Origin of the sequence: Pseudoalteromonas sp. SWYJ118 (assembly GCF_015864505.1) — a bacterium.
GTDB lineage: Bacteria > Pseudomonadota > Gammaproteobacteria > Enterobacterales > Alteromonadaceae > Pseudoalteromonas > Pseudoalteromonas arctica.
The window spans coordinates 115,344-173,014 of record NZ_JADYXC010000007.1; the positions used below are offsets into that span (position 1 = coordinate 115,344).

The window sequence follows — 57,671 nt, forward strand, 5'->3', positions numbered from 1 at the left end:
AAAGCGATAAAAACAAACTTAAACGTGTAAAAATAGTCGGCTGCGGAATTTGGGGCTGGACTTGAAAATAAACCATTCACCCATATAACCTCATCATAATCGTTTTTTACGAGTTGCCTCTGCAGCTCGATGATGAGGAATAACATGACTACTATCGTAAGTGTTCGCCGCGGCGACAAAGTTGTAATTGGCGGCGATGGCCAAGTTTCACTTGGTAACACCGTAATGAAGGGCAACGCCCGCAAAGTTCGACGTCTTTATAATGGCAAAGTAATCGCTGGTTTTGCCGGCGGTACTGCTGATGCCTTCACTCTTTTCGAACGTTTTGAAAGCAAATTAGAAATGCACCAAGGTAACCTAACTAAAGCCGCAGTAGAAATGGCTAAAGATTGGCGAAGTGACCGTGCACTTCGAAAACTCGAAGCGCTGCTCGCTGTAGCAGACGAAACAGCCTCTTTAATTATTACCGGTAATGGCGATGTAGTTCAGCCAGAAAACGATTTAATTGCAATTGGTAGTGGTGGTAACTTTGCGCAATCAGCTGCAACCGCCCTTTTAGAAAATACAGATTTAAGCGCTCGTGAAATAGTAGAGAAAAGCTTAACTATTGCAGGCAACATCTGCGTATTTACTAATAACTTCCAAACAATCGAAGAATTATAATAGGAACTATTATGTCTGATATGACCCCAAGAGAAATTGTTCACGAGCTAGATCAGCACATTATAGGTCAGGCTAAAGCTAAAAAAGCAGTCGCTATTGCGCTTCGTAATCGCTGGCGCCGCATGCAATTAAATGAAGATTTACGCAGTGAAGTAACACCAAAAAATATATTAATGATTGGTCCAACAGGCGTAGGTAAAACAGAAATTGCCCGCCGTTTAGCAAAACTTGCTAACGCACCATTCATTAAAGTAGAAGCGACTAAATTCACTGAAGTTGGTTATGTTGGTAAAGAAGTAGATACGATCATACGTGACCTCGTTGATGTTTCAATTAAAATGACTCGCGAACAGCAAACTAAAAAGTTTAAACATCGCGCCGAAGAAGCAGCAGAAGAGCGTATTTTAGATGCACTTTTACCACCGGTTAAAGATCAATATGGCGAAAGCCAACGCGACGATACTTCATCTACTCGCCAAACATTTCGTAAAAAATTACGTGAAGGTCAATTAGATGATAAAGAAATCGAGATTGAACTAGCGCAAGCTCAATCAAACGTAGAAATTATGGCGCCTCCTGGTATGGAAGATATGACCAACCAGTTACAAAGCATGTTTCAAAACATGGGCGGCGATAAACGCACTAAACGTAAGTTAAAAATTAAAGAAGCCTTCAAACTATTAACAGAAGAAGAAGCCGCTAAATTAGTAAACCCTGAAGAGCTAAAAGAACAAGCTATTTTTGCAGTAGAGCAAAACGGTATTGTGTTTATTGATGAAATAGACAAAATTTGTAAACGTGGTGATTCTTCAGGCCCTGATGTGAGCCGAGAAGGTGTTCAGCGCGACTTACTACCGCTAATTGAAGGCTCAACAGTAAACACTAAACACGGTATGGTTAAAACTGACCATATGTTGTTTATTGCCTCAGGTGCGTTCCAAATGTCTAAACCATCAGACATGATACCTGAGCTACAAGGTCGCTTACCGATTCGAGTAGAACTTGAGCCACTAACTGCAAATGACTTTAAACGTATCCTGACAGAGCCGCATGCATCGCTTACTGAGCAACAACGAGAGCTCCTTAAAACTGAGCAAGTAACGATTGAGTTTAGTGATGATGCTATTGAGCGTATTGCTAAGGCTGCGTGGCAAGTTAACGAAAAAACCGAAAACATCGGTGCTCGTCGCTTGCATACTGTGATGGAAAGATTGATGGAAGAAATTTCATACGATGCTTCTGAAAAAGCAGGTTCATCACTTGTTATTGACGCCGCTTACGTTGAAAAACATCTAGGTGCACTTGTTGAAGATGAAGACTTAAGCCGCTTCATTCTATAAAACGAATATAAACGTTATACTAAAAGCCTCCAGATTGGGGGCTTTTTAATGGGGTATATAAAATGAAACACGTTACAAAAGTGCATTACCACAGCGTGAGTAAAAATTTAGATGTTTATTTTGACGACGATAGCCAAGCAGTCTTTAGCTGTGAATTTTTACGCGTTCACTCTCCCTCTGCTGAAGTGCAAGGCCATGGCTCTGGCCCTATGAAATTGGTTTTAAATAAACAATCTGTAGGTATAAAAAACATAGTACCTGTTGGGCATTATGCACTGCGTTTAGATTTCGATGATGGTCACAATAGCGGACTGTTCAGTTGGAGTTACTTTGAAAAACTACAAGCGCAGCAACAAACGTTGAGCGATGAATATTCGGCACGCGTAGCCGAGCACGAACAAAACAAAAACAGTGTACCAATAAAGTTTATTCCTTAAACCTTATTGGTAACTTTAGGTGGGTATTTTTAGATTAGTTAACCTAAACCCTGGTTAAAATATTTACTATCCAGAGTTCAGGTTAGTTACACTTTAAACTTATCAATAGCGCTAAATAACACTCTAGCTTGCTCAGATACTTCTTCGCTAGTTTGGGCGTTTTTAGCAGCATGTTCAGTTGCATCTTGCGCAATGTCGCGAATTCTTACTACATTTTTATTAACCTCTGATGCCACTTGGCTTTGCTCGTCAATAGCAACCGCTATTTGAGAGCTCATTTCCATTATTGTTTGTACATCTTCAGTAATTGCGCCTAATAACTCACCTGCTTTAATTGCTTGCGAGGCACTTTCATCGCCTTGAGAACGACATTTGTGCATAATACTCACCACTTCTTGAGTACGCTGCTGTAAGGTACTTATAATACCTTCAATCTCACTCGTGGACTCTTGAGTACGCTTCGCTAATGAACGAACCTCATCTGCAACAACAGCAAAACCACGACCATACTCACCAGCACGTGCCGCTTCTATTGCCGCATTAAGTGCGAGTAAATTTGTTTGATCTGCAATCCCCCGAATTACATCAAGCACTGAACCAATTGTTTCGCCATCTTTTTCAAGTTGCGATACTACATTTGATGCATTCCCTAACGAATCAGATAGGGCTCTAATGTGCTTAACGGTAGAGTCAACTTCACTGCGCCCTTGTTGAGCACTTAAGTTTGTTGACTCTGCTTTTTTAGCAGCCGCTTCAGTATTATGTGAAATATCCTGAATCGTCGCCTGCATTTCGGTGGCTGCAGTTGCAACCATGTCGGCTTCATGTAATTGCTCTTGCATACCGGAGCTTGTTGCTGCGGTACTTTCTGATAAATGCTCTGTTGCTATGTTAAGCGTATTTAAAGCACCATTAACTTCGTTAATTAAGTTTTTAAAATCGCCTATTAAACTATTAAAGTCGACCGTCATGGTGGTAATTTCGTCTTTACCTGTTTGCTCTATCATCACGCTTAAATCATTATTACGACGAATGTCGTTAATGGTGTGATAAACCCGCTCTATAGGCACAATAATCGAGCGGCTCGTGAAATAAACCAACATTAAAACAATAATGCCAGCAATCACAAAAATAAGAATGGCTAAAAATTGTGCCTGTTCAACGCTTTTATCTACCTGCTGCTTAGTGCTTAATAGTATCTGCGCAACGATTGCATCACTTTGTTCAACACTTTTACGCATTTTTCCAAGTGCTCCTGAATTTAAATCTAAGCCCAATTCAACCTGTGCCTGGACCAATGCTTGAAATTGCGTTTGGTAGGAATTTAAAAAGCCATTTAATTGAGCTGTATACCCCGTATCAAATTGAGCCTGAGCGATTTGCTGCTTTAAAGTATCAACCCCTTCATCAAATCGAGTTAAATACTTAAGATCAAAACGTAGCATAAAATCTTTTTCAGCCCGTCTTAATTGTAATATAGAAGATAAGAGTTTGTAATTATCTTGCTCTTTGAGCAAGCTTTCGACCTCGTGTACTGCACTTCTTAGTTCGCCATACAGCCCATCTTTTGGGTGTAATCCTATGCGTTTTTGTAGCACAACAACACTCATAAAGTCATTGCTATAAGCACTTACCAAATTATCGAGATTACTTATTTTTTGGGTTTCGATACCCTGCTCTTGCATAATTACATTCAACTTAGCAATTTTACTTTTAAGCTGGTTATAATCTTGTTCAAATAAGTCTAATGCTTCTTCTTGTTTATAAAAAAGAAAGTTTTTTTCATGTTTACGCAGTTCTAATTCATGGATATTAAGCTCTTCAGCAAGCTGAATTGTTTTATTTAAGCTTAACGTTGTTCTCGCTTCATAAATTATTACGCATAAAAGGACCACCATTGCTAAACCAACAACGACTGCGTTTAACTGTAAACGTCGTTTGATTGTTAAGTTTTGTAAAAAATTCATCGCTAACGCCTTTTTTAAATATGCATTTGTATTATAGCTGATAGCTCAGGAGCGACTCATTAATTTAACTTTTTATTATTGGTTATTCTAAGCTACTTAATTATGATGGCTATAAAGCGACACTATCCCACAAACCTTTGTGTAACGATTGTGTGTTATTCCACTGTTGTTTAACCAACCAATCAATTAAAGGCTCGGGATCGCTAGGGTAATTTATTTGCTTATTTTGCGGGGCGCTATTCCAGTCATCAAGGGCTTGCGGGTTTAAATAGTTCATAACATGCGCCATGCCCATGGCAAACAAAGTTTGTGCATTTGCGGTTTGCTCAAACTGCCCATCTAAAGGCTTTAATAGTAACTTCTTACCTAACTTAAGCGCTTCACTGGCAAGCTCAAACCCCGCATTACCAATAACGCCACTCGTGTTTGCTAAGTCATTTAAAAAACCAGAACGTGAGGGGGGTCGCAAATGTATATGTCCAAAAGACTGATTGCAGGCATTTGGGTGATAACAATAAAATTCTTTTTCGGGAAAGTCTTTTAAGTAATCAACAATGCTATCTAAGTTTTCAAACGGTAAATATACCAATACCTTATTTAGTACCGCGACAGGATTCTCATGATTATGATGAGCAATAAAAGGCGGGATTATATTATTTGCAAATGGCTTCCAGTGTACGCCTAAGTAGGTAGATGCTGGTGCATAATGCTTGATGAGCGATTTTCTAAGTACACCACGACCAAATATAGGTACGTTTTCTGACAAAAATGCGGCTTGGTGACTAATACCGATAACGGGTATATCGGCCCGTTTTGCAGCCCATGCTGTGACTGGCTCAAAGTCATTAAGTACAAAATCGTACTGTTTTATATCAAGCGATTTTATATCACTCACCAGCTTACAAACTCGCATGTTTTTAAGTGTTTTTAAATTTTTGACTTGCCCATTTTCAGTACTAAACGATAAGCCCCGATACGCTTTATAATCTGAGAATTCGTGCATATCAAAGTAATCTTTATTTGCTCGCCCTGAAAACACATAATCAACATCAATACCAAGTTTATTAAAGCAGCTTGCCATAACCCTAGCCCGCGTTATATGACCATTACCGGTACCCTGCACTCCATACAATATTTTCATACAGGTACCACGAGCGCTAATGCGAATAAGCCACAAACACTGCCAATAATCGCACCTATAATAATATCAGCAGGAAAATGTACGCCTAATACAACACGAGAAATAGCCACACCAGCAGCCCAACTAAGTAGTAGCCATATATATTCAGGGAAAAAGTGACTTAGTATAATCGCAACTAAGAACGCTGCAGCGCTGTGGCCCGAGGGCAAACTAAATTTATCATTGGGTACTATGTAAGCATTTGTTACTAAGCAGTCGCATGGACGGGTGCGGGCAAATCTATTTTTGGCCAGTAAATAAATGGGCCTTTCTATAGCAAAACCAACTAATATCGTTACAGGTAATAATTGTTGCTGCTCATTATTACTAAGCCACCACACCGCTAAACACACAAGTATGTAAAGCCCTCCATCACCGCTTTTAGATAAGCCAAACGCCATTGTTTTAAACCACTTCGGTGAGTTGCAATTAAACAGAGTTAAAAATAATTGCTCATCTAGCAGAGCTGCCCTTTTAAACATATTATTGTTATCCATCACTTCCCCCTCATTGCATAATATATGAACACCGATTTAGCTTATGTGTTGTAAATAACAATTGAGTGACGCTTTTAAGACACTATTATTGCGATTAATGATTTAGCGCTTGTTTTGTCTAAATTTACTGCGATTAAGTCGTTGTTATTGCTTATAAGGAGGGTATACTGAGGTATAAATTAATGTACCTTTTGAGGATAAAATAATGGATTACAGCACTTCTGATTTATGTGACCACTTTGCTGATGTGGTTGACGTGCTAGAGCCAATGTTCATCAACTTTGGTGGTCGACACAGCTTTGGTGGCCGCATTAAAACGGTTAAATGTTTTGAAAATAATGAACTGATCCGCGAATTACTTTCTCAAGACGGTACAGACTTAGTGCTTCTTATTGACGGTGGTGGCTCAACTCGCCGTGCACTTATTGATATTGAATTGGCCGAACTTGCACTTGAAAACAACTGGAATGGTATTGTTGTTTACGGCGCAGTACGCCACGTTGATGAGCTTGAAGAACTTGATTTAGGCATTCAAGCAATCGCTTCCATTCCTGTTGCAGCTGACAGTGAAGGTGCTGGCGAGGATGCTATTGGCGTTAACTTTGCCGGTGTATCATTTTTTGATGATGACTTTATTTATGCTGATAGTACTGGCATTGTTTTATCTGCAGAAGAATTAGAATTGGAAGTTGTAGAAGTATAACGTGACCTCCTATTTAAAAGTATATGATGAAAGCGCGGTTAGAGCACTTTGCTCTAGCCGCGTAAATGAAAAAAAAGCATGGCAATCAATGGCCTTGCTAGACACTCAAGTAAACCTGCAACAAGCACTTATTGACGCAGCTCAATTTGGCATTCGCTACGTACTTCTTGGTATTTGCGAAGATATTGGCCCAAAAGCAAATTTAGGAAATGGCGGTGCAAACGAAGCATGGTCTGCTTTTTTAAAACGTTTTTTAAACCAACCTCATAATCAATTTATTGCCACTCAAAAAGTACTTTTATTGGGTGAAGTAAATACTGATGATTTAATGGCGCAAAGCAACCAACTTAATAATCAGCAAGCCCAGCAGTTAACTCAATTACGAGATTTATGCCAACAACTTGATGAACGCGTAGAGTCAGTATTAAGCCTTATTTTTAAAGCAGGGCTTGAGCCAATCGTAATTGGCGGAGGTCACAATAATTGCTTAGGTATTATTCGCGCGCTAAGTAAGTCAAAAAACACGCCTGTTAATGCTATCAATTTTGACCCTCATGCCGATTTTAGAGAATGTGAAGGTCGCCATAGTGGTAATGGTTTTCGCTACGCGTATAACGAGCAACATCTAAGTAATTACCATGTTATTGGCTTACATGAATTAAAAAATAATCAAGCAATTATAGATGCAATGAGTGAAGCTAACTTTAAGTTTGATAGCTATCAATCTATACAAGTTAAGCGAAAAATTACACTAACGCAGGCAATTGAAAATGCACTAAGTAATTTTGATGATTTACCACTGGGTGTTGAAGTTGATTTAGATAGTATTACTTATATGCCAGTTAGTGCGTATACATATTGCGGATTTAGTGTGAGTGACACTGAGCACTTTGTGCATTTAGCTGCAAGCCACCGGCACTCTAAGTACTTACACTTATGTGAAGCAGCGCCTAACCAGCATCCTAACGGGTTAGGTGCCGGTGCTGCCCATGTAGGGCAAGTGATTAGTGCACTTGTAAATAGCTACCTACAAGCCAAAGAAAACACTTAACGTTGTTGAACCGATCGCCACTCTTTTAGCCAGCTCATTAAACCGATACTACTTAGCGGGTGACCAAAGTAATAACCTTGGGCAGCATAACCTTTTAAGCTTTTTACAAACTTAAGTTGCTCAAGTGTTTCTACTCCTTCAAAAATCACTTTTGTTTTTTGTTGGCTATGCATATCAACCATTCCACCAACTAAACTGCGTATATTGTTTTGATTACTAAAGTCAGCGGTAAGTGAAGGTGAAACCTTAATATACTCAACCGCTAAACTTGGCAACTTAGAAAGTAGTACCGGGTTATCACCAAGTCCATCCACACATACTTTTAAGCCTATGTTATTAAGCCTTGCGATCATGCCTCGACCTTTGTCATCTAAACCAGCAAAAATATGTAAAGGGCATTCAACAATCAAGTCTCCCGCCTCTAAGTGATGTTCATTTATAACAACATCAACAAATTCAACAAACTCTTCATTTAGCATTTCAGGGCCAAATACGTTAATGCTAAGCGGTATGGAAATACCTTCTACTCTAAGCGCCATTGCAAGCTCAGCGGCTCTCTCCATTACAAATTTAGCAAGCGGGTAACCAAGCCCTGCTATTCTTATGTCGTCAATAAAACGATTAGCAGATAAAATTCCTTGCTTAGGGTGCTGCCAACGCAGTAGTAATTCTAAAAACTCAATTTGACCGTTTTCGTTACAAATTATAGGTTGAAAATAGAGTTCTAATTCGCTCGAAAAATCAATATTTGCTAATTCTTTTAGTCGCGCTTGTTGCTCTCGCAGTTCAATCATCATTTGTTGATGATAAGGCACAACCTTGCGATTTGGGTGGCTATCGAGTGCTAGGTATGCGTACGATATTAAATTATCAAAGTTATTGTCTTGCTCATTACAATCAACATAACTCGCCCTCGCTTTTACCTCTACAGTGCAGTTAGCAACATTAAATGGCTTAAGTGTTGCACCCAGTATTTGTTCAATAACCAACTCATGTAAATGTTTTTGATTCGCAAAACTACAAATAAATGCAAAGTTAAGGCCCCCTAAGTGGGCTAGCTTTTCTTGCCCAACTAAAGTCACTATTTCGTCACTTGAAAGCAGTTCTTTTATTCGATTAGCCGATTGCGCTAACAGTATATCGCCAAAGTCGCGTCCTATATGCTGGTTAACTTGCTCAAATCCTTCAAGACGAATAACGATTAACGCTGCACTTACTTGCTTATTGTCGCACCATGCATAGTAACCTTGGCGTAACTGTTTTCTATCTGCAAAAACCGAAAGCGGAGACTCTTCTATAAATGTATCACCTGTAGGTTCTGGCTCTATCACGACTTCTATTTCAGCGCTTTCGTCATTTAAAAAGCCAACAATAGCTAATAATAATATTGCTAACACAACCCAAAATAACGGAACTTCCAATAATAAATGAGCTGAAAATAGAACAACAAATAAAAGACCAGCCATTGAGCTGGTAATAATCATGCTCCAATTATTCCGCTCGAAGGCTTGCCATAAATGAAAACAAAATCCAAAGGCAAGTAAAATGGCAAGCCAAGCTGCGCCCGTGCTCAAAATAGCCAAACCAACAGCTGCTGTGCATAAATAGCTAAATTTAATACTGGCATTTTTAACGGCAAATAAAGTGGCAATCATCGCCATCAATAGTGCACCACTAAAAAATATTGGGAAGTTACTGTCGGTTAGTATGTTCAAATTAACGGCATCCGTATTCGCTAAAAAAGTTTAAACCAGATTATATGTGGGCAAAAATAATACAAACTAGTTAATTCTACCCAAAATCCATAAATTTAACAGTTTATTTACGCCAAATTGGTAACTTAATTGTGATGGATGACTTATTTGCCAATGCGCAATATCAGCTCTTGCACCAACCTTTAAAATACCACGGTCGTCTAACCCTAGTGCTTTAGCAGCATTGCGAGTAACACCTGCCAATGCTTGCTCGGGTGTTAATCTAAACAATGTGCATGCCATGTTCATCATCAAGTGCACTGAGCACAGCGGTGAAGTGCCAGGATTAAAATCACTCGCAATAGCTATAGGTACTTTATATTGATTAAGTAACTCAATAGGTGGGAATTGTGTTTCTCTTAAAAAATAAAATGCACCGGGCAATAACACCGCGACCGTCCCAGCGTTTGCCATGGCTTTTACACCCTCTTCATCGAGATGCTCAATATGATCTGCCGAAAGGCCATTGAACTGCGCCACCAGCTCAGCACCATGTTGATTAGATAACTGCTCAGCATGGCATTTTACTGGGAGGTTATGCTTTTTAGCCGCCTGGAAAACACGTTTGGTTTGCGAATAACTAAAGCCTACATTTTCACAAAATACATCGACTGCATCAGCAAGATTATTAGCCACTACCTGATCAAGCATGTCAGTACATACCAAATCAATATATTCATCAGCACGGCCTTTGTATTCAGGCGGTAGAGCATGCGCCCCTAAAAAAGTAGTTTTAATATCAATAGGATGATGCTCACCTAATAAACGAGCTACTTCTAATATTTTTATCTCGTTTTCAGTATCTAGCCCATAGCCTGACTTTATTTCAACAGTGGTTACACCTTCTTTTAACAACGTATTTAAGCGATCTTTTGCATCAACAAATAATTGCTCTCGATCGGCTGCTCTCGTCGCTTTAACCGTACTTGCTATGCCACCGCCTTGTGCCGCAATTTGCTCATAACTTACACCCTGCAAGCGCTGCTCAAACTCTTGCGACCTTGAACCTGCAAACACTAAATGTGTATGACAATCTATTAAGCCCGGCGTTAACCACTGCCCTTTTATACTCAATGTCGGCGTTGCAAACACATCAAAACTGGGCAATGTTGATTGCTCTCCAATCCACGCAATTTTACCATTTTTGATAGCTATAGCAGCATTTTCGATTGCGCCATAAGGGGCATTTATATTGCTATCCATAGTGGCAATATTGGCATCAGTTAAAAGTAAGTCAATTTCTTCTAACTCATAATTTTTTGTTGTGCTTTGCATTTTACAGCCCTTTTTACGCCCAGAGTGATGAAAATATAGTCTAACAACCCATCTTGTATATACAAGGTAATTGTGTCATCTTATTTATATAGTTTATTTTTAATGTAACCATAAATTTAATGACGACACCTAAATTTGCGCAAATAAAACAATTCATTGTTGATAAAATTCGCAGCGGTACGTGGCAAGAAAACCAACGTGTTCCCTCTGAAAACGAACTAAGTAGTCAATTTAGTGTCAGCAGAATGACAGCCCGCCGAGCACTAAGCGAGTTAACCGAGGCAGGTATTTTAACCCGCAGCCAAGGGTTAGGTACATTTGTAGCCACATTTAAATCGCAGTCATCGTTACTCGAAATAAAAAACATTGCTGATGAAGTAAAGGAACGTAACGGCAACTACACCTGTAGTGTACTTATACTTGAATCAATAAATGCAGTCGCACCTATTGCCATTGCACTTGGTGTTGAGATTGACAGTGTTGTATATCGAAGTGTACTCGTGCATAACGAAAACGACAGCCCCTTGCAGCTAGAAGAGCGTTTTGTAAACCCTGCACTTGCGGCTGGTTACTTACAACAAGACTTTAGCACGCTTACACCTCATGAGTATCTATCTAGTGTTGCACCACTTACCCAAGCGAGGCATACCGTAGAGGCTATTATGCCAAACAGCGAAATGTGCCAATGGTTAAACTTATATAACGAAGAGCCATGCTTACAAGTTATTCGACGCACATGGTCTATTAACGGCATTGTAAGCTTTGCGCGCCTTGTATCACCAGGCAGTAAATATCGCTTAGGTGGTCACTTAACATTTAAAAAATAACAAACAATAGCGCTTACTGCGCTTTTTTTATAACAAATCACCTTGTATATACAACAGGAGCAAAACATGAACAACCGACTCGACACAAGTCGCGTAATACGTGCACCTCATGGCGATAAAATAAGTGCTAAAAGCTGGCAAACTGAAGCTGCTAAGCGCATGCTAATGAATAATTTAGACCCTGAAGTAGCAGAACATCCTCATGCACTTGTTGTATATGGTGGTATTGGCCGAGCAGCTCGTGATTGGCCAAGTTATGACAAAATTATAGAAACCCTCGATAGACTCGAAAGCGACGAAACTCTGCTTGTACAATCAGGAAAACCCGTTGGTGTATTTAAAACCCACAGTAATGCCCCTCGTGTACTTATTGCCAACTCAAACCTTGTTCCACACTGGGCAAATTGGGAGCACTTTAACGAGCTCGATAAAAAAGGCTTGATGATGTACGGACAAATGACAGCGGGTTCTTGGATTTATATTGGCTCGCAAGGCATTGTACAAGGCACTTACGAGACCTTTATAGCCATGGCAAAGCAACATTTTTCAGGCAGTGCTAAAGGCAAGTGGGTATTAACGGGTGGCCTTGGAGGTATGGGCGGTGCGCAACCACTTGCCGCTACAATGGCAGGGTTTAGTGCGCTAGTTGTTGAATGTGATGAAAGCCGTATCGATTTTCGTATAAAAACAGGCTACGTTGATGTAAAAGCAACGAACCTTGAACACGCACTGCAATTAATAACCGACGCGTGCATAAAAGGTGAAGCCCTATCAGTTGGCCTACTTGGTAACGCTGCCGATGTATTTAGTACACTGGTTAAAACAGGTATTACACCTGATGTAGTCACAGATCAAACATCAGCTCACGATCCATTAAATGGTTACTTACCACAAAACTGGACAATGGAGCACGTAGCAAAAATGCGTGAGCAAGATCCAAAAGCGGTAGTAAAAGCGGCTAAACAATCAATGGCAGTCCAAGTTAGAGCCATGCTGGCGCTGCAAAAAGCGGGTGCCGCCACTACTGATTACGGAAATAATATTCGTCAAATGGCGTTTGATGAAGGTGTTACCAACGCGTTTGATTTTCCTGGGTTTGTACCCGCCTATATTCGCCCTTTATTTTGTGAAGGTATTGGCCCATTTAGATGGGTAGCATTATCGGGCGATCCAGAAGATATTTATAAAACCGATGCAAAAGTAAAAGAGCTTATTCCTGATGATGCACATTTGCATAATTGGCTTGATATGGCGCGTGAGCGCATTCAATTTCAAGGGCTACCTGCACGTATTTGTTGGGTAGGTTTAAAAGATAGAGCACGCCTTGCATTGGCCTTTAACGAAATGGTTAAAAATGGCGAACTTAAAGCCCCTATCGTTATTGGTCGTGACCACCTCGACTCGGGCTCAGTTGCCAGCCCTAACCGCGAAACAGAAAGTATGAAAGATGGCTCAGATGCGGTATCGGACTGGCCATTACTCAATGCACTGCTTAATACGGCAAGTGGCGCTACTTGGGTGTCTCTTCATCATGGTGGCGGTGTAGGTATGGGGTTTAGTCAGCACTCTGGTGTGGTTATTGTTGCCGATGGTACAAATGAAGCTAAAGAGCGTATTGCTCGCGTACTTTGGAACGACCCTGCAACAGGTGTAATGCGCCATGCTGATGCTGGGTACGACATAGCAAAGAACTGCGCCAAAGAACAAAATTTAGACCTACCTATGCTAAACGAGGAATGATCATGTTCGAACTTACTCTCACACCAGGCTCACTTAATTTAAACACACTGAGAAAAATTAATAATTCACCGGTAAAGTTAAGCCTTGCAAAGCATGCTGAATCGCAAATAGCAGCAAGCGCGCAAACCGTTCAAAACGTTATTAATGAGCACCGCACTGTATACGGGATTAACACCGGGTTTGGGTTATTAGCTAATACCAAAATAGCCGACGACGAACTTGAATTATTACAGCGCTCCATTGTGCTTTCACACGCTGCGGGCATTGGCGAATACATGGATGACAGCACAGTAAGGTTAATGATCACCTTAAAAGTAAACTCGCTTTCGCGCGGCTACTCGGGTATTCGCCTGCAAATAATCCAATTTTTTATGCAGCTGCTTAGTAGCGAAGTATATCCGTGCGTGCCTAAAAAGGGCTCTGTGGGGGCATCGGGGGATTTAGCCCCTCTTGCGCATATGTGCCTACCTTTATTAGCTGAAGGTCAAATGCGACATAAAGGAAAAATAATTAGTGCAGCACAAGGGTTAAAAATAGCGGGGCTTGAACCTCTTACCCTTGCAGCTAAAGAAGGCTTAGCATTATTAAATGGCACACAAGCGTCGACTGCGTTTGCACTACAAGGCCTATTTAGAAGCGAGAACTTATATGCACAAAGCTGCGTTATCGGCTCGATAAGCATAGAAGCAGCAATGGGTAGTCGCGCGCCATTTGATGCACGTATTCATGATATTCGTGGTCAGCGCGGACAAATAGACACCGCTCAAGTATTTAGAGAGCTACTCGATACGCACTCTCAAATTAGTGATTCCCACGTAAATTGTGAAAAAGTACAAGATCCATACTGCCTTCGCTGCCAACCTCAAGTGCTAGGAGCTTGCCTAACTCAGATACGCCAAGCCGCAGAAGTATTGTTATGTGAGTCAAACGGTGTAACCGATAATCCGCTAGTTTTTGCCGATGTAGGCGACATAATATCGGGAGGTAACTTTCATGCAGAGCCAGTTGCAATGGCCGCCGATAACTTAGCTATCGCAATTGCCGAAATTGGTGCATTAGCAGAAAGGCGAATTGCATTACTTATCGATTCAAACCTATCCAAATTACCGCCATTTTTAGTTGAAAACGGCGGGGTAAATTCAGGTTTTATGATTGCTCAAGTTACCGCTGCAGCGCTTGCGTCAGAAAACAAATCATTAGCACATCCGGCTTCGGTCGATAGCTTGCCTACATCTGCAAATCAAGAAGATCATGTATCTATGGCAACCTTTGCAGCAAGGCGCTTAGATGAAATGGCCAATAATACCCAAGGCGTTTTGGCAATAGAATGGTTAGCATCGGTTCAAGGGCTAGAATTTAGAAAGCCGCTTGAACCATCACATAAAGTGCAAAGCGCTAAAGCGTTATTACGCGAGCATGTGAGTTATTATGATAAAGACCGCTACTTTGCTCCCGATATCGAAGCTGCTAATACATTACTAAGTGAAGGTAAGCTATGCGACTTCATAGAGAGCAGCCCCCTGCCTTCAGCATATTAAATACCATATTGGTAAGTAAAGCCTAGCGCTTCAATAGCTGAGCCAATAACTTTGCGCTCAGCTTTATCATCACTGGTAAAGCGTGGTAACTCGCCACCATGTTCTGCACACTTCACTGCGTAGTATTCAGCTTTTGTTGGGTGCGCAGGATTAACAACATTATAAATATTTTGCCCTACTTGCCAGTGCTCTATCACCGCAAAAACAGCATTAATTACATCTTGTTGATGCACCATATTTACTACTTGCTCACTTGATGTATTAAGCTCTTTGCCTGCCACAAAACGACCCGGTTCTCTATTAGGCCCTAGTAATCCAGCTAAACGCAGCACTTTCCCGTCTTGCTCAAGTACTTGCTCTTCTGCCTCATAGAGCTTTATTTGGCGCTCGTTTGTGCATGAAATATCGCAACTTTCGCTATATACACCAGGCTCTTGATCGTATACCCCGGTTGATGAGCATAATAAAAAGCCCTTTGCGTTTAACTCCTTTGAGAGCTTAAGCGCTGCGGTGAGTGTTTCAGGATAATTACTTTCACTGTCCCTGCTACGTGGTGGAATAGCACATACCCAATAAGCATTTTGTAAATCAACTTGATGTCTTAATTGCCCATCTTCAAGTGTAAACTGACGCTCAAAATCAAACTCGTGTATATCTGTTCTATGCGTTCCTTGTACTTGCCAATCAGCTTTTTGCGCACTTACGCATAAAGCATGTCCTAACCAACCTGCACCTAATACTACTAATTTATTACTTTTATTTGTCATTTTTGTATAAGCCTTTATTTTAAACGCATAATTAGTTCTTTCTATCTAACTTTATAGAGATTTTAAGTAAGATATGATTAGATATAATTTCATAAATAATAAAAATATGCGCACTCATGCTAAATAATTTATCATTACGGAAGAAAATATTATTATTGATTGGTGGAACAATTACCGTTTTACTAATTATCGCCTCAACATTCTTTGTTAAACACATTGCCAACCTCTCTAGAGAAAACATAGAAAACGAAGCACAAAGTTATCTACAGACCGAGCAACTTTCAATGCAAAGTTACTTTGCAATGTACGGTAAAATGGTATCAACCTTTGTTAATAACCCACATTTAATCAACTTTTTTGAAAATTGGGATACTCGCGATCAAGCACTCGAAAGCGCGCCAGGTTACAACGAAGTAAACCAAGACTTTGTGCGTTTAAGCTCAAACGACGAAAACATTTTATCGGCCTTTTTTGCCTCAGCAACCACCGGTGAATACTTTAAAGAAAATGAACGTACAAGTCACTACAACGGCCAGCCTTATTACGCCTACAAGCGTGGTTGGTGGCAAGAAGCCATGCAAGTTAACAAACTTTATGTAGGTCCAATCTCTGTTGATTTAACCACAGGCGTAGCATCTGCAGTAGTACAACAACCTGTTTATAACGCACAGCGTAAACTCATTGGTATGGGCGGTGTTGATTTACAACTAAACAAAATTAACGACATGGTCGAAAATATTCGCTTTAACGGCCAAGGTTATGGATTTTTACTCGATGGAAATCAAAAAGTAGTTCACTTTTCAAAAGCCACTGGACACAAACTTTCAATTACAGATGAAGGTGCAAACGGTAAAGAAGGACTCGATGCGCTTGAGCAACAATTTACAGATACAGCAGGCTTTAAAGAATTAAATACACAAATGCGAAATAACCTTAAAGGCAGCCAAATGGTTACTTTTAAAGGTGAGCAGTTTTATGTGGTTTACCATCGCTTACAGCTAGATCAGCCTTATATAGATTGGTATGTAGGTCTACTTATTCCTACTAGCATGATTGAAGAGCCCGTAAATGCCGCAGTAACCGCAACAACAACTGCAGTAGTTATTATCTTAATTATTATATTAGCCATGATTTTATGGGCTACCCATATGATTTCAAAACCCATCACAACACTTACGCACATTATGCGTGATATAGCATCGGGTGAAGGCGACCTTACTCAAAAAATTGATATTAATAGCCAAGATGAAGTGGGACAGCTGGCCAATCATATGAACACTTTTATTGATAAATTACGCGCCATGATGCTAGAAACCGCAGCGCAAGCAGAACAGCTAAGTAATGCAGCAGCTCAGCTAAGACATGTTTCTGAGCAAACTAATTCTGAAATTCAGCAAGAGAAGCAGCAAGTTGATAGCGTCAGCGCCGCGGTAACTGAAATGGCGACTACTGTGCTTGAAATATCACGTAATGCACAACATACAAATAATGCAGCTGAAGAAGTTCAGGCAATTACAGCTGAAGGTGCAAGCCGTTCTACACAGGCGCAAAAAGTAATGACTGAACTGGCGCTACATATTGGTGAAGCATCTAAAGTGGTTGCAGGCCTTGAACAGGAAAGTAATAACATTGGTGCATTAGTCGATGTAATTAACTCAATTGCCGATCAAACCAATTTACTTGCACTTAATGCCGCTATAGAGGCAGCACGAGCTGGCGAACACGGTCGAGGCTTTGCCGTTGTTGCGGATGAAGTACGCTCACTAGCAAGTCGCACACAAGAATCAACAGACGATATTCGTAATATGATTTCGCGCTTGCAGCAAATAGCTCAACAGGCCTCAGTGATGATGCAACAAGGACAAGATCAAACCGAGGGCTCAGTACTGCAAACTAAAGAAGTACTTAGCTCACTTCACAATATTGCGCAGTCGGTCACTAAAGTACAAGACCAAAGTCATCAAATAGCAACGTCAACTGAGGAGCAAACAGTCGTTGCTGAAGATATTAATACGAGCCTTTCGACAATTAATAACTTAGTGAACAGTACCGCTGATCATGCACATACCCTCGCTGACGAAGCTCGTGACTTAAGTGATCTAGCTGCGGCACTTAACAAAACGGTTAACCAATTTAAATTATAAAACACTCATTTAATAGCTGTGTTTAAGCGTCAAACTTAAGCGCAGCTATAACCCTTGTTTTTAATTTATTTAGCACCATATCTTTACAGTTCGCTACTATTTTTACTGTAATTGAGTAATACAAAGTTATTTTTACGAACCAGATCAAATTTTTCGATTTTATACACAGATCTTTTTATTGAGATAGTTTGTTGTTTGGCAGAGTCTGGTATAGTAGCGCACGTAATAAACAGTGCTTTTTGAGCGGTTTAATACAATATTGCTAATTAATATGTTCTAAGTGTTATTTAAAAGCACATATTAATTACCAATTGTTAAAAATGGGTTAGCCGATACTCGGCTGACAAAGAATACATTGTAACGGTTTTATCATGATATCTAATTTATTTACCAAGCTTTTTGGTAGTCGCAATGACCGCACTATTAAAAACTTAAGAAAGACGGTCGCGCTAATCAATGCGCTAGAAACGCAACTTGAAGCGCTTTCTGATGAAGATTTAAGAGCTAAAACAGCTGAGTTTAGAGAACGTTACGATAACGGACAAGGCCTTGACGATATCCTACCTGAAGCTTTTGCTGTGGTACGTGAAGCGTCAAAGCGTGTAAATGGCATGCGTCATTTCGACGTGCAGTTATTAGGTGGTATGGTTTTACATCAAGGTCGCATTGCAGAAATGCGTACCGGTGAAGGTAAAACACTAACAGCTACCCTACCCGCTTATTTAAACGGCTTAACAGGCAAAGGTGTTCACGTAATTACTGTGAATGACTACCTTGCTAAACGTGATGCTGAAACCAACCGTGCGTTATTTGAATTTTTAGGCCTTACTGTAGGCTGTAACGTACCGGGTATGATGCCACAGCAGAAGAAGCTAGCTTATACTGCTGACATTACGTACGGTACAAATAACGAATTTGGTTTTGACTACCTTCGCGATAATATGGCTTTTAGCATTGATGAACGTGTTCAGCGTCCATTATTTTATGCCGTAGTCGATGAAGTGGATTCAATCTTAATTGATGAAGCGCGTACTCCGCTTATTATTTCAGGCCCAGCTGAGGACAGCTCTGAGCTATACACTGAAATAAATACCATCGTTCCTTTACTTGAACTTCAAGAAAAAGAAGACGAAGAAGGTGTTGAAGGCGACGGCGATTACACTATTGATGAAAAGTCTAAGCAAGTTCATTTAACAGAACGTGGTCAAATTAAAGTAGAAGAGCTACTTACTGAACGCGGCTTAATTGAAGAAGGCGATTCGCTTTACTCAGCAGCAAGCATTACGCTACTAAGTCACGTTTATGCCGCCCTTCGTGCCCACAAGCTATACCAAAAAGATGTTGATTACGTAGTAAAAGAAAACGAAGTAATCATTATCGATGAGCATACTGGTCGTTCAATGGAAGGTCGTCGTTGGTCAGAAGGTTTACACCAAGCTGTTGAAGCTAAAGAAGGTGTAAATATTCAGAACGAAAACCAAACACTTGCATCTATTACGTTCCAAAACTACTTCCGTTTATACGAAACATTAGCAGGTATGACAGGTACTGCCGATACTGAAGCTTTTGAGTTTCAATCTATCTACGGCCTAGATACTGTTGTTATGCCAACTAATAAGCCAATGGTTCGTGATGATCGCGCCGACTTAGTTTACCTAACACAAGAAGAAAAATACGAAGCAATTTTAATTGACATTAAAGACTGTCAAGACCGCGGACAACCGGTACTTGTAGGTACTATTTCAATTGAAAGCTCTGAGTATTTATCGCAGTTTTTACGCAAAGAAAAAATTAAGCACAACGTACTTAATGCCAAATTTCATGCACAAGAAGCAGATATCGTTTCAGATGCTGGCCTACCAGGTACAGTAACAATTGCAACCAACATGGCCGGTCGTGGTACCGATATCGTGTTAGGTGGTAACTGGAACAGTGAAGTTGAAAAACTTGAAAACCCAACTGCTGAGCAAATTGCTGAAATTAAAGCTGCTTGGAAAATTCGCCATGATGCGGTAATTGATGCTGGCGGTTTACATATCATTGGTACTGAACGTCACGAATCTCGTCGTATAGATAACCAATTACGTGGTCGTTCTGGTCGTCAAGGTGACGCCGGTTCTAGTCGTTTCTACCTATCGATGGACGATGCACTAATGCGTATCTTCGCTGGTGAACGCATGACTAATATGATGCGTAAACTAGGTATGCAACGCGGTGAAGCAATTGAACATCCATGGGTAAACCGTGCGATTGAAAATGCACAGCGTAAAGTAGAAGCACGTAACTTTGATGTTCGTAAGCAATTGCTTGAGTACGATGATGTAGCAAACGATCAACGTCGCGTTGTTTACTCTCAACGTAATGAGCTACTTGAAGAAGGCGATATTTCAGAGACTATCACAGCAATTCGTGGTGATGTTCTTGCTAGTGTAATTGATCAATACATTGCACCACAAAGCCTTGCTGAAATGTGGGATATTCCTGGCCTTGAAGAGCGTTTAAAACAAGACTTCTTACTTGAGTTGCCAATCACTCAGTGGTTAGCAGATGACAATAAACTATACGAAGAAAAACTTCGTGAGCGTATTGAGCAGGCGGTTGAGCAGTCATACAAGCAAAAAGAAGAGCAAGTTGGCGATTCTGTTTTACGTCAATTCGAAAAAGCGATTATGCTACAAAGTCTTGATCAGCATTGGAAAGATCACCTTGCTGCTATGGATCACTTACGTCAAGGTATTCATTTACGTGGTTACGCGCAAAAGAATCCTAAGCAAGAGTATAAGCGTGAATCGTTTGAGCTGTTTTCTGAAATGCTTGAAAACTTGAAAGTAGATGTTGTAAGCATCCTAAGTAAAGTACAAGTACGCGCAGAAGAAGATGTTGAAAAAGTAGAAGAGCAACACCGTAAAAGTGAAAATGCTCCTCGCGAATACCAACATGAAGAAGCTGAGCAAGTAGGTGGCGAAGCGCCAGCACCAGAAACAGCTACTGTAATGGCTCGTACAGAACCAAAAGTAGGTCGTAATGACCCTTGTCCTTGTAAATCAGGTCAAAAATTCAAACAATGTTGCGGTAAATTAAAATAGCCCAGTATTGTTATTAGCTTATTAAAAAGCGGCGCTAGCGTCGCTTTTTTTTATGGAGTTTTAAAGTAATGACTATAGAAATTGTACATGTAGCTGTTGGTGTTATTAAGAAAAATAACGCTATATTCATTTGTAAACGCGCAGATGAACAACATCAAGGCGGTTTATGGGAATTTCCTGGTGGCAAAGTAGAAGCAGGTGAAAGTGTTTTTGTTGCACTTAAACGCGAGCTTATTGAAGAAGTTGGATTAACAATTCACAGCTCTAGCCAACTTATGGTGATTGAACATGACTACGGCGATAAGTGCGTTAAATTAGATGTGCACGTAGTGAGTAACTTTAGCGGTGAAGCACATGGCGCTGAAGGACAACCTAGTGAATGGGTAGCAATTAGTGAATTAGAAAATTATGATTTTCCTGAAGCTAATGCTGAAATTATCGAGAAAATAGTAGCCCGATACGCATAATAAATGGGCATAAGTGAGCACAATGAACATCTCAATACAAAATAAGCTAAGCGAACTGTTAGCACTGCCCCCTGAGTTAACTCAAGTTAGTGTAATTGGTAGCGGTCATATAAATAGTACATGGCTACTTAGATGTATTGATAAACAGTTTATTGTGCAAAAACTTAATATTGAAGTATTTAAAAACCCTGCTCAGTTAGTAAGTAATGCAAAACTAATTGAGCAGCATCTAAATGCTAAACAACTGCAAAATAATTACCCTCTTGAAATAATCAAACATATAGCGACACAAAGCGACGAGCGCTTAATAAAAATTGATAGCGCGTACTATCGTATCCTTAACTATATTAGTGACAGTTACAGCGAAGACGTTGTTAAAAATGCGCAACAGAGCGAGCAAGCAGCCTATGCCTTTGGCGTATTTGCTCATGCATTACAAGATTTTGATGCACAACAACTACACTCTGTAATTCCTGATTTTCATAACTTAGCGATGCGCTTTGAGCAATTAAATACCGCAATCACAAATAACTCTGTAAATAGAGTAAAGCACTGCGCTGACGAAATAGAATATTGCTTATCGCAGCAGCATTTAATTACCGAGCTTAGCAACATTGCCAAGCAGATACCGCTTAGAGTGTGTCATAACGATACAAAAATAAATAATATGCTGTTTTGTAGTGCAACTCACAAAGCAAAAGCAGTGATTGATTTAGATACCTGCATGGCGGGATTTAGGCTTTATGATTTTGGCGACATGGTACGCACTTTCTGCTCCCCCGAAGCCGAGGATTCAACAAACTTACACAACGTTATTATTCGAAAAGATATATTTTCAGCCATTGTTAAAGGCTATGTAACGCCATTAAAAAGTAGCATGAGTACAAAAGAACAAGAAAGCCTGCTGCTAGGCGCTAAAATAATGCCGCTTATGTTAAGTGTACGCTTTTTAACTGATTACCTAAATAACGATGTGTACTTTAAAGTGGCTCATGCAGAGCATAATTTAGAGCGAGCACAAAACCAACTCGCGCTTTATAAAAACATACTCAGTAACAAAAAATGGATGCACCAATACTTAATGAGCTAAAGCTTATTTAACCTGAACTCTGGTTAAGAGATTTATTAACGTATTGAATCATGGTGATATTTAAATTTATTTTCTCTAGTCAGAGATTTTTAGTGAAAACAAGGCGAATTTACGCGTCAATAGCTGGCCTATTGCAAGTAAATTCAACGCAGTTAGCGCTGAAAATAGCTGCTTGAGGTAGATTTATTATCCATAGTTCAGGTTATTTACAAATTCAAGATACAAAAAAACCAGTAAGCTAAAAACTTACTGGTTTTTTATTAACTTTAAATCAGTCTATTTAGTAAATTACCAAATTTTTACGCGATCTTCTGGTTTGATATACATTTTATCACCTTCTTTTACGTCAAACGCTTCGTAAAACTCAGGCATATTCGACAAGATACCGATTACACGGTAGTGACTTGGTGAATGAGGGTCTGTTAATAAACGATTACGTAACTCTTCATCGCGATAGTTACGACGCCAAATTTGTGACCAACCCATAAAGAAGCGTTGATCGCCTGTGTAACCATCAATCACTGGTGATTTTTTATCACCTAAAGACAGCATATACGCTTTATGCGCAACCGTTAAGCCACCTAAGTCACCAATGTTTTCGCCAAGCGTTAGCTCGCCATTAACACTTGCATCTTCAAACGGTTTATATTCGTTATACTGTGCAACTAAAGCCGCTGTACGCTCTTCAAATTGCTTAAGGTCAGTCTCACTCCACCAGTTACGTAAGTTGCCATCACCGTCGTATTTAGCACCTTGGTCGTCAAAACCATGACCAAGCTCATGCCCAATTACTGCACCAATTGCGCCGTAGTTTACAGCATCATCCGCTTCTAAATTAAAGAATGGCGGTTGTAAAATAGCTGCTGGAAATACAATTTCGTTGTTTACTGGATTGTAATACGCATTTACTGTTTGCGGAGTCATGTGCCACTCAGAGCGATCAACTGGTTTACCCAATTTAGCAATCATGTCTGCGTATGCCCATTCGCTATAACGAATGTAGTTACCTACTAGCTCATCTGAGTTAATATCCAGCTCTGAGTAATCTTTCCACGTGTCTGGGTAACCAATTTTAGGTGTAAATTTGTCTAGTTTTTCTTTCGCTGCAAGCTTTGTTTCAGGGCTCATCCACTCAAGATTTTCAATAGCAACACCGTAACCTTTAATTACGTTATCAACTAATTCTTCCATGCGTGCTTTTGCTTCTGGCGGGAAGTTATCTTTAACGTATACCTTACCTAATATTTCACCAAGTACACTGTTAGATGCATCAACCGCTTGCTTCCAAAGAGGTGCTTGTTCTTCTACGCCACGAAGTGTTGTGCTGTAAAAGTCAAAGTTAAGGTTAACTAAATCTTCACTAAGTAGCTCTGCATAACCACTTACAAAATGAAATTTTAAGTAGTTTTTCCACGTCGCTAAATCAGTGTCTTTGTAAATAGTAGCAAGTGCTTCTAAGTAGCTTGGTTGACGTACAATAATGTCACTTGCACTCACGCCTGCATCTTTAAAGAATGCAGCTAAATCAAGGTCACCCATCAACTTGCTTGCATCTGCTACTGTCATCTTGTTATAAGATTTAGTTGCATCACGGCTTTGCACACGGCTCCACTGAGCATCAGCTAGTGTTTTTTCAAATGCAAGTACGCTCTTAGCAGCTTCTGCTGCATTTTTAACGCCTGACTTAGCTAAAACATCAGTGATGTATTGCTCGTAAGAAGCGCGAATTTTAGTGAATTTTTCGTCATCTTTTAAGTAATAGTCACGATCTGGTAAACCAAGACCCGACTGAGATAAATACAATGCATACTCACTTGAGTTTTTAGCATCGTTATTTACAAACCAACCAAACGGTAAAGTACCGCCTTGTTTTTGAATTTTAGCCATTAAACCCACTAAATCAGCTTTAGATTTAACGCTATCAATTGTATCTAATGACGGTTGTAATGGCGTAATACCTAGCTCATTACGCGCATCTTTATTCATATAGCTTTTATAAAATGCACCAATTTTATACTCATCACTGCCTTTTTTAGCGGCTTTGTTTGCAGCTGCACTTTCAAGGGCTATTTTCATCGCTTTTTGCGACTCATCATATAACTGCGAAAAAGAACCGTAGTTAGATTTATCACCTGGTATTTCAGTTTTAGCTAACCACTGACCATTTACATGGTAGTAAAAATCGTCTTGTGCGCGTACTGAACTATCCATATTAGCTAATTCAATACCAAGCTCTAGTGGTTTTTCAGCGGGTGCTGTTACTACTGGAGTGTCGGTTACTTTTGTTTCTTGTTGTTTTTCACCACAACCTACCAAGCCAAGCGCAAGTGCGATACTTGCAGCAGCCATTGTTACTTTATTCATAATTATTCCGTTTGTTAGTTAGAATTGAATCATACCAATCTGCTTATATATGGGGTCTATTTAACGTTAAGAAAATTACGCTAGAACCAGGCAAAAGTTTTTGTATCTAGTTGCTCTAAATAAAAAATTTTTAACGACGTTATAGTGCAATTTAATTCGTTAAATTGATCAAAGACTTATGCAGGTTGGTATCACATACCAACTCCATTAAATTCTTGAATATAGCAGGAGTAAAAATAGCACTGCCTACACGCTTTTACTTAATGGAATGGGTATCAAAGAGCTTTCGATCAATATAAAGCCCACGCAGCATCATAAACCTCATTAAGCCAACAATAAAATGGAATATGTAACAAAGTATTTTGAATGCGGTGAGCAGCCAAATTAGCCCCACCAATAACAAGATGGTGGGTAGTTAAGACTTACTTTTATTTTTTCCGTGAAGCGCTAAACGCTCTAGTTTTTCTTTTAAAGAAGGGGGTGCAGAAGATGCTATCGCGTTTAAGTAATCAGCTGTTTGCTCACTCATTTTACGTGAGTTGGTAACTGCAGGACTACCCGACTTATTCGCTGTGCTTAATCTCTGAGTTGCTTGAGGATTTGCAGTTATTTTTATTTGCCCGAGCTCTGCCATTCCAGCGGCTCTAAAATGTGAAAGCATATCCATTTTTAAATAATTAAGCCTAAGCGCGATAGGTGCAGATACCGCCTCTATCATTAGCGTACCGTCTCGGTAATTACTGACTCGGCATTTATCACCCAACTTAGGACCTAAAAAATCTTTTAATAAGGTTTGCTGTGTATCAAGTGCTTGGCTTTTGCCTGCATAAGCCGATAAACGATTATTTAACCCCGCCATAATATCGGTTAGCGGTTTTGGTGCATATCTATCTTTAGCCATTTTACACCTCGTAAAAGCTCACTTAGACCCAGAGATAATACTCTAGGTCTAAGTATACACTGCGTATTAATACTACGCGCCGGCTATTTGCATTTGCTCTATTAATACTGAGCCAGTTTGAATACCACCACGGCGTTCTATGTCACCACCAATAGCAGATATGCCTTTAAACATATCTTTTAAATTACCAGCAATGGTAATTTCGCTTACAGGATATTGGATTTCACCATTTTCAACCCAAAAACCAGCAGCACCACGAGAGTAATCACCCGTTACTGTATTTACGCCCTGCCCCATTAGCTCTGTTACTAATAAGCCAGTGCCCATCGTTTTTAATAGTGCAGTTAAATCGTTATGAGTTTGCTCAACGAGCCAGTTATGTATACCGCCAGCATGCCCTGTTGGGGTCATATTCATTTTACGCGCGGCATAACTTGCTAATAAATAAGTTTGTAGCTCGCCGCCTTGAATAATTTCTCTATCGAATGTTTTAACACCTTCGCTATCAAACGGTGATGATGCCAACCCTTTTAAAATATGTGGGCGCTCAGCAATATTTACACAATTACTAAATACTTGTGTGCCTAAGCTATCAAGTAAAAAACTTGATTTACGATAAAGTGCGCCACCACCAATAGCCGACACTAAGTGACCAAACAATGAATTTGCAATATCGGCTCTAAAAATAACAGGCACTTTCATTGTGCCTAACTTTTGGCTATTTAATTTAGCGAGCGTTTCAGCTGCTGCCTCAAGCCCAACTGCCGCTGCGTCATTTAAACCCGCTTGATCGCGTGCAACAGTATAAGCAGAGTCGCGTTGCATCTGCTCGCCATCTTGACCTATTACCATAGTACTAATGCTATGACGAGTACGTGGAAAGCCCGTTATCAAACCATGGCTGTTACCATAAACACGTAGCCCCTGATGCGATGAAAAACTCGCACCATCAGAGTTAACAATACGCTCATCTGCATTTAGTGCAGCTTGCTCTGCAGCATGACAAAGCTCAATACCTTCCTCAGGGCTTACATCCCAAGGATGGTATAAATCTAAATCTTTAGGATTAAATTCAAGTAACTCTTTATCAGCAACGCCGTTGAATGGGTCATCAGATGTGAATTTGGCTATATCAATCGCTTTTTCGACTACCATGCGCAATGTTTTTGGATTTAAATCAGCCGTAGACGCCGAACCTTTATTATTACCAACATATACACTAATGCCTAAGCCGCCATCTTGGTTAAACTCAATGGTTTCTACTTCACCCATTCGTGTACTAACCGATAAACCAGACGTGCTAGACATGGCAGCTTCTGCAGCTGTAGCGCCTAATTTTTTAGCATGTTCGAGTACTTCTGCTACCGCATCTTTAACTTGCGATATTTGAGAATAAATTGGATCGTTTTGTTGGCTTTTCATAAATTAAGTCCTGAGCCTTAGAGGCATAATGCACGCATTTCTTATATTTAAATGCTAACACACTCAATGCATCACATCAGCTAATATTCCTAAGTATCATATTCATGTATAATGGCAAAAGTTATTTTTATTTAAGAGCACCCCATGGCAAAGAAAAAAGGCAAGCCTGCTGAAATTGAAGAAGAAATTGAATATGTATCAAGAACGGAGCTTAAGCGCGAAGCGCAAGAGTTTCATCAGTTAGGTACTGAAATTGCCAAAATGGGTAAAAAACAGCGCGAACGCCTGCCATTAAATGACGATTTAAAAGCGGCAATGGTTGTTGCTGATAAAATAAGTAATAAAAGTGACGCGTACCGCCGTCACTTAAACTACATCGCTAAAACGTTGCGTACTGTAGAAAACATTGACGCTATTAGAGCGATTATCGATGTAATGCTTAATAAAAATAACCAAGCTGAAGTATTGGTCAAAAAAATTGAGCAATTACGTTCAGACCTAATTGAACAAGGTGATGACCTTATCAATGAGACTATTGAACAGTTTCCGTCTCTTGATCGTCAGCAAATGCGTCAATTGGTTCGTAATGCGGCAAAAGAAGCGAAAGCTGAAAAGCCGGGTAAAGGTTATAAAGAGTTATTTCAATATCTCAAAGATGCCCATACTGTTACGTATTAATTAGACCGCATTAATTGATATTTTATTAAAAAAGGTGCTTCGGCACCTTTTTTGTTATAGATCAAACCGCATCACTGCGTACTTTTTTATAATCACCCCCTAAATAAATACTTAGGTGCGCGTGATGATTAAACTTCCACAATGGGATCAAACCCTAATAAACAAATATAATGTGTCTGGCCCGCGTTATACCTCGTATCCCACAGCTCTATCACTGCGTGATGGATATCAACAACAAGACCTACTTAGCGCTGTAGAATCATCAACGAGCCGTTCACTTTCTCTATATATTCATATCCCGTTTTGTAGTCAGCTTTGCTACTACTGTGGCTGTAATAAAATAATTACCCGCCATCAATCTAAGGCAGATACGTATCTCGACTTTTTAGCAAAAGAAATTACTGCCCAAGCGCCTTTATTTAAAAGCTACACGGTTGAGCAATTACATTTAGGTGGCGGTACTCCCACCTTTTTAACCGCAAAACAAATGACTCGTCTAATTAAGCTTTTAGAGCAGCACTTTAATTTTACAAGCACAACAGAGCGCGGCATTGAAATAGACCCACGCTCACTTGCCGATAATATGCTCGTTGATTTAAGGATGCTTGGCTTTAACCGTGTCTCATTTGGGATTCAAGACTTTAACGACGACGTGCAACTTGCTGTTAATCGCCCGCAAAATGCAGATACGGTCAAGCAATTAATTACACAAGCTCGCGAGCTGGGATTTCAATCTATTAATGCAGATATGATTTACGGGCTTCCTCTGCAAACGCCAGAGAGCTTTAAGCAAACTATAGAGCAACTTATTGAGTTAAGCCCTGACCGAGTATCGGTGTTTAACTACGCGCATTTACCAGAGCGCTTTGCCGCACAGCGTAAGATTAAAGATGCAGATTTACCCAGTGCACATAATAAACTCACTATGTTTAAAAACACGCTGGAGCAGATGACGCAAGCAGGCTATCAATTTATTGGTATGGACCACTTTGCAAAAACCGATAACGAACTAGCTATTGCGCAAAATGAAGGCAAGTTACATCGTAATTTTCAAGGTTATACAACCCATGGAAATTGTGATTTATTAGGCTTAGGCGTGTCATCAATTTCGCAAATTGACAGTGCCATTTTACAAAATCAAAAAGAATTAAAACATTATTACCACAGCATCGAAACACAAATCGGCTGTGCTCTTAATAAAGGTATGCACTTAACGCATGATGATGTAATTCGTGCTGATGCAATTAAGCAGCTCATTTGCCAGTTTGAATTAGATATACAAGACTTTAGCGAAAAGCATGCGCTTATATTTAATGACTACTTTGAGGATGCGTTAATTGCGCTTACGCCACTTATAAAAGATGAACTAGTCACTATAAATGATAATAAAATTAGCGTAACGCCACGCGGCAACTTATTCATTCGTATTATTTGCATGTGCTTTGACGCTCATTTACAAAAACAAATAAATGCGACGCGTTTTTCGCGAGTGATTTAGCAGATCACTAATTTAATGCAATTAGTATGAAAATTTTTACGCATAAAAAAAGCAGACCAAGGTCTGCTTTTTTTGAGTGCTCGAAAAACTAAAGCTAGTTAAAAACCACTTTATCGCTGCCAGGAGCGGCTTTAAACTCGATGATAATTTTAGCGCAATCGGCTTTAACTTCATCTTTAAGTGTTTCTTCAGCTTGCCAGCGAGCTTTATCTAGCTTAAAAATTTCTTTTTTAGCATATTTTTTACGTGCATCGTGTGTCGGCATTTCTTTAACTACCTGGTACATTTTATAAATGCCAGGATATTGTGTCGTTAAATCACGCTCGCTCTCAAAGCCATATTGAGACATAAGTACCCAAATACGTAAACAGCCTTCAGAAAACTCACACTGCTCTTCATTCATTGCACGCGCAATTAAATGAATACTATCGGCTAGTTTGGCATTTCGCTTTAAACGCGACTTCTCAAGCTTTTGCTTTTGTTCAGCCTGCGTTTTAGCAATTAACTTTTTTTGCGCATTTAACTTATACAGCAACTGACCCGCATAAAATGCCAGACCAACTATTATAGCAGCGCCTAAAAGTAAGGCTAAAATTACCGCGGTACTCATTATTTATCCTTACTATTTGTCGTCTTCATCTAACCATTCGTTGGCTAAATCGTCAGATAAGTATTGATCGAAATCAGAATTGCCTTTGCTTTCAATATCATCTTCAAGGTCATCTTCAAATTCGTCTTCATCCTCGTCTTCAATACCAAGAATTTCACATAACGCCTGATGGCGAGCAATACGGCTATTAAAGTACTTAGCATCTTTACCAGTTAGCATTTCACCTTCTTCATGACGCTCTACTAGTTTAAGTAAACGCTCGTCATTCTCAAGTGCTTCTAGCTCTTGTTCAGGTGTAAATTCAGGCTCGATTACCTTTTTCAGCTCAATAGTTGGCTTTAAGTTGCGTTTCATTTCAACTTTAGGCTCAGGCGCAGTTGCAATTAATGGTACCGGCTTTTTACTGCCTACACGCTTATCTTTCGGCGCGTGACCAGCATTATGGCTTTCGCTATCTAGTAAATCTGGCGCGTTACGAGAACCTGGCTTAGCACCTTTGGTTTTTTTAACTCGCTGCTCTTTTAATGCGCGCATTTCTTTAAGCTTATCTTGGCTTAAACGAACAGGTCCGTTTGCTGGGCTTTTGCGTGACTTTTTAGTTCTACTCATATCTTGATCATCTCACTTAAGAGGTTTTGAGCGAAGCGCAAATTAATGGGCATCGCAGTGCTGGACTAGCCAGAAGAATTCAGTTTGCGCTTAGAGGTTGGGTCTCTCATTTAAAAGCGCCTTAGCTAATTAATCGCTAGTTTTAAACGGTGGGTATTGTAACAGGACAAATAAAAAGGCGGTAGAGAAAACATCTCTACCGCCTGCTAATCTGAGCGCCATTATCTGGACACTTCTCCCTTCGACTTTTTTTAGTCTTTATTATTTTTATTATTATCAGTCCGTATTGTTATTATTTTTACGTTCCTTGTTACATTCCATTTTGTTTTTATTATTAAACTTCCATGAGTTTTTTATTATTTTCGGTCATCCTGACACTTTTTTATTATTTCCTTTAGTAGCACTAATCTTATGCTATGTAGTCATGCCGCGTTACTTTCCTTGATAGTTATTTCCGTTTTGTTATTGTTGTTTTGCGACAGTGGTTAATTTACTCGTTAATGATTTTGTTACAACTGGTTTATATAACTTTTATTATCTTTATTACATTGAGATATAAAAATAAACATAAATTACAATAAGTTAATCAATAATCAAAAATAAAAAGAAGACTTTTCTTACAACCAGACATGGTCAATGTCTTACATTAAAACGGACGATATCGTTAATTTTTGACACAAAAAAAGCAGCCTAGGCTGCTTTTTTTAACACATTGTAGTTTATTTATTATTAACTGCTAAATAAATACGACTTTAGTGTAAGCCACCTAAATACTGAGAAAGTACTTCGATGTCTTTATCTGTTAATTTTTTTGCAATATCGCCCATCATGCCATTTAAGTCATTATGACGAGTACCATCACGGAATTTTTCAAGTTGAGCCTTGATATATCCTGGATGCTGAAAAGAAATTTTTGGAAACTTAGCAAGTGACGAGCCATTACCACGTGGGCCATGACATGCTGCACATGATGGAATTCCACGTTCTGCATCGCCTGCTTTAAAAAGCATCTCGCCAACTTCAACAACATCTTTAGGTGTAGCACCTTCAGTCATGTTCATTGAAGAAAAATAAGCAGCTAGATCTTTCATGTCTTGCTCGCTAAGTGGCATAGCCATAGCGCTCATTACTGGATCCATACGCCCTTCTTTGCCGCCTGACGTCATACCTAATTTTAAATCCTGAAGTTGCTTAAGGATATAATCTGGATGTTGACCTGCAATTTTAGGGTAAATATTAACCGGCGCATTACCGTCTGGGCCGTGACAAGCCGCACACGTTGCTGATTTTTCTTTACCTGCGTTTACATCGCCATCAAATGCTGTTGCGTTGCTTGCTGACAACGCACCAAGCAATATTGTTAAAGATAGTGCTATTTTTTTCATGGTGAATTCTCTGTTTCCGACCCTGTATCATCTACAATCGTGATGTTGTAATACATATATTCTACACGATAATAAATTCTCTGGCACGTTTTCTACACATATTAAGCTTATAATTTACAGGGTTTTGACTTAGATTAAGCTTTAACATGTTTTAAATGTACCATAGGTGCTGTTTTTAGGTGGTTAAATACGCTTTTTAATACATCCTTTATAGTATAAAATACGCGCCCTGAGTGAATTTGGTTTACTCAACGTTATTTATTTAAGTTTTAGGAGAGCCTGTGCTCAAATCTCGTATCAAATATAATACTGCGTCTTTCGTAACAAGCGCTCCCGACATTACTAAATTACCTGCTGATACGGGAATTGAAGTTGCGTTTGCCGGTCGCTCCAACGCAGGTAAGTCGAGTGCATTAAATGCATTAACCGATCAGAAGCTAGCACGTACAAGTAAAACACCTGGACGTACTCAGCTAATCAATACATTCGATTTAGCTGATGTTGACGATATGCGCCTTATCGATTTACCAGGCTATGGTTTTGCTAAAGTACCAATCGAAATGAAAAAGAAATGGCAAAAATCGCTAGGCGAATACCTACAAAAGCGTCAAAGCCTAAAAGGTATTGTTATTTTAATGGATATTCGTCATCCATTAAAAGATTTAGACCGCGATTTAATTAATTGGGCTATTGGTAGTGAAATTCCAGTATTGGCACTATTAACTAAAGCCGATAAATTAAAGCAAGGCCCTCGTAAATCACAAGTACTGCAAGTTCGTCGTGAATTAAGCACGCTTGATGGGGATATTACAGTTCATGCATTTTCATCATTAAAAGGCACGGGTTTACCAGAAGTAGCTAAAAAACTAGATGAATGGTTTTTAGGTCCTGTTATTGCTGTACCACCTACCGATGAAACAATCACAGACGAAACTAACCCAGAGGCTTAAACGCTGGCGTTACGATAAATAAAACTGCTTTCCTGCAGATTTAATAAAATAGCCGAGTTTATCAGACTCGGCTTTTTCAGCCCACTGATAATATACGCTTCGCGCAACACGCGCACTACAGCCATAAGGTAGCTTTAGATAAGGTACTTTTGAGCCTTTATAGTCTTTTATAACTAAAGGCTGCTGGGCGCTCACCAACCACTGTCTAGCTAAATTATCAATACAACACAACACCTGCCCTTGCGCTGTATTTTCAAAACGCCAATCAACAATAATAAACGGCGCATCATCAACCGTTATTATTACTTTTTCGACAGGTGTTTTTAAATAAAATTGCTCACCTTCTTTACATAAAACAGAAGCAAACAGCTTCACCATGGCTGGGCGTGTTATTTCACTGCCATCGTAAAACCATTTACCGTCATGATTGATGACAATCGGCAGTTCCCCACAATGGTTAGGCTGCCAACTATCAAAAGGTTTGCTTGGCTCGCTTAATTGCTTGCTAAGCTCACTTAAAGAAATCACTGCTTTTTAAGTGTAATTGCAAACGTAACAGGCACCGCTGTTGCGATTGAAGGTAGGCCTGCTAATTTTTGCAGCTGTTTAACACCTTCCGTTACACCAAAATCAGCACTATTAATAATAATAGGTGTAAATGATGACACAGTTAAATCGCCACTTTGTGTGCTATTAACAAGTACATCAATAGCTAGTGGTTTTTTATTACCATGAAAATCAAGCTCAGCTTTAATGCCTTTCAATACATATTGACCAGGCTTTTTAATATTACTCAGCTCTTTAGTTAAATTGGCAGTTAAAACTGCATTGGGGAATTTAGCCGCTTCAAACAACAATGCCGTTAAACGCTCATTTCGAATAGGAATTAGGGTTTCAGCCGATGTTAAATCAACATTAACGCTAAACTCGCCTTTATCAGAAAGCATACCTTCAAGATTAGTAAAGTGGTGAGCTTCGGCAACAGAGTCCTTTTTTATAGAGACAAAGCTTAATTGGCTTTTATCATTCACTAACTGCCAATTAGCCTGGGCAACATTAGAGATAACTAAACTTGATAAAGAAAAACCTGCAATAGCTAATGCTTTAAACATAACGCACTCCTTAGTGATAAATTGAAAAATAATAAAAATGAAAAATAATAGCGCTTTGATGGTATCACCTGCAATGTACCCAAACCACCACAAAGTGACGAATGAATAGCACAACAAAAAGCATCAATATAGTAGAATTTTCAAAGATAGAATAAAAAACGGCCCACCAAACAAGTTGGTAGGCCGGTATAGCAAACTGGGGAGAAGCTATCAATTTGTTGCACCCTTTCAGATGCATCATCAACAGGATGTCCTACAGGATAGGACAGGCGGGACTTTAACAAAAGCACGCATTAAAATACAATCATATTCCTGTAAAACAGCTCGAATTGACGAACATATAACTATTTAATACAAATAGTTGCTTAAATTAACCTTATTTTAACTAAAGCTTGCATATACCTGATTGAATCGCTGTTATTCGCCATTTTTATTAAACATAAAAAAAGCGCCAAAAGGCGCTTTAATTAAAATGCTCAAATTGCATTAATGAGCTTGTTCCCAGTTGTCACCTTCATCAGCTTCAACTATAAGTGGTACATCTAGCGCAGCAGCTTGCGACATCAGTTCACAGATGTGTTTTGTGTACTGTGGTGCGCAGTCTGTTTTGATTTCAAATACTAATTCATCGTGCACTTGCATAAGCAGCTTAATTGTATTTGGCGCTTGTTCGTGTACCCAGCGGTTAACGCTCAGCATTGCCTTTTTAATAATATCGGCGGCAGTACCTTGCATTGGTGCGTTTATAGCAGCACGTTCGGCTCCTTTTCTACGCGCCCCATTACGTGCGTTTATTTCTGGTAAATGTAGGCGACGACCAAATATTGTTTCAACGTAGCCATTTTCAGCTGCTTTTTCGCGTGTTGTTTCCATGTACTCTAATACACCTGGAAAACGCTCAAAGTATTTATCTATGTAATGCTGCGCTTCGTGGCGTGGCACATCTAGTTGACGTGCTAAACCAAATGCCGACATACCGTAAATTAAGCCAAAGTTTACTGCTTTCGCCTTACGGCGCATATCGGTAGTTACATCATCAAGCTCTACACCAAATACTTCAGCGGCAGTTGCACTATGTACATCTAAGCCGTTAGCAAATGCATTTAATAGACCTTTGTCTTGTGAAAGATGCGCCATAATACGTAGCTCAATTTGACTATAATCGGCAGCAACAATTTTATAACCATCTGCGGCTATAAACGCTTCACGAATACGACGTCCTTCTTCTGAACGAATAGGAATATTTTGTAAATTAGGATCAGTTGAACTCAAGCGCCCCGTAGCTGTAATTGCCTGATGATAAGACGTATGTACACGCTGGGTTTTCTCATTCACCATTAATGGTAATTTATCGGTATACGTTGATTTAAGCTTTGATAAACCACGATGCTCTATAATTACTTTAGGTAGCGGATAATCATGAGCAAGTTCTTGCAGTACTTCTTCTGCGGTAGAAGGTGCACCTTTAGGCGTTTTTTTAATAATAGGCAGCCCAAGCTTTTCAAACAACAGTACTTGTAGCTGTTTTGGAGAACTTAAGTTAAATGGTTCGCCTGCTATTTCAAACGCTTCTTTTTCAAGCTCAATTAAACGCTCACCTAAACGTTGACTATGCGCTCCAAGCATATTGCTATCTATCGCAACACCGGTGCGTTCAATATCAGAAATCACACTAATAAGTGGCATTTCTATATCTTCAAATACCGATTTTAGCTTTTCATCAGCTGCTATTTTTGGCCAAAGCACTTCGTGTAAACGCAAAGTAATATCGGCATCTTCTGCGGCGTAAGGCGCTGCTTTTTCAAGTTCAATTTGGTTAAAGGTAAGTTGCTTTTTACCTTTGCCAGCAATATCTTCAAAGCTAATATTTTTATGACCTAGGTATTTAAGTGCTAGCGAGTCCATATCGTGACGCGTGCCTACACTATTAAATACATACGACTCAAGCATAGTGTCAAACTTAATACCATTTAATGCAAAGCCTGCATTCGCTAATACGCTTTTGTCATATTTAAGGTTTTGCCCTACTTTAGCTTTGTTTTCATCTGCCAAAATTGGACCTAGCTTTTGCATTACAAATTCAAGGCTTAATTGCTCAGGCGCACCTGGGTAGTCATGCGCTACCGGTAAATACACAGCTTCACCCGCTTTTACGGCAAAGCTCATACCCACCAATTGCGCTTTCATGTAATCAAGGCTGGTTGTTTCAGTATCAAATGCAAATAACTCAGCACTATTTAATTGCTCTATTAGCGTATCAAATTGCACTTGCGTTAAAATAGTTTCGTAATGAGCATCTTCTACTTTTGGTAATTCAGTGGCTTCGGTAGGTACAGCTAAATGTGTTTCAGCATCTTTAGGATTATCAAGTAATTCAGCTAACCAACGACGGAATTCGCACTCACCATATAATGCAATTAATTCGTCTTTGTTAGGCTCTTGAAGTTTGAATGTATCAAGATCAGATTCAACTTCAACATCACACTTAATTGTCGCAAGTTCGTAGCTTAAAGGCAGATGATCAAGAGCAATTGCTAACTTTTCGCCTATTTTACCTTTAATCTCACTGGCGTGATCCATTACACCTTGAAGAGAACCATATTTTTCTAACCATTTAACTGCCGTTTTAGGACCACAGCCTTCAACACCCGGAATATTATCGACCTTATCACCCATTAATGCTAAGTAATCAATAATAAGTTCAGGGCCTACACCAAACTTTTCAACCACGGTAACGGGATCTGAAATACTGTCAGTCATCGTGTTTATTAGCGTAACGTGTTCATTAACAAGCTGTGCCATGTCTTTATCGCCAGTAGAGACGAGTACATGTCGTTTTTGCTCTGATGCTATACGTGCAAATGTACCAATAACATCATCAGCTTCAACGCCTTCAATACTAATTAGCGGAAAGCCCATCGCTTTAATAATACTGTGTATCGGTGCTATTTGAGTGCGTAAGTCATCCGGCATAGGCGGACGATTTGCCTTATACTCGCTATACATATCGTTACGGAACGTTTTACCTTTAGCATCAAATATAACCACCATATGTGATGGATCGTATTGTCTGATCAAGCTTTTAAGCATATTGATCACGCCATAAATAGCGCCCGTAGCTTCACCTTTAGAATTAGTTAAATGCGGCGGAGAATGATAAGCACGAAATAAATATGACGAGCCATCAACTAAAATAAGTGGGTTTTCGGGGATCTGAGCCATGGTGAATTTGGATCCTAAATGCAAAAAATTAAGGTAATTATAAGCATGCCATAAGGTAGTAAATAAAACGACAGTGAATTACTGCTTATCGTGTTATTAAAACTATAGCAAGCTGTGGATAAGTGTGTAGATAACAGCCACGAGCTATTCTTCCAAAGCATTATAAAATGCTTAGAAAATACTTTAACTGTATGTTTTAATTTAAAAAAGATAATACGAGGTTCTTTTTTTATTATTTTAAACCAATGTGGAAAAAGGTTTTCTAACGACTGCTTGTGTTGTTATTCACTTTGATTATTCGCGTCCATTTAAATAACCGGAGGAGTATTCTAGCACAATGGATCGAAGATCATAGCGATCCTTTATAATTTTTTTAAAGGCAAAGTGATCGCAAATGGCATAAACCGCAATACAACTTGCATAGAGAATGATTTTTGTACTAAAAATTTATTTTCGCGAGAAATTTTGAGCATGTTAGACTTCATCCGATCGACTTATAAAAAAGACTTTAGGGGCACAAAAGCATGAAAAACGTAGCGGTAATATTAGCAGGGTCTGGTGTGTACGATGGTAGTGAAATTAATGAAGCAATTTTAACTTTATTACATATAGCCAAAAATGGCGCAACGTATCAGTGTTTTGCACCGGATATTGAACAACTTCATACCATTAACCATTTAACGGGCGAAGTAATGCCTGATAAACGTAATGTATTAACAGAAGCGGCTCGTATTGCACGGGGTGACATTAAATCGCTGCTTGAATTAGACGTAACTCAGTTTGACGCATTAATTGTACCTGGCGGTTTTGGCGCTGCAAAAAACTTATGTGACTTTGCAATTAAAGGCGCAAAAGCAAATATTAATGAAGACGTACTTAATGCTTGTAAATCATTTGCAAAAGAAAATAAGCCTGCTGGTTATATGTGTATTGCACCCGCTTTGATCCCATTTATTTACGATAACGCTGTACTTACGATTGGTAACGATGCAGAGACAGCACAAGCGCTAAGCACATTAGGCGCTAAACATATAAATTGTGCAGTAGATGATGTTGTTATTGATCAGCCAAATAAGCTAGTTACAACCCCAGCTTATATGCTTGCGCAATCGATTATTGAAGCCGATGCAGGGATCGAAAAACTAGTTAGTAGCGTATTATCAATAAATTGATATTAGGATCTAAAAGTTAATTGTATGACTGTTTGCGCTTATTAAATTGCTTAACAAAAAACAGTAAATAATTAAATTTTATTGCGTTAACGCAAAAAGTAGTCAGTTTTATTAATAAAAATGCCTCTTAGCATTTTATAAATTGGCTCAGAGAGTTATAATCGGTTTAATTTCCGTCATCTTTAATCGTGATTGATCACGTTCAAATCGAAGTGAGCAAGGCAAAATGAAAAAATTAACAGCTGCAGCATTATTAATGCTAGCAACCACTGCATACGCACAGCCATATGATAACTCTATGACTGAAGATGCAATTAAAGCACGTCTCGCGCCGGTTGGTGCTGTATACCTTGAAGGCGATAAAGCTGCTGTAGCAGCGGCGCCTACAGGCCCTCGTTCTGGTGAGCAAGTGTATCAAGGTGCATGTTTTGCATGTCACGGTACTGGTGCACTAGGCGCGCCTAAATCGCCTGACGATTGGGCTCCACGTATAGCTAAAGGTAAAGACACTTTACTTGAGCATGCACTAAATGGCTTTAATGCGATGCCTCCAAAAGGCACCTGTATGGATTGTTCTGATGATGAGATAAGCGCTGCTATCGACTTCATGACATCTAAGTAAATACAGCTGAAATACACAAAAAAGGTTTACTTCGGTAAGCCTTTTTTAATACCTAAAATAGTGTTTCTAGCCAGTATGATAGTACGAATATCAACTTGACGATAAGCGCTAAAAGTGAAAGTATAAGGCTAATAACTATACAATAAAAATAGCCGGTTAGATCATTGGAAGATAAACTCTCAGTATCGAGTAAATTGGCGTATCAAAATAAACGTCTAAAAACATTACTCAATAAATACAAACAATCACATCACTTACAAAATGCGCTTATACAATTATCAGAGCAAGCAAGTACTGTTGCCGAGCTAACCCTACTTTATCCCGCTATCCACGACATTTTACAAAAATATGTGCCGAGTAAAAGTTTTTATGTGGTGCTATTAAATCAATACAGTCAATCGCTAGAACTTTCTTACTTTTCAGATGAAAAAGATGGTATTGCCGTCGCCCTTAACCAATCAAATAGCTTTGATGAAGGTGCCACTGGTTATGTATTTAAACAGGGTAAAACCACATGTTTTACCAAGCAGCAAATGCAAAATGCCGCAGCAGAAGGCTTATTTAAAGCATTAGGCACTCCAGCAGAGCATTGGGTAGGTGTACCGGTTTACCAAGAACATAATATTATCGGTGTTTTAGCAGCGCAAAGTTACGATACAAAACAAGGCTATAGCTCACAACAAATACAATTACTTGAGTTTATGTCGCTTTATTTAGCAACTGCAATAGAGCGTGTAAAAAAACGAGAGCTCCTTGAGTCAGAAGTTAAAATTCGTACCCGAGCACTCACTCAAAGTAACGACGCGTTAAACCTTGAAATAGAACAACGCAAACGCGCACTTCAACGCCAACAAATTCTATTTAAAATATCTGAAATAGCAACGCAAGCTAAAAACCTTGATGATGCTTACTTTAAGATACATGAAATAATAAAAACAATTACCTACGCAGAAAACTTATATATTGCACTTTACGATAAAGAGTCTGGCTGGATAAGCTTCCCTTATTGTGTAGATGAATTTAAAGAAAACACACAACCAAGACGCTTTGCTAAAGGTTATAGTGAACTGGTAATAAGCACTGAAGAAACGCAACTTATACACCCGTGTAGAGCAAAAGAATTAATAGAAAGCGGTGTAGTACAAAGAGCTAAGCCTGTACAAAAAGAGCAAATGGCCACTAGTTGGTTAGGCGCTCCACTTAAAACAGCTCAAGGTGTTATCGGCCTTATTGTTTGCCAAGCTTACGATAACAAACATATTTTCAGCCGGGATGATTGCGAGTTAATTACCTTTGTATCTCATCAAATTGCAGCGGTTTTACAAACAAAGCTCACCAATCAAGCGATTGCAAAAAGCCATCAAGAACTCGAATTTAGAGTAAACGAAAAAACCAAAGAACTGCGTCAAACAAATCTGCACTTACAAATGCAAATAGATGAGCGTAAAAAAATAGAGCAGCAGCTTTATCACGACGCACATCACGACTCTCTTACTAGCTTACCTAATCGCAGCCTCTTTTTAACTCAGCTTGAAAAAACACTACAACATTATCAGCGCTTTCCTGAACATAATTTTGCTGTTTTATTTATTGATTTAGATAAGTTTAAAGACATTAACGACCAACTTGGTCACCATGCTGGCGATCAGTTTTTAATTAACGTTAGTGAGTTATTTGCCCAGTGTATACGCGAACATGATTTACTAGCACGCTTAGGTGGCGATGAGTTTGTTATTTTATTAACGCACTTAACTGAGCCTCAACAAGCAGAAGATGTCGCTAATCGTATTATCGATTTAATGAAAAAGCCTTTTTTCCTTAAAGGCGAATCACTTCAAAGTGGTGCTAGTATAGGAATAACCTACTCAAAGAAAAGCTATACGCATACGGATGAAATTATTCGTGATGCCGATGCTGCAATGTATCACGCTAAAAACTCCGGAAAAAATCGCTACGAGCTATTTCATCCGCTATTAACGCAATCAATACCTGCACAGGCACTAAAAGCACAACATCACCTTGATATATTACCTATGAGTTTTAGAAGCTCAGAAATAATTACTCTTGATGAGCAACATCAGTCTGAATCTTTATTTGAAGCATTTGGTGAACACCCAATACTTGGCTTTACTAGCTTTGATATTTTGAAAAAGTTTGCATCAGATAAAGAACAGCACCTCGAGATAGAGTTACAGTTATTACAACGCGCTTATGTACAAGCAATTACAGCAAATGTAACTATGGCGCTGGTTCCTTGCTCTGGTTTACTACTCGAGGAGCACGAATTTGTTTTATTTACAGATACGCTAAATAAACAACAAGGACATAGCCAGCTCTGTTTGCTATTTGATGAGCAAGAAATTCGTCACGCAAGCGCAACACAAATAGAAAACCTCAAAAAGCTATCACAACTTGGTTATTCAATTGGTTTAAACAATTTCGCTAAAGATCGATGCGAACTTAATTTACTAACCGATATTAATTTTGACTATCTGCTACTTAGCTCGACCTTTAGTAAACGTGTTTTACAACAAGAAAGTTACGATTTTCAGCTACAAGGGGTGCTAGCAATTACGAAGCTCAAAGCAATGAAAGTCATTGCTAAAGGCCCATCAATACTTAATTTTAGAGCCTTACTAGACAAGCACGGTTTGGCATTTTTTGTGGGAAAACAACACGCTCTAGTGTGTTCTGAGTTACCTGAAATACAAGCAACCCAGTCTTTATAAAATTAGCCTGAGGTATTACTCAGGCTTTTTAAACATTGCACGAAGGTTAGCGACTCTTGCTTGGCCTTTTTCCATTCGCTCTGCTTGCGTATTTGGCGCTTTTTTGTTTTCAATCGCTAAATCGTCCTGCGGTAACTCTTGTACAAATCGGCTTAACTCAGTTTGTGAGGTTTCACCAAATTGACGACGTATTTTTGCATAAGTAAGTGTTAACTCCTGCTGTGCACGAGTAATACCAACATAAGCTAAGCGGCGCTCTTCATCTACGTTATCTTCATCAATACTAACCTGATGCGGAAGTAAGCCCTCCTCCATACCTACCATAAATACGTATGGGTACTCTAAGCCCTTTGATGCATGCAGTGTTGATAAGTGCACCGCATCGGTTTCATCCTCTTCTTCGTTACGCTCAAGCATATCGCGAAGGGTTAGCTTGCTAACAACCTCGGCTAATGTCATTGGTTCGTTGTCGGCATCACCGGTCAACATATCGGTGATCCAGCGATACAATTCAGAAACGTTTTTCATACGCATTTCAGCGGCTTTAGCACTCGGTGATGACTCGTACAAATATGCCTCGTAATTAATATTACGCACTAAGTCTTTAACAGCTTCAAGTGTATCGCCACGTACAGCGTTATCAGATAGCTCAACAACCCAGCGTGCAAACCCAGCAAGCGCATTAAAGCCACGCCCTTTTAGTCTGTAGCCTAAATCGTTATCAAAACAGGTGGCAAACAAGCTCGCGTGCTTTTCATTAGCCAGCGTACCCAGCTTTTCAAGTGTAACCGTGCCTATTTCGCGGCGCGGTGTATTTACAATACGTAAAAATGCATTGTCATCGTCTTGATTAACTAATAAGCGCAAATATGCCATAATATCTTTAATTTCTGAGCGAGCGAAAAAAGACATACCGCCACTAATTTTATAGGGGATACGGTTACTCATTAGTGATTTTTCAAAGCCACGAGCTTGATGATTACCACGATATAAAATAGCGTAGTCTTTATAGCTAGTTCGCTTCATAAACTTATGGGAAATTATCTCGGCAACTACGCGCTCCGATTCGTGCTCTTCGTCGCGGCACCCTATTACTTTAATTGGCTCACCGTAACCAAGCTCACTGAATAACTTTTTCTCAATATCATGCGGGTTATTTGCTATCAAAATATTAGCGGCTTTTAGTATTCGCCCTGCACTTCGGTAGTTTTGCTCAAGCTTTATTAGCCTAAGCCCTGGGTAGTCTTTACCTAACAACACTAAGTTTTGTGGGCGAGCACCACGCCAAGAATAAATTGATTGGTCGTCATCACCTACCACAGTAAAACGGGCACGCTCACCAACAAGTAATTTAACAAGTTGATATTGACTGGTGTTGGTATCTTGATACTCATCCACCAGCAAATATTTAAAGCGTTGCTGCCAGCGCTCACGCGACGTTGCGTTATTAGTAAGTAGCAAGGTAGGGATCATAATTAAATCATCAAAATCCAATGCGTTATAAGCGCGCAGCTGATTTTGATAGCGAGCATAAAGCTGTGCAAACAACGCCTTTTGCGCATCGCGGGCTTCTCGTATTGCTTGCTCTGGCAGTACTAATTCGTTTTTCCAACTACCAATTTCCATTTTAAGTAGTTTGAGTAAGTCTTTGTCTTTTTTTAGTTCATCTTCAGTCAGCTCACTAAGAAGCTGATTGGTATCTTGATCATCAAATAACGAAAAGCCGGGTTTAAACCCTAATGTGCTTAACTCTTTTTTTATTATTTCTAAACCGAGTGTATGAAACGTTGATACCCATAAACCTTTAGCGTCTTGCTTTCCGAGCGTTTGCAGTACTCGTTCACGCATTTCTTTGGCTGCTTTATTGGTAAAAGTAACAGCGGCTATATTTCGCGCTTTGTACTCACATTTTTTCACTAAATAAGCTATTTTATTAGTAATAACACGGGTTTTACCAGAGCCTGCGCCTGCGAGTACTAAGCATGGACCACTAATATATTTTACAGCTTCATCTTGTTTAGGATTGAGTTTCATAACGACCAAAGAAATTTAAAAGACGCGTAATTTTAACGTAACCATTACAGCGAGCATAGCAATTGCCTTAATTAATTAAGGTATAGATGATCATGTGTTAAATACCATAGGTATAAGGTAATATTAGTTATTATTATTTTAGGCCGCATCGAAGGGAAAAATATGATCAACCCAGCAAAACTTGAAGAAATTGCTAAGCAAATTACTAGCAATATGCCACAAGGTGTAAAAAACCTAGCAGACACACTCGAAGGTAAAACAAAGCAAGTTTTACAAAACAAGCTTGCTGAGATGGACTTTGTGAGCCGTGAAGAATTTGATGTGCAAAGCCAAGTACTTATCCGTACTCGCGAAAAACTAACTGACCTTGAAGCTAAAGTTGCATTACTTGAGCAACAACTTAGCGCTAAAACTGACGCTGAATAATTAAAAAGGCAGCTTAGGCTGCCTTTTGCCTTTTACCTTTTACTAAGCTTATTCAAATAGCTCATCTAGCACATAATAAGATAACTTAGCCTGTTGCGCTAAACTCACACTCAGCATTTTTTGTGCAACTTGCTCGCCAGTTATTGGCCTGTAACGCTTTAAAAACGCAAATCGTGTAATAACAGGAAAAATAATACTGCCTATCTTTTCTGCCACTCTAAATTGCTCACGATCACCTAATAATAAAGATGGTTGTAAAATACTTATTTTATCAAAAGGGAGTGCTTTAATATGTTGCTCAAGCTCACCCTTCATTTTCAAATAAGCACTATTACTGTGCGTGTTCGCCCCACTTGATGACACTAAACAGTAATGCGTAACGCCATTACATGCCGCTAACTGCGCTGCTATAAACTGATAATCAAAATCTACTTTACGCTGAGCTTGTGTAGAGCCCGCCCGTTTACGGGTTGTGCCCAAACACGAAAACAATATGTCGCCTTTAAAAAGCTCAACGTATTGAGTTAATTTTTCAAAATCAATAACATGATTAACTAGCTTTGCGTGTGTAATAGGCAAAGCCCGACGACTTAACGTAACCACTTTGGTATAACGATCGCTATTAAGTAGCTTATGCAGCAACTCGTTACCAACCAAACCTGTAGCACCTATTAATATCGCCGTTTTAGTCATAAATTTATTTATTCTCGCCCACTTTTTTAAGTACGTGCTGCACTGCTTTTTTGTAGCTTTGCGTTTCTTCACTCGCGCACGTTACTACAGATTCTAAATCGTGAAGGTGGCCGTTCTCTAAACCATAAACCCAACCATGAACGCTTAGCTCTTGTCCGCGATCCCACGCATCTTGCACAATGTTAGTACGGCATACATTTCGTACCTGCTCAATGACATTTAGCTCAATAAGTCGGCTTAAACGTTCGCTTTCTGGCATTGCATCAAGTTGCTCAAGATGCTTTTCTTTTACATCACCTACATGGCGTAGCCAGTTATCAATAAAGCCAAATTTTGCATTGTTTAAAACAGCTTGTACGCCACCACAACCATAGTGACCAACTACCATGATATGTTTTACTTTTAAGACTTCTACAGCGTACTGCATAACCGACAAACAGTTATGGTCAGTGTGTACAACCACGTTAGCAACGTTACGATGTACAAATAATTCGCCTGGTAATAAATCAACTATTTGATTAGCAGGTACACGAGAGTCTGAACAACCAATCCATAGATACTCTGGATTTTGTTGCATAGATAAAATTTTAAAAAACTCAGGATCAGCTTCACTTGTGCGAGCAGCCCAACGTTTATTGTTATCGAATAAATTTTTTAACTTTCTCATTGCATCTCTTATTAAGTCGAGGACGGAAATTTAATGGATATTAGCGAGAATCAATATATTACGAGGCGTTAACTGCTTTTCACAAAACGTTTTAACGCTTACTTGATAGCCTTGCTGTTGCAAATATAAAGCACGATCGAGCACAAGCCAAACTTCAATTGCTCTTCTGAACACATGTCGAACCAGTTCAACTCGGTCAGTTATTTCTTTTCGAGCAACACCAACATCTAAATATTTATTATAATCAGTATCTTGGGGTAGGTTTATTGCCTTTTTGTCTGCAGCCCATGCACAAAATGATTTAAACGAATCTGAGAATATAGCTTTGTTAACCGAAGGTACGCTTACATAATATTGCTCGCCAGTAATCGATTTTCTAAGTGCATCAAAACCGAGTCGCCATTCAAGTTCTGTTTTACGTACTTTTTCCAGACGAGAAGGCGCTGTAACGGTTTCTTGCAAGGCGAGCTTTAGATCGCGATGCGTTAGGTTAAGCTCACTTTGGTTTGCAACCTCACTCATTACACGGTACTCATTAGCCGTAAATAAATGATAGCAACAAGGTGAAAAGCTAATTTGCTGTACTTTCGCTAAACTTGCTTGGCGCATAAATGCTTGGTGCAAACCACCACAAGCGTGGAGCGCTACGGCATGCATATCAGTATTAAAAAATTGAGTAATATCATCTTTTAATACATCAGCTTGGCTAAAGTGCATTGCTAAACCTTGTTGCTGTGCACTTTTTTGCCCTTGCTCGCATAAGCTTAGTTGCAGCTCAATACTGTGCACATCACTTGCGCCATTAAATGCAAGCATTCGCCCTAAGTGTCCTTTACCCGCGCACCATTCTAAAACTGGTTGCTTAGTATTAGGTAGTGCAGATACAAAGTCTTGTAGCTGATCAAACTTACGACCTTTAATGCCGTTACTTATCCAAAACGGATAATCAGATCGAGAGTGTGCAGCGCTAGGTAACTCACATAGTTTAGCAAGTTCATCAAGTTGGTTTATGTGTTGGTTAAAAAATTGGTATAGCTGATTTTGATCGTTATCAAGAACGGTTACCTGATCATCAGTTAGTTCGTTAAGTATGCCTTGCAGCTCTGGCCAAGGAATAGTGTCAAAATCAAATGCAGTGCACTGCCAATACTGACGATGGCGCATTAAAAGTGAATCAAGTGCAAAAAATTGCTCGGCTAAAGTCATAACTGCTTAAAGTATAAAAAAGACAATTAATTATATCAGCTCAGTGAGATCTCACTAAACAGTTAATTTTTACTAAAAATCAGCCTCAAATACAAAGGGATTGAAATAATACTCACCAAAATAGCCGCTATAAGCATCCACGATAATTGCATTTTTTCAGGCTCTTGGTATTTATAAATAAAATGAGATTTCACTTCGTCAAATTCGTTTTGCTGTATGCCATATAAGTCAGCAATTAAGCGCCACTTTGCTATCGACATATGCCCTAAACTGGTGGTAGGTAGTACTATATAATTTTTTAAGACTTCAGCTTCAAAGGCGAGCTGATGAAAGCTTTTACTCGGTGCGTATATTTTCTGGGTGACTGCAATGGCTTCATCCATATTCATCATTGCATAGCGCCAACCTTTTAGGCTCGCTTGGTAGAATTTTTCGACCGTTTGCGGATTTTTTTTAAGCATACTTTCGCTGGTAAATAAAATATCTCCATATACATCCATACCATAACGCTGCGGGCAAACAAGCCGATGAGCGATCCCTTGTTGAGTCATATAATAAGGCTCTGTAGTAACATAAACTTGCATAGCATCTAGCTTGTTTTCAATCCAAGCTTGGCCTGGATTTATGCCGTCGTAAACTTTAAGATTATCCACTTCTACACCACTGCGTTTAAGCATAATGAGTAACTCGGTGCCGTCATTTTTGCTCACAGCAGTGATACGTTTATTTACAAAATCTCGTGGGTGAAAAATATCAGACGTGTCTTTTACCATCCAGCAATAAGGAGAAAACTGCAGTAAAGCTGCCATTGCAACAAAGGGCTGACCATCAATACGTTGCTGTAAAATACCAGAATGTCCTACACCAAATTGCGCTTCGCCACGAGCGACAGGACCAAAGGTGTCAGGTTTCATTGGATTAGCTTGTTTAATGGTTACATCGAGGCCTACTTCATTATAAAAGCCTTTTTGCTTTGCCATATAGTAACCGGCAAACTGAAACTGATGTGTCCATTTTAGCTGTAATGTGACTGATTCTTGCGCCGCGATATGGCTGCAAAAAAAGCACAATCCAATGATTAATCCTTTAAATAGCAACTAGGTGACCTCAAAAAGTATGACGATTACCTGTAACTATATGTAAAACGTGTGATAAAGCAAGCACCCTAGTTAGGTGCCTGCCTTTAAAGAAAGGTTATACTGAGGCTCGTTTTTCGAATTTTTCTGCTTGCGATTTTGATGTTAAAAATTGGGTAAAACACGGATTTTGTGTTTCATCCTGTACACTGTAACCTAAGCGATTTAAATGCTCGTTAAACATTTCATACTGACTCGGCTCAATAGCAAAACCTGCCAGTACATTTCCCATTGACCCACCGTGATTACGATAATGAAATAAGGTAATGTTCCAATTACTGCCTAAAGTATCTAAAAATCGAGCAAGCGCCCCCGGATACTCAGGAAATTCAAAACGCAATAAACGTTCATGTAATTGCTCTGGTGCTTTTCCGCCAACCATATAACGCACGTGTAATTTAGCGAGTTCGTTATCCGACAGATCGCAAAATTGATAATCATTCTTTGTTAAGTCTTGCTTTAGCTCATTGAGTTCTTGCTCGCCTTGGCGCAAGGCAATACCTACAAATATTTGTGCTTCACCAGGTCCTGCATAACGGTAGTTAAATTCAGTAATAGCTCGGCCACCTAAAGAAGCACAAAACTGTTTAAAGCTGCCTTTTTCTTCTTTAATAGTAACCGCTAATAGCGCTTCGTTTTTTTCACCCAGTGCAGTGCGCTCTGCCACATAACGCAAGCGATCAAAGTTTAAATTAGCACCCGATAAAACAGCCGCTAAGTGCAACCCTTTTAACCCCGACTGCTGACTCCACTTTTTAAGCCCTGCCGTTGCAAGTGCACCAGATGGCTCTGCAATTGCGCGCGTAGATACAAAAATATCCTGCATGGCTGCACATATTTCGTCACTGGTAACGGTTACAACTTCATCGCAAAACTTTTGCGCTAAACGAAAGGTTTCGGTGCCAATAATTTTAACCGCTACACCATCGGCAAAACTGCCAACGCGATCAAGCTCTACCGGTTTACCCGCTGCAAGTGCTGCTTGTAAACACGCACTTTCGTCAGCTTCTACGCCAATGACTTTTATATCAGGGCGCAGAGATTTAATATAAACCGCCATACCCGCCAGTAAGCCGCCGCCGCCAACAGGAATAAACACAGCATCAAGCTCGTTTAATTGCTGCATTAGCTCGCGTGCTACAGTGCCTTGACCAACAATTACGTCAGGGTCATCAAACGGTGGAACAAATATGCCTTTTCGTTGCTCTGTAAGCTCAAGTGCATGTGCTTTTGCTGCATCAAAGTGATGTCCATGTAATACAACTTCACCGCCAAGTGCACGCACTGCGCTGACTTTTATTTCAGGCGTTGTTACTGGCATTACAATAGTCGCTTGGTGCCCTAAGTGAGATGCACTCAATGCAACCCCTTGGGCATGATTACCCGCAGAAGCCGTAATAACCACTGAGCCTTTAGGTAATTTATTTAATTTGTTATACGCACCGCGTAATTTAAACGAATACACGGGCTGTTGGTCTTCACGCTTTAACCAAACATGGTTACCTAGTTTTTTACTGAGTTCAGCCATTTCGCTGACCTCAGTAACTTTAGCCAAAGGCTCCATGTTTGCTTGAATGATAGCGCGAAAATAATCGAGCTCTTGAGAGACCATAATTAACTAAGCGCCTCCAATTTAGCTAAATCGCGCACTGCGCCTTTATCAGCACTAGTTGCAAGTAATGCATAAGCTTTTAAAGCAGACGACACATAACGCTCACGATCAACTGGTTTATACGCCATTTTTCCGCGTGCTAATTGCTTTTGCTTACGTGCTTCAAGTTCTTCATCGCTTAGCGCTAGAGTGATTTCACGTGTTGCGATATCAATAATAATTTTGTCGCCATTTTCAACATAAGCAATTGCGCCACCACTTGCTGCCTCTGGTGACACGTGGCCAATTGATAAACCCGAAGTACCACCCGAAAAGCGACCATCAGTAATAAGCGCACATTGTTCAGCTAGGCCTTTTGATTTTAAATAACTTGTTGGATAAAGCATTTCTTGCATACCCGGACCGCCTTTTGGCCCTTCATAACGAATAACAACAACATCGCCGGCTTTTACTTCGTTATTTAAAATCCCTTCTACTGAATCATCTTGTGATTCGTACACGACTGCGGTGCCTTCAAAATGTAGCATTTCGTCAACGACGCCAGCACTTTTAACAACACAACCATCAACCGCTAGATTGCCAGAAAGTACAGCTAAGCCACCGTCTTGGCGAAAAGCGTGTTCAACGCTTCGAATACAACCATTGACGCGGTCATTATCGCCTTCATCCCAACGACACTCTTGGCTCATTGCTTTAGTAGTACGAATACCCGCAGGACCCGCACGATAAAACTTGCGCGCAGCTTCGTTAGTCGGGTCTGTTGCATCCCATTTTTTAACAAGCTCAGCCATTGTTGATCCAGCGACATGATTTACTGACATATCAACTAAGCCGGCTTTACCAAGCTCGCGTACAACAGCCATCATGCCACCAGCACGGTGTACATCTTCAATATGGTACTCTGGTGTTGCCGGTGCCACTTTACATAAAAACGGTGTTTTACGAGAAAGCGCATCAATGTGTGACATATCAAAATCAACGCCCGCTTCTTGTGCAGCAGCAAGCAAATGTAATACGGTATTTGATGAGCCGCCCATTGCAATATCAACAACCATTGCATTCATAAAGGCTGTTTTGTTAGCAATAGCACGTGGCAATACATCTTGATTATCTTTTTGATAATACTCACGACATAAATCAACAATACGAGCCCCCGCTTCAACATAAAGCTGTTTACGGTCTTTATGAGTCGCAAGCGTCGTACCGTTACCCGGCAGTGCTAAACCTATTGCCTCTAACAAACAGTTCATTGAGTTTGCAGTAAACATGCCTGAACACGAGCCACATGTAGGACACGCAGAACGCTCTACCTGCTCTGAATCTGCATCACTTACCGATTCATCTGCGCCTTTAACCATGGCATCAACTAAATCAAGTTTAATGTCGATGTTAGCAAGTTTAGTTTTACCCGCCTCCATTGGACCGCCCGATACAAATATCACCGGTATATTTAAACGTAGCGCTGCCAGCATCATCCCTGGGGTGATTTTGTCGCAGTTTGAAATACAGATCATCGCATCGGCGCAGTGTCCATTTACCATGTATTCAACCGAGTCAGCAATTAAATCGCGTGAAGGCAATGAATAAAGCATACCGCCGTGTCCCATCGCAATGCCATCATCAATAGCAATGGTATTAAATTCTTTTGGAACGCCACCGGCTTGGGTTATTGTCTCACCCATAAGCTCACTAAGCTGATTAAGGTGTACATGCCCTGGTACAAATTGTGTAAACGAGTTAACTACGGCAATAATCGGTTTACCAAAATCAGAGTCTGTCATACCTGTTGCGCGCCATAATGCTCTTGCGCCTGCACGTTTACGTCCTTCAGTTGTTGTTGCACTTCTTAATTTAGCCATAGTTACCTCAGTTTTTGCCGCAATATAAGCGGGCATTCCTCATTCTAAAATTGGTGAATAACCGAGTGACTCAGTTACTCGTAAATTATTTTGTAATTCGTAATTATACAGCCTGTTGGTGCTGTAAATTTTGTAAAGTGACTTCTTTTACATCCACCAGCTTGTTTAGCTGGCTGGTTAATAGATGAATAGGTTTATCACTATCTACCGTCATGGCTACGTTGTATAAGCCATCATCTATATTGAGCTGAAAATGCGTTAGGTTAAAACCACGATGACGCACCACTCGTAAAAAGCGTTCTACCGCTATACTTTGGCTTTTTAATGCAATAGTTAGGCTGTGTTTCATTTTGCTTTCTCCGTCATCATTTCGTCGTTAGCAGCCCCAGGTGGTACAAGTGGCCAAACATTTTCTTTATCATCAATACAAGCATGTACTATGTACGGGCCTTTGCTGTTAACTAATGCTGTAATAGCATCATCAACTTGGTTAGCATGGGTAATTGTTTGCCCTGGAATACCAAATACAGCAGCTAGTTGCACAAAGTCTGGGTTATCCGAAAGGTTAGTTTCAGAGTAACGTCCTTCAAAAAATAGCTCTTGCCATTGGCGAACCATACCCAAGCGCTGGTTATCTAAAATTAATATTTTTACAGGTAAATTATTACGGCGAATCGTGGCCAATTCTTGAATATTCATCATGATTGAGCCATCGCCCGATACAGTGATAACAAAGTCATCAGGGCGTGCTACTTGTGCGCCAATAGCAGCCGGTAAACCAAAGCCCATTGTGCCTGCGCCACCACTGCTTAAATGATTGCTCGGGTGAGTAAACTTCATGTGTTGTGCTACCCACATTTGATGCTGACCTACATCGCAACACACAACGCCAGTTTTTGGCATGCGTTGGCTCAGTTGGTTTAATAAGTACGGTGCGTAAACCTTCTCACCTGGGTAATCGTAACGCCACGCGTGCTTGATATTCATTTCTTTATTTGTGTCACACCACGCTTTAGGTGTTACAAAGCACTCAAGTGCAGGTAACGACGTTTTTAAATCAGCAATTAATGAAGCTTTAGCAGGTTTTCGCTTACCTACTTCAGCGGCATCAATATCTAAATGAATTACTTTAGCTTTAGCTGCAAATTTAGCTAAGTTACCCGTTACGCGGTCATCAAAGCGCGCACCTATACACACAAGTACATCACATTCTTGCACGGCAATATTAGCGGCTTGACCACCATGCATACCTAGCATACCTAAGTAATGCTCGTAGTCAGGTAACACACTGCCTAATGCTTTTAGTGTTGATACAGCCGGCATCTGAGTTTTATTTAAAAACTGCATTAACTCGTCTTGCGCATCAGCGGCTTGTACACCACCGCCTACGTACGCTACAGGCTGTTTAGCCTCACTCAACAATTGATTAGCAATAGCAACTTGCTTTAAATCTAACTCAGGTAAGTATTCATCAGCTGCAAGCCAAGGCTTAAATGGTACTTGCGCCATTTGAATATCTTTTGGGATATCGACAAGTACTGGACCTGGTCGGCCGCTTTGCGCTAAATGAATTGCTTCTTGTAATATCTCTGCTAAGTCTTCCGCTCGTTCTACCATGTAGCTGTGCTTAGTACACGAAAGCGACATACCTAGTACATCTATTTCTTGAAACGCATCTGAACCAATAGCTGCAGTAGGCACTTGGCCTGTGATCGCCAATAATGGCACTGAGTCCATCATCGCATCAGCAAGGGCAGTTATTAAGTTAGTTGCACCTGGGCCCGATGTTGCAAAACACACACCTAATTTACGCGTGCTGCGAGCATAACCAACAGCTGCAAACCCTGCACCTTGCTCATGACGAGTAAGGTAGTGTTTGACTGGCGCGCCATACAGCGCATCGTAAATTGGCATAATAGCTCCGCCTGGGTAGCCAAATACTTCATTTACGCCGTGTTTGGCCAATAAGTCGATTGTTAGTTCTGCGCCTGTCATTAATAAACCCTCATTCCTCAGTGACAACCCAATTACATTTTTACGCTAAAAACTTTGCCCTTAAAACTAAAAAGCCCTCCGAACGGTTAAGTGCGGAGGGCTTTTTTAATGCTTAAGTTTTTAAAGCACTACGAAGCCCTCGCGGGAATAATCACCACGATAATAATCAGGACTAGGTTAAGTGCGTTTGTAAGCATGTAATTAATACCAAATTTTGTTCAATTATCGCGAAGGTTATTCCTTCGCTCTCTTTTTATATTAGTACCGCGCTAGGCCCTTTAAGTCAACACCAAAGTTAATCTAACAAAAAGACTAAAAGGCAATTTATCGGGTTTTAAAATTCATTATACAAGCTAGTAGTGGTTTTTTTATGCTCTAATTTTATTCTCAGAAATTCACTATTCTTATATCCCTTATTTAAGGTTTGATTAATTTTTAAGAATATTTTTATAAATAAAATTATTTATCACCTTCAGGTAATGCGTAGGTTCTCTTAAGCGACTCTTAAGTGTTGTTGCATAGCATGGCGTTGTTATTTTAAACGAGCCTAAATATGAACGTAATTAGTCAAACACCAGCACAAAAAAAGCCAAATCGTAGTAAACGGTTTTACATTCACTGTAGTGCAAATTCCTTTGTAGTGATGATTGCCTGTTATTACTGTTTAGTTATAAACATTCCTTTTATTCAAGGTTCGTTTAGCGCCATAACCTCTCTTGCATCTTTTTCATGGCTATTTTTACTTTCAGTCCCGCTACTTTTGTTATGCCTTTTAATTATTTTCTTTTCGATAGTGTCGGTTAGATGGTTATTAAAACCAGTTAACTATCTTTTACTGATAATTTCGAGCGCCGTGCTTTACGGCTCATTAAATTACGGTGTCGTGTTTGACTATTCAATGATTCAAAACACGTTCGAAACCGATTCAAGCGAAGCGCTGAGCTATTTAAATCCGCAACTCATAGCCTTTTTACTGTTGTTTTGTGCGCTACCTGTTTTTATATTAAGCAAAGTAAAAATACACTTTACTCGCCCTCATCAAGAAGCGATTAGCCGCATAAAACTTATTATTGCCTGCTTAACGCTAATTGCTTTAGTGGTCACTAACTTTTACGCCGATTACGCAGCCACTGGTCGTAACAACCGCATTTTGAAAAAAGAAATTATTCCGTTTCAGTATCTCTCCAGCGGTTATAAATATATGCGCGATCAACTGCTGTACACCAATATAAAGTTTAAAAATATAGATACAACACCCACTTTAATTGCGCCTAACACCACCAGCGTAACCGTTATAGTTGTTGGCGAAACCGCACGAGCAGAAAACTTTGCTTATCAAGGTTATAAGCGCAACACAAATTCTTACACACAAAAGTACAATGTGACGTATTTTAATAATGTGGCGTCTTGTGGCACCGCTACTGCTGTGTCTGTGCCGTGTATGTTTTCACTGCAAACACAAGATAACTTTGATCGATTAGCAGCCGACAACCAACAAAACCTGATTGACTTAGCACAACAAGCTGGCAGCGATGTATTGTGGGTTGATAATAACAGCGGCTGTAAAAACGTATGCCCTCGTGTTGTTAACATTGATATCCCAACCACCCCATCAGCGCTTTGCGATGGGAAATATTGTTTTGATGAAGCACTCCTTGCTCCACTTAAACGCAAACTCGCTAATTTAAGCCAAGCTAACACCGTTCTTGTCCTACATATGATGGGCTCACACGGGCCAACTTACTTTAAACGCTACCCAGATAAGTTTAAGCAATTTACGCCTACGTGCGATAGAAGCGACATTCAAAACTGCTCACTCGATGAATTAGTTAATACCTACGACAACACAATTGCGTACAGCGACTTTGTTAACGCCCAAGTAATTGAGCAATTAAAAGCACTGCCAAACAACATAGATAAGCAGTTTTTATATGTCTCTGACCATGGTGAATCACTTGGCGAAGCCGGTGCTTATTTGCATGGTTTTCCGTATAGCTTTGCCCCAAGTACACAAACACATGTCCCCCTTTATATGTGGGCTGATGAGCATAACCAGCGCATTACTAATACCTGTTTAGCTAATTTAGACACCCGCGCTGCGCGCTCACACAACAATATTTTTCACACCCTTTTAAATTTAATTGGCATTAAGAGCAAAACATATCAGGCATCGCTTGATTTACTTGCTAGCTGCCAAACAACACCAAGCGAAATACAATTATGAGCAATAAAACCGTTATAAAACGCCAAGGCTTAATGCGCCTTATTTTTACCTTAAGCCATTCTTTTAACGGCTTAAAATGGATGAGTCGATTTGAAGCGGCGTTTCAACAAGAGCTAGTACTGTTTTCATTACTAGGTGTGTTTGTGTGGCTACAAAAAATTGTACTAAGCGACAAGTTATTACTGATAGCCAGCCTGCTTTTTGTTTTGTTTGCTGAACTTGTAAATACAGCCGTTGAGGTTGTGGTGGATAGAATTGGCAGTGAATATCATGAGCTTTCGGGTCTCGCTAAAGATATTGCCTCAGCCAGTGTATTTATAGCCATGCTAATTACTGCTCTTATTTGGTGGGCTGTATTATGGGCTTAACACTTAAAAGTAATAATTTTACAGTCAAGCAAGCACTTGGTCCTGTGTGGATTCTTGTTGTATTTACTTTTTTGGCACTGAGTTTTTTAACACTTGCTCGTTTTGGTTTGAGTGTTTGGCAAGGTGAGCGTGTATTTGGATCGCATGCGTGGTTATCTATATTTATAGGTGGTTTAAGAGTAGATATAGCCACTTTAAGCTACATTATTATGCCCGCATTATTACTTACATTAGTTATGCAAAGCATAGGGTGGCAAAATAAAGTTCGCGGCCTAATTAAAATTTACTTAGTGGGGATGTCTGCTTTACTCGTTTTTTTTGAAGTGATTACGCCTACATTTATAAACGAATACGATTTACGCCCAAACCGCTTATTTATAGAATATTTAATTTACCCTAAAGAAGTCTCAAAAATGATTTTTTCAGGCTATAAGTTAGAAGTATTTATTGCTGTTATAGCACTTATTTTAAGCTGTAAATTTGCAGGTAAAGTATTTGGCAATCAATGGCAAAGTACGTCATCACTAACAGGCTTAAACCAATCAATTTTAGCGCTCGTTTTAGTATGCTTAACTATTTTGGGCGCGCGTAACTCATTAGGGCACAGACCACTTAACCCCGCCATGGTCTCGTTCTCTACTGATCACTTACTTAACGACTTAACCCTTAACTCACTTTATAGCGTCGCATTTGCAGTTAAGCAACTCTCTAACGAGCAATCAAGCCAAGACTATTATGGCAAAATGCCTACCGATGAATTGCTTAGCATTGTGCGTAGTAACATGCAAAACACGCAAGCCGCATTTAATGATGTAACCGCCCCTACAAAAACGTTTCATGAAGCAAGTAATATAGGTAAACCCAAAAATTTAGTCATTATTTTACAAGAAAGTTTAGGTGCTCGTTATGTAGGCACGCTTGGCGGTTTACCGCTTACACCTAATATAGACGCCCTTTATAAACAAGGCTGGGGGTTTGATAATTTATACGCCACGGGTACACGTTCAGTGCGTGGGATTGAGGCGGTAATTACAGGGTTTACACCCACACCTTCGCGTGCGGTTGTTAAGCTTGATAAATCACAACGTGACTTTTTTACCATTGCTGATTTTTTAGCGAAGCAAAATTACAACACGCAGTTTATTTATGGTGGCGAAAGCCATTTTGATAACATGCGCAGCTTCTTTTTAGGCAACGGTTTTAAAAGTATCGTAGATACAAATAACTTTAATAAAATAGATTTTAATGGCTCGTGGGGCGCATCAGACGAAGACTTGTACGACCAGGCCGACATAGAACTTACTAAGCTTAAAAATCAAAACAAACCCTTTTTTAGCCTTATATTCTCAAGCTCTAATCATAGCCCGTATGACTTTCCTGACGATAAAATAACGCTGTACGATAAACAAAAACAAACCCGTAATAATGCAGCAAAGTATGCCGATTACGCACTAGGCACGTTTATCGAAAAAGCTAAAAAATCGAGCTACTGGGACGACACTGTATTTATAGTTATTGCCGATCACGACTCGCGTGTATCTGGGGCGAGTTTAGTACCGGTTGATCACTTTAAAATTCCGGCCGTTATTTTTGGTAAAAATATTACCCATAAACGAGATAGCCAACTAGCCAGCCAGCTCGATATTCCTGT

47 protein-coding genes (2 of these 47 cut by a window edge) are annotated in these 57,671 nt (G+C 39.7%); 23 read left to right on the forward strand and 24 right to left on the reverse strand.

The annotated features are described in order from the left end of the window. The 4 genes from I6F48_RS09280 to I6F48_RS09295 all read left to right on the forward strand — a co-directional run. Nucleotides 1-65, forward strand: the 3' end of a protein-coding gene (locus I6F48_RS09280; protein WP_197119284.1) for an SPOR domain-containing protein. 463 nt of this gene lie to the left of the window's left edge; the window shows 65 of its 528 coding nt (coding positions 464-528); its start codon lies beyond the left edge, outside the window; its stop codon occupies nucleotides 63-65. Nucleotides 66-144: 79 nt separating this feature from the next. After that, on the forward strand, nucleotides 145-663 hold the full coding sequence (gene hslV / locus I6F48_RS09285; protein WP_002958366.1) for an ATP-dependent protease subunit HslV: 519 nt from the start codon (nucleotides 145-147) through the stop codon (nucleotides 661-663). An 11-nt stretch (nucleotides 664-674) separates the two neighbouring features. Then, nucleotides 675-2,003, forward strand: coding sequence for an HslU--HslV peptidase ATPase subunit (gene hslU, locus I6F48_RS09290; RefSeq protein WP_024594430.1), 1,329 nt, complete (start codon nucleotides 675-677; stop codon nucleotides 2,001-2,003). 62 nt (nucleotides 2,004-2,065) lie between these two features. Then, a complete protein-coding gene (locus I6F48_RS09295; protein WP_010553804.1) occupies nucleotides 2,066-2,440 on the forward strand; it encodes a gamma-butyrobetaine hydroxylase-like domain-containing protein in 375 nt (124 codons plus the stop codon). Between the two features lie 86 nt (nucleotides 2,441-2,526). Here I6F48_RS09295 and I6F48_RS09300 read toward each other — a convergent pair whose 3' ends face one another. The 3 genes from I6F48_RS09300 to I6F48_RS09310 form a co-directional block, all read right to left on the reverse strand. Continuing rightward, nucleotides 2,527-4,407, reverse strand: coding sequence for a methyl-accepting chemotaxis protein (locus I6F48_RS09300; RefSeq protein WP_165728107.1), 1,881 nt, complete (start codon nucleotides 4,405-4,407; stop codon nucleotides 2,527-2,529). Between the two features lie 109 nt (nucleotides 4,408-4,516). Continuing rightward, entirely contained in the window at nucleotides 4,517-5,548 is a 1,032-nt protein-coding gene (locus I6F48_RS09305; RefSeq protein ID WP_165739483.1) for an MJ1255/VC2487 family glycosyltransferase, read from the reverse strand. Further along, complete coding sequence (locus I6F48_RS09310; RefSeq protein ID WP_197119285.1) at nucleotides 5,545-6,084, reverse strand: phosphatase PAP2 family protein; 540 nt, start codon at nucleotides 6,082-6,084, stop codon at nucleotides 5,545-5,547. The genes I6F48_RS09305 and I6F48_RS09310 overlap by 4 nt, the downstream gene beginning before the upstream one ends. 205 nt (nucleotides 6,085-6,289) lie before the next feature. Here I6F48_RS09310 and rraA point away from each other — a divergent pair, with 205 nt between their 5' ends. Then, nucleotides 6,290-6,787: a ribonuclease E activity regulator RraA gene (gene rraA / locus I6F48_RS09315; protein WP_002959955.1), complete on the forward strand. Its 498-nt coding sequence runs from the start codon at nucleotides 6,290-6,292 to the stop codon at nucleotides 6,785-6,787. Nucleotide 6,788: 1 nt separating this feature from the next. Further along, nucleotides 6,789-7,838 (forward strand): formimidoylglutamase, encoded by a 1,050-nt coding sequence (locus I6F48_RS09320; RefSeq protein WP_197119286.1) that lies wholly within the window; start codon nucleotides 6,789-6,791, stop codon nucleotides 7,836-7,838. On the opposite strand, the gene I6F48_RS09325 is transcribed toward I6F48_RS09320, so the two are convergent. After that, nucleotides 7,835-9,499 (reverse strand): GGDEF domain-containing phosphodiesterase, encoded by a 1,665-nt coding sequence (locus I6F48_RS09325; protein ID WP_165721267.1) that lies wholly within the window; start codon nucleotides 9,497-9,499, stop codon nucleotides 7,835-7,837. The genes I6F48_RS09320 and I6F48_RS09325 overlap by 4 nt on opposite strands. Before the next feature lie 120 nt (nucleotides 9,500-9,619). Further along, nucleotides 9,620-10,867 (reverse strand): imidazolonepropionase, encoded by a 1,248-nt coding sequence (gene hutI, locus I6F48_RS09330; RefSeq protein WP_197119287.1) that lies wholly within the window; start codon nucleotides 10,865-10,867, stop codon nucleotides 9,620-9,622. A gap of 119 nt (nucleotides 10,868-10,986) precedes the next feature. Here hutI and hutC point away from each other — a divergent pair, with 119 nt between their 5' ends. The 3 genes from hutC to hutH all read left to right on the forward strand — a co-directional run bounded on the left by hutC (nucleotide 10,987) and on the right by hutH (nucleotide 14,972). Next, nucleotides 10,987-11,694, forward strand: a complete 708-nt coding sequence (hutC, locus tag I6F48_RS09335) for a histidine utilization repressor (protein ID WP_007582045.1) — start codon at nucleotides 10,987-10,989, stop codon at nucleotides 11,692-11,694. A 66-nt stretch (nucleotides 11,695-11,760) separates the two neighbouring features. Next, nucleotides 11,761-13,434 (forward strand): urocanate hydratase, encoded by a 1,674-nt coding sequence (hutU, locus tag I6F48_RS09340; protein ID WP_197119288.1) that lies wholly within the window; start codon nucleotides 11,761-11,763, stop codon nucleotides 13,432-13,434. A gap of 2 nt (nucleotides 13,435-13,436) precedes the next feature. Beyond that, complete coding sequence (hutH, locus tag I6F48_RS09345) at nucleotides 13,437-14,972, forward strand: histidine ammonia-lyase (protein WP_165739477.1); 1,536 nt, start codon at nucleotides 13,437-13,439, stop codon at nucleotides 14,970-14,972. Here the strand turns inward: hutH and I6F48_RS09350 are convergent. Further along, nucleotides 14,969-15,739: an NADP-binding protein gene (locus I6F48_RS09350; RefSeq protein ID WP_165728100.1), complete on the reverse strand. Its 771-nt coding sequence runs from the start codon at nucleotides 15,737-15,739 to the stop codon at nucleotides 14,969-14,971. The two genes, hutH and I6F48_RS09350, sit on opposite strands and share 4 nt — an antisense overlap. Nucleotides 15,740-15,855: 116 nt before the next feature. Between I6F48_RS09350 and I6F48_RS09355 the strand changes: the two genes are divergently transcribed. From I6F48_RS09355 to I6F48_RS09370, 4 genes are all read left to right on the forward strand, one after another. Continuing rightward, complete coding sequence (locus I6F48_RS09355; protein WP_197119289.1) at nucleotides 15,856-17,883, forward strand: methyl-accepting chemotaxis protein; 2,028 nt, start codon at nucleotides 15,856-15,858, stop codon at nucleotides 17,881-17,883. A gap of 371 nt (nucleotides 17,884-18,254) precedes the next feature. Continuing rightward, on the forward strand, nucleotides 18,255-20,969 hold the full coding sequence (secA, locus tag I6F48_RS09360) for a preprotein translocase subunit SecA (protein WP_007582061.1): 2,715 nt from the start codon (nucleotides 18,255-18,257) through the stop codon (nucleotides 20,967-20,969). A 68-nt stretch (nucleotides 20,970-21,037) separates the two neighbouring features. Beyond that, entirely contained in the window at nucleotides 21,038-21,436 is a 399-nt protein-coding gene (mutT, locus tag I6F48_RS09365) for an 8-oxo-dGTP diphosphatase MutT (protein ID WP_007582062.1), read from the forward strand. Between the two features lie 22 nt (nucleotides 21,437-21,458). Next, entirely contained in the window at nucleotides 21,459-22,526 is a 1,068-nt protein-coding gene (locus I6F48_RS09370) for a phosphotransferase enzyme family protein (RefSeq protein ID WP_197119290.1), read from the forward strand. Between the two features lie 288 nt (nucleotides 22,527-22,814). Here I6F48_RS09370 and I6F48_RS09375 read toward each other — a convergent pair whose 3' ends face one another. From I6F48_RS09375 to pmbA, 3 genes are all read right to left on the reverse strand, one after another. Next, nucleotides 22,815-24,890, reverse strand: coding sequence for a M13 family metallopeptidase (locus tag I6F48_RS09375; RefSeq protein WP_010553817.1), 2,076 nt, complete (start codon nucleotides 24,888-24,890; stop codon nucleotides 22,815-22,817). 415 nt (nucleotides 24,891-25,305) lie between these two features. Continuing rightward, a complete protein-coding gene (locus I6F48_RS09380; protein WP_024589904.1) occupies nucleotides 25,306-25,791 on the reverse strand; it encodes a DUF721 domain-containing protein in 486 nt (161 codons plus the stop codon). Between the two features lie 72 nt (nucleotides 25,792-25,863). Next, nucleotides 25,864-27,213: a metalloprotease PmbA gene (gene pmbA / locus I6F48_RS09385; RefSeq protein ID WP_007582066.1), complete on the reverse strand. Its 1,350-nt coding sequence runs from the start codon at nucleotides 27,211-27,213 to the stop codon at nucleotides 25,864-25,866. Nucleotides 27,214-27,357: 144 nt separating this feature from the next. Here pmbA and yjgA point away from each other — a divergent pair, with 144 nt between their 5' ends. Continuing rightward, nucleotides 27,358-27,891, forward strand: coding sequence for a ribosome biogenesis factor YjgA (gene yjgA / locus I6F48_RS09390; RefSeq protein WP_007582068.1), 534 nt, complete (start codon nucleotides 27,358-27,360; stop codon nucleotides 27,889-27,891). A gap of 124 nt (nucleotides 27,892-28,015) precedes the next feature. Continuing rightward, on the forward strand, nucleotides 28,016-29,389 hold the full coding sequence (gene hemN, locus I6F48_RS09395; RefSeq protein ID WP_165728096.1) for an oxygen-independent coproporphyrinogen III oxidase: 1,374 nt from the start codon (nucleotides 28,016-28,018) through the stop codon (nucleotides 29,387-29,389). A 94-nt stretch (nucleotides 29,390-29,483) separates the two neighbouring features. Here the strand turns inward: hemN and I6F48_RS09400 are convergent, their stop codons facing one another. From I6F48_RS09400 to I6F48_RS09410, 3 genes are all read right to left on the reverse strand, one after another. Then, the gene (locus I6F48_RS09400; protein WP_010553820.1) at nucleotides 29,484-29,999 is read right to left on the reverse strand and encodes a DUF2489 domain-containing protein; all 516 of its coding nucleotides are present in this window, start codon (nucleotides 29,997-29,999) and stop codon (nucleotides 29,484-29,486) included. A gap of 12 nt (nucleotides 30,000-30,011) precedes the next feature. Further along, nucleotides 30,012-30,608 (reverse strand): Der GTPase-activating protein YihI, encoded by a 597-nt coding sequence (gene yihI / locus I6F48_RS09405; RefSeq protein WP_007582074.1) that lies wholly within the window; start codon nucleotides 30,606-30,608, stop codon nucleotides 30,012-30,014. 752 nt (nucleotides 30,609-31,360) lie between these two features. Further along, nucleotides 31,361-31,993, reverse strand: coding sequence for a c-type cytochrome (locus tag I6F48_RS09410; protein ID WP_007582080.1), 633 nt, complete (start codon nucleotides 31,991-31,993; stop codon nucleotides 31,361-31,363). 281 nt (nucleotides 31,994-32,274) lie between these two features. Here I6F48_RS09410 and yihA point away from each other — a divergent pair, with 281 nt between their 5' ends. After that, entirely contained in the window at nucleotides 32,275-32,943 is a 669-nt protein-coding gene (gene yihA, locus I6F48_RS09415) for a ribosome biogenesis GTP-binding protein YihA/YsxC (RefSeq protein WP_007377272.1), read from the forward strand. 9 nt (nucleotides 32,944-32,952) lie between these two features. Here yihA and I6F48_RS09420 read toward each other — a convergent pair whose 3' ends face one another. The 3 genes from I6F48_RS09420 to polA form a co-directional block, all read right to left on the reverse strand. Next, complete coding sequence (locus I6F48_RS09420) at nucleotides 32,953-33,471, reverse strand: DUF1285 domain-containing protein (protein ID WP_197119291.1); 519 nt, start codon at nucleotides 33,469-33,471, stop codon at nucleotides 32,953-32,955. After that, nucleotides 33,468-34,055, reverse strand: a complete 588-nt coding sequence (locus tag I6F48_RS09425; protein ID WP_197119292.1) for a YceI family protein — start codon at nucleotides 34,053-34,055, stop codon at nucleotides 33,468-33,470. The genes I6F48_RS09420 and I6F48_RS09425 overlap by 4 nt, the downstream gene beginning before the upstream one ends. 486 nt (nucleotides 34,056-34,541) lie before the next feature. Next, the gene (gene polA / locus I6F48_RS09430) at nucleotides 34,542-37,277 is read right to left on the reverse strand and encodes a DNA polymerase I (RefSeq protein WP_165728094.1); all 2,736 of its coding nucleotides are present in this window, start codon (nucleotides 37,275-37,277) and stop codon (nucleotides 34,542-34,544) included. 524 nt (nucleotides 37,278-37,801) lie between these two features. On the opposite strand from polA, the gene elbB reads away from it, so the two are divergent. From elbB to I6F48_RS09445, 3 genes are all read left to right on the forward strand, one after another. Continuing rightward, complete coding sequence (elbB, locus tag I6F48_RS09435) at nucleotides 37,802-38,449, forward strand: isoprenoid biosynthesis glyoxalase ElbB (RefSeq protein ID WP_007582090.1); 648 nt, start codon at nucleotides 37,802-37,804, stop codon at nucleotides 38,447-38,449. 226 nt (nucleotides 38,450-38,675) lie between these two features. Further along, nucleotides 38,676-39,071: a c-type cytochrome gene (locus I6F48_RS09440; RefSeq protein ID WP_007582093.1), complete on the forward strand. Its 396-nt coding sequence runs from the start codon at nucleotides 38,676-38,678 to the stop codon at nucleotides 39,069-39,071. A gap of 164 nt (nucleotides 39,072-39,235) precedes the next feature. Then, entirely contained in the window at nucleotides 39,236-41,800 is a 2,565-nt protein-coding gene (locus I6F48_RS09445) for a sensor domain-containing diguanylate cyclase (RefSeq protein ID WP_165740385.1), read from the forward strand. 15 nt (nucleotides 41,801-41,815) lie between these two features. Here the strand turns inward: I6F48_RS09445 and rep are convergent, their stop codons facing one another. Then, a complete protein-coding gene (rep, locus tag I6F48_RS09450) occupies nucleotides 41,816-43,834 on the reverse strand; it encodes a DNA helicase Rep (protein WP_197119293.1) in 2,019 nt (672 codons plus the stop codon). Nucleotides 43,835-43,996: 162 nt separating this feature from the next. On the opposite strand from rep, the gene ubiK reads away from it, so the two are divergent. Next, nucleotides 43,997-44,260 carry a ubiquinone biosynthesis accessory factor UbiK gene (ubiK, locus tag I6F48_RS09455; RefSeq protein WP_197119294.1) on the forward strand — a complete coding sequence of 88 codons (264 nt, stop codon included), beginning with the start codon at nucleotides 43,997-43,999 and terminating at the stop codon, nucleotides 44,258-44,260. 48 nt (nucleotides 44,261-44,308) lie between these two features. On the opposite strand, the gene I6F48_RS09460 is transcribed toward ubiK, so the two are convergent. The 8 genes from I6F48_RS09460 to ilvG all read right to left on the reverse strand — a co-directional run bounded on the left by I6F48_RS09460 (nucleotide 44,309) and on the right by ilvG (nucleotide 53,428). Then, on the reverse strand, nucleotides 44,309-44,953 hold the full coding sequence (locus I6F48_RS09460) for an NAD(P)H-binding protein (protein WP_197119295.1): 645 nt from the start codon (nucleotides 44,951-44,953) through the stop codon (nucleotides 44,309-44,311). Nucleotides 44,954-44,957: 4 nt separating this feature from the next. Next, nucleotides 44,958-45,620, reverse strand: coding sequence for a carbonate dehydratase (gene can, locus I6F48_RS09465; RefSeq protein WP_197119296.1), 663 nt, complete (start codon nucleotides 45,618-45,620; stop codon nucleotides 44,958-44,960). 30 nt (nucleotides 45,621-45,650) lie between these two features. Continuing rightward, the gene (locus tag I6F48_RS09470) at nucleotides 45,651-46,826 is read right to left on the reverse strand and encodes a methyltransferase (protein WP_197119297.1); all 1,176 of its coding nucleotides are present in this window, start codon (nucleotides 46,824-46,826) and stop codon (nucleotides 45,651-45,653) included. Between the two features lie 62 nt (nucleotides 46,827-46,888). Further along, nucleotides 46,889-47,923, reverse strand: a complete 1,035-nt coding sequence (locus I6F48_RS09475) for an ABC transporter substrate-binding protein (RefSeq protein WP_197119298.1) — start codon at nucleotides 47,921-47,923, stop codon at nucleotides 46,889-46,891. 97 nt (nucleotides 47,924-48,020) lie between these two features. Beyond that, nucleotides 48,021-49,574: a threonine ammonia-lyase, biosynthetic gene (ilvA, locus tag I6F48_RS09480; protein WP_197119299.1), complete on the reverse strand. Its 1,554-nt coding sequence runs from the start codon at nucleotides 49,572-49,574 to the stop codon at nucleotides 48,021-48,023. A 2-nt stretch (nucleotides 49,575-49,576) separates the two neighbouring features. Then, nucleotides 49,577-51,433, reverse strand: a complete 1,857-nt coding sequence (gene ilvD, locus I6F48_RS09485) for a dihydroxy-acid dehydratase (protein ID WP_197119300.1) — start codon at nucleotides 51,431-51,433, stop codon at nucleotides 49,577-49,579. Nucleotides 51,434-51,536: 103 nt separating this feature from the next. Further along, nucleotides 51,537-51,782: an acetolactate synthase 2 small subunit gene (ilvM, locus tag I6F48_RS09490; RefSeq protein WP_165728087.1), complete on the reverse strand. Its 246-nt coding sequence runs from the start codon at nucleotides 51,780-51,782 to the stop codon at nucleotides 51,537-51,539. Next, complete coding sequence (gene ilvG, locus I6F48_RS09495; protein WP_007582116.1) at nucleotides 51,779-53,428, reverse strand: acetolactate synthase 2 catalytic subunit; 1,650 nt, start codon at nucleotides 53,426-53,428, stop codon at nucleotides 51,779-51,781. Before ilvG ends, ilvM begins: the two co-directional genes overlap by 4 nt. A 553-nt stretch (nucleotides 53,429-53,981) precedes the next feature. Here ilvG and I6F48_RS09500 point away from each other — a divergent pair. The 3 genes in view from I6F48_RS09500 to I6F48_RS09510 are tightly spaced (each overlapping or abutting the next) and all read left to right on the forward strand, a layout consistent with a single transcriptional unit that may run on beyond the window. Next, nucleotides 53,982-55,652, forward strand: a complete 1,671-nt coding sequence (locus I6F48_RS09500; protein WP_197119301.1) for a phosphoethanolamine transferase — start codon at nucleotides 53,982-53,984, stop codon at nucleotides 55,650-55,652. After that, entirely contained in the window at nucleotides 55,649-56,020 is a 372-nt protein-coding gene (locus I6F48_RS09505) for a diacylglycerol kinase (RefSeq protein ID WP_165741080.1), read from the forward strand. The genes I6F48_RS09500 and I6F48_RS09505 overlap by 4 nt, the downstream gene beginning before the upstream one ends. After that, nucleotides 56,011-57,671, forward strand: partial view of an LTA synthase family protein gene (locus I6F48_RS09510; RefSeq protein ID WP_197119302.1) — the 5' portion only. Its footprint extends 289 nt past the window's final position; 1,661 of the gene's 1,950 nt are visible here — the first part of the coding sequence; its start codon is at nucleotides 56,011-56,013; its stop codon lies beyond the right edge, outside the window. The genes I6F48_RS09505 and I6F48_RS09510 overlap by 10 nt, the downstream gene beginning before the upstream one ends.

Excerpts from the sequence above, each read along its gene's own strand:
- hslV (WP_002958366.1), top strand. The coding sequence starts at position 145 with ATGACTACTATCGTAAGTGTTCGCCGCGGCGACAAAGTTGTAATTGGC.
- hslU (WP_024594430.1), top strand. The coding sequence starts at position 675 with ATGTCTGATATGACCCCAAGAGAAATTGTTCACGAGCTAGATCAGCAC.
- I6F48_RS09295 (WP_010553804.1), top strand. The coding sequence starts at position 2,066 with ATGAAACACGTTACAAAAGTGCATTACCACAGCGTGAGTAAAAATTTA.
- I6F48_RS09300 (WP_165728107.1), bottom strand. The coding sequence starts at position 4,407 with ATGAATTTTTTACAAAACTTAACAATCAAACGACGTTTACAGTTAAAC.
- I6F48_RS09305 (WP_165739483.1), bottom strand. The coding sequence starts at position 5,548 with ATGAAAATATTGTATGGAGTGCAGGGTACCGGTAATGGTCATATAACG.
- I6F48_RS09310 (WP_197119285.1), bottom strand. The coding sequence starts at position 6,084 with ATGGATAACAATAATATGTTTAAAAGGGCAGCTCTGCTAGATGAGCAA.
- rraA (WP_002959955.1), top strand. The coding sequence starts at position 6,290 with ATGGATTACAGCACTTCTGATTTATGTGACCACTTTGCTGATGTGGTT.
- I6F48_RS09325 (WP_165721267.1), bottom strand. The coding sequence starts at position 9,499 with ATGGCGATGATTGCCACTTTATTTGCCGTTAAAAATGCCAGTATTAAA.
- hutI (WP_197119287.1), bottom strand. The coding sequence starts at position 10,867 with ATGCAAAGCACAACAAAAAATTATGAGTTAGAAGAAATTGACTTACTT.
- hutC (WP_007582045.1), top strand. The coding sequence starts at position 10,987 with ATGACGACACCTAAATTTGCGCAAATAAAACAATTCATTGTTGATAAA.
- hutU (WP_197119288.1), top strand. The coding sequence starts at position 11,761 with ATGAACAACCGACTCGACACAAGTCGCGTAATACGTGCACCTCATGGC.
- hutH (WP_165739477.1), top strand. The coding sequence starts at position 13,437 with ATGTTCGAACTTACTCTCACACCAGGCTCACTTAATTTAAACACACTG.
- I6F48_RS09350 (WP_165728100.1), bottom strand. The coding sequence starts at position 15,739 with ATGACAAATAAAAGTAATAAATTAGTAGTATTAGGTGCAGGTTGGTTA.
- I6F48_RS09355 (WP_197119289.1), top strand. The coding sequence starts at position 15,856 with ATGCTAAATAATTTATCATTACGGAAGAAAATATTATTATTGATTGGT.
- secA (WP_007582061.1), top strand. The coding sequence starts at position 18,255 with ATGATATCTAATTTATTTACCAAGCTTTTTGGTAGTCGCAATGACCGC.
- mutT (WP_007582062.1), top strand. The coding sequence starts at position 21,038 with ATGACTATAGAAATTGTACATGTAGCTGTTGGTGTTATTAAGAAAAAT.
- I6F48_RS09370 (WP_197119290.1), top strand. The coding sequence starts at position 21,459 with ATGAACATCTCAATACAAAATAAGCTAAGCGAACTGTTAGCACTGCCC.
- I6F48_RS09375 (WP_010553817.1), bottom strand. The coding sequence starts at position 24,890 with ATGAATAAAGTAACAATGGCTGCTGCAAGTATCGCACTTGCGCTTGGC.
- I6F48_RS09380 (WP_024589904.1), bottom strand. The coding sequence starts at position 25,791 with ATGGCTAAAGATAGATATGCACCAAAACCGCTAACCGATATTATGGCG.
- pmbA (WP_007582066.1), bottom strand. The coding sequence starts at position 27,213 with ATGAAAAGCCAACAAAACGATCCAATTTATTCTCAAATATCGCAAGTT.
- yjgA (WP_007582068.1), top strand. The coding sequence starts at position 27,358 with ATGGCAAAGAAAAAAGGCAAGCCTGCTGAAATTGAAGAAGAAATTGAA.
- hemN (WP_165728096.1), top strand. The coding sequence starts at position 28,016 with ATGATTAAACTTCCACAATGGGATCAAACCCTAATAAACAAATATAAT.
- I6F48_RS09400 (WP_010553820.1), bottom strand. The coding sequence starts at position 29,999 with ATGAGTACCGCGGTAATTTTAGCCTTACTTTTAGGCGCTGCTATAATA.
- yihI (WP_007582074.1), bottom strand. The coding sequence starts at position 30,608 with ATGAGTAGAACTAAAAAGTCACGCAAAAGCCCAGCAAACGGACCTGTT.
- I6F48_RS09410 (WP_007582080.1), bottom strand. The coding sequence starts at position 31,993 with ATGAAAAAAATAGCACTATCTTTAACAATATTGCTTGGTGCGTTGTCA.
- I6F48_RS09425 (WP_197119292.1), bottom strand. The coding sequence starts at position 34,055 with ATGTTTAAAGCATTAGCTATTGCAGGTTTTTCTTTATCAAGTTTAGTT.
- polA (WP_165728094.1), bottom strand. The coding sequence starts at position 37,277 with ATGGCTCAGATCCCCGAAAACCCACTTATTTTAGTTGATGGCTCGTCA.
- elbB (WP_007582090.1), top strand. The coding sequence starts at position 37,802 with ATGAAAAACGTAGCGGTAATATTAGCAGGGTCTGGTGTGTACGATGGT.
- I6F48_RS09440 (WP_007582093.1), top strand. The coding sequence starts at position 38,676 with ATGAAAAAATTAACAGCTGCAGCATTATTAATGCTAGCAACCACTGCA.
- rep (WP_197119293.1), bottom strand. The coding sequence starts at position 43,834 with ATGAAACTCAATCCTAAACAAGATGAAGCTGTAAAATATATTAGTGGT.
- ubiK (WP_197119294.1), top strand. The coding sequence starts at position 43,997 with ATGATCAACCCAGCAAAACTTGAAGAAATTGCTAAGCAAATTACTAGC.
- I6F48_RS09460 (WP_197119295.1), bottom strand. The coding sequence starts at position 44,953 with ATGACTAAAACGGCGATATTAATAGGTGCTACAGGTTTGGTTGGTAAC.
- can (WP_197119296.1), bottom strand. The coding sequence starts at position 45,620 with ATGAGAAAGTTAAAAAATTTATTCGATAACAATAAACGTTGGGCTGCT.
- I6F48_RS09470 (WP_197119297.1), bottom strand. The coding sequence starts at position 46,826 with ATGACTTTAGCCGAGCAATTTTTTGCACTTGATTCACTTTTAATGCGC.
- ilvA (WP_197119299.1), bottom strand. The coding sequence starts at position 49,574 with ATGGTCTCTCAAGAGCTCGATTATTTTCGCGCTATCATTCAAGCAAAC.
- ilvD (WP_197119300.1), bottom strand. The coding sequence starts at position 51,433 with ATGGCTAAATTAAGAAGTGCAACAACAACTGAAGGACGTAAACGTGCA.
- ilvM (WP_165728087.1), bottom strand. The coding sequence starts at position 51,782 with ATGAAACACAGCCTAACTATTGCATTAAAAAGCCAAAGTATAGCGGTA.
- ilvG (WP_007582116.1), bottom strand. The coding sequence starts at position 53,428 with ATGACAGGCGCAGAACTAACAATCGACTTATTGGCCAAACACGGCGTA.
- I6F48_RS09500 (WP_197119301.1), top strand. The coding sequence starts at position 53,982 with ATGAACGTAATTAGTCAAACACCAGCACAAAAAAAGCCAAATCGTAGT.
- I6F48_RS09505 (WP_165741080.1), top strand. The coding sequence starts at position 55,649 with ATGAGCAATAAAACCGTTATAAAACGCCAAGGCTTAATGCGCCTTATT.